This is a genomic window from uncultured Bacteroides sp. (assembly GCF_902491285.1).
In the GTDB taxonomy this organism is placed as follows: domain Bacteria; phylum Bacteroidota; class Bacteroidia; order Bacteroidales; family Bacteroidaceae; genus Bacteroides.
Genome location: NZ_CABUHK010000026.1, coordinates 1 through 55397, shown reverse-complemented (window position 1 = coordinate 55397; position 55397 = coordinate 1). Strand labels below are relative to the sequence as shown.

At 38.6% G+C, this 55397-nt stretch carries 68 protein-coding genes and 1 tRNA gene; 43 read left to right on the top strand and 26 right to left on the bottom strand.

The window, feature by feature from the left end; translation table 11 throughout:
* The first annotated feature begins 43 nt into the window (after positions 1-43).
* From RDN93_RS09120 to terL, 9 genes are read left to right on the top strand one after another with little or no spacing between them, the layout of a single operon-like run.
* Complete coding sequence (locus RDN93_RS09120) at positions 44-607, top strand: hypothetical protein (RefSeq protein ID WP_308745216.1); 564 nt, start codon at positions 44-46, stop codon at positions 605-607.
* A gap of 16 nt (positions 608-623) precedes the next feature.
* On the top strand, positions 624-1115 hold the full coding sequence (locus tag RDN93_RS09115; RefSeq protein WP_308745227.1) for a hypothetical protein: 492 nt from the start codon (positions 624-626) through the stop codon (positions 1113-1115).
* The gene (locus tag RDN93_RS09110; protein WP_308745215.1) at positions 1112-1855 is read left to right on the top strand and encodes a hypothetical protein; all 744 of its coding nucleotides are present in this window, start codon (positions 1112-1114) and stop codon (positions 1853-1855) included. Before RDN93_RS09115 ends, RDN93_RS09110 begins: the two co-directional genes overlap by 4 nt.
* Positions 1836-2537, top strand: coding sequence for a 7-cyano-7-deazaguanine synthase (locus tag RDN93_RS09105; RefSeq protein WP_308745214.1), 702 nt, complete (start codon positions 1836-1838; stop codon positions 2535-2537). The genes RDN93_RS09110 and RDN93_RS09105 overlap by 20 nt, the downstream gene beginning before the upstream one ends.
* A gap of 5 nt (positions 2538-2542) precedes the next feature.
* Positions 2543-2875, top strand: coding sequence for a 6-carboxytetrahydropterin synthase (locus tag RDN93_RS09100; protein WP_308745212.1), 333 nt, complete (start codon positions 2543-2545; stop codon positions 2873-2875).
* On the top strand, positions 2862-3407 hold the full coding sequence (locus RDN93_RS09095) for a 7-carboxy-7-deazaguanine synthase QueE (protein WP_308745211.1): 546 nt from the start codon (positions 2862-2864) through the stop codon (positions 3405-3407). Before RDN93_RS09100 ends, RDN93_RS09095 begins: the two co-directional genes overlap by 14 nt.
* Complete coding sequence (gene folE / locus RDN93_RS09090; protein WP_308745210.1) at positions 3362-3955, top strand: GTP cyclohydrolase I; 594 nt, start codon at positions 3362-3364, stop codon at positions 3953-3955. Before RDN93_RS09095 ends, folE begins: the two co-directional genes overlap by 46 nt.
* A gap of 3 nt (positions 3956-3958) precedes the next feature.
* On the top strand, positions 3959-4453 hold the full coding sequence (locus RDN93_RS09085) for a helix-turn-helix domain-containing protein (RefSeq protein WP_308745209.1): 495 nt from the start codon (positions 3959-3961) through the stop codon (positions 4451-4453).
* Positions 4434-5879, top strand: coding sequence for a phage terminase large subunit (gene terL, locus RDN93_RS09080; RefSeq protein WP_308745208.1), 1446 nt, complete (start codon positions 4434-4436; stop codon positions 5877-5879). Before RDN93_RS09085 ends, terL begins: the two co-directional genes overlap by 20 nt.
* A 5-nt stretch (positions 5880-5884) precedes the next feature.
* Here the strand turns inward: terL and RDN93_RS09075 are convergent, their stop codons facing one another.
* Positions 5885-6925 carry a hypothetical protein gene (locus tag RDN93_RS09075; protein ID WP_308745207.1) on the bottom strand — a complete coding sequence of 347 codons (1041 nt, stop codon included), beginning with the start codon at positions 6923-6925 and terminating at the stop codon, positions 5885-5887.
* Positions 6926-7007: 82 nt separating this feature from the next.
* Here RDN93_RS09075 and RDN93_RS09070 point away from each other — a divergent pair, with 82 nt between their 5' ends.
* Together RDN93_RS09070 and RDN93_RS09065 are read left to right on the top strand one after the other, a co-directional pair.
* On the top strand, positions 7008-8456 hold the full coding sequence (locus tag RDN93_RS09070; protein WP_308745206.1) for a phage portal protein: 1449 nt from the start codon (positions 7008-7010) through the stop codon (positions 8454-8456).
* A gap of 3 nt (positions 8457-8459) precedes the next feature.
* Positions 8460-10214 (top strand): toxin glutamine deamidase domain-containing protein, encoded by a 1755-nt coding sequence (locus tag RDN93_RS09065; protein ID WP_308745205.1) that lies wholly within the window; start codon positions 8460-8462, stop codon positions 10212-10214.
* Here RDN93_RS09065 and RDN93_RS09060 read toward each other — a convergent pair.
* Positions 10209-10469, bottom strand: a complete 261-nt coding sequence (locus RDN93_RS09060; protein ID WP_308745204.1) for a hypothetical protein — start codon at positions 10467-10469, stop codon at positions 10209-10211. The genes RDN93_RS09065 and RDN93_RS09060 overlap by 6 nt on opposite strands.
* Before the next feature lie 83 nt (positions 10470-10552).
* On the opposite strand from RDN93_RS09060, the gene RDN93_RS09055 reads away from it, so the two are divergent.
* The 11 genes from RDN93_RS09055 (at position 10553) to RDN93_RS09005 (ending at position 16008) form a co-directional block, all read left to right on the top strand.
* Complete coding sequence (locus RDN93_RS09055; RefSeq protein ID WP_308745203.1) at positions 10553-11260, top strand: hypothetical protein; 708 nt, start codon at positions 10553-10555, stop codon at positions 11258-11260.
* 19 nt (positions 11261-11279) lie between these two features.
* Positions 11280-11864: a hypothetical protein gene (locus RDN93_RS09050; RefSeq protein WP_308745202.1), complete on the top strand. Its 585-nt coding sequence runs from the start codon at positions 11280-11282 to the stop codon at positions 11862-11864.
* A gap of 21 nt (positions 11865-11885) precedes the next feature.
* Positions 11886-13013 carry a major capsid protein gene (locus RDN93_RS09045; RefSeq protein ID WP_308745201.1) on the top strand — a complete coding sequence of 376 codons (1128 nt, stop codon included), beginning with the start codon at positions 11886-11888 and terminating at the stop codon, positions 13011-13013.
* A 9-nt stretch (positions 13014-13022) separates the two neighbouring features.
* Positions 13023-13355, top strand: a complete 333-nt coding sequence (locus tag RDN93_RS09040) for a hypothetical protein (protein ID WP_308745200.1) — start codon at positions 13023-13025, stop codon at positions 13353-13355.
* On the top strand, positions 13349-13660 hold the full coding sequence (locus RDN93_RS09035; RefSeq protein WP_308745199.1) for a hypothetical protein: 312 nt from the start codon (positions 13349-13351) through the stop codon (positions 13658-13660). Before RDN93_RS09040 ends, RDN93_RS09035 begins: the two co-directional genes overlap by 7 nt.
* On the top strand, positions 13657-14112 hold the full coding sequence (locus RDN93_RS09030; RefSeq protein ID WP_308745198.1) for an HK97 gp10 family phage protein: 456 nt from the start codon (positions 13657-13659) through the stop codon (positions 14110-14112). The genes RDN93_RS09035 and RDN93_RS09030 overlap by 4 nt, the downstream gene beginning before the upstream one ends.
* A gap of 2 nt (positions 14113-14114) precedes the next feature.
* The gene (locus RDN93_RS09025) at positions 14115-14495 is read left to right on the top strand and encodes a hypothetical protein (protein ID WP_308745197.1); all 381 of its coding nucleotides are present in this window, start codon (positions 14115-14117) and stop codon (positions 14493-14495) included.
* A gap of 2 nt (positions 14496-14497) precedes the next feature.
* A complete protein-coding gene (locus RDN93_RS09020) occupies positions 14498-15058 on the top strand; it encodes a hypothetical protein (protein WP_308745196.1) in 561 nt (186 codons plus the stop codon).
* A gap of 7 nt (positions 15059-15065) precedes the next feature.
* Positions 15066-15138, top strand: a tRNA-OTHER gene (locus RDN93_RS09015).
* Positions 15139-15238: 100 nt separating this feature from the next.
* Positions 15239-15766, top strand: coding sequence for a hypothetical protein (locus tag RDN93_RS09010; protein ID WP_308745195.1), 528 nt, complete (start codon positions 15239-15241; stop codon positions 15764-15766).
* 23 nt (positions 15767-15789) lie between these two features.
* The gene (locus tag RDN93_RS09005) at positions 15790-16008 is read left to right on the top strand and encodes a hypothetical protein (RefSeq protein ID WP_308745194.1); all 219 of its coding nucleotides are present in this window, start codon (positions 15790-15792) and stop codon (positions 16006-16008) included.
* 102 nt (positions 16009-16110) lie between these two features.
* Here RDN93_RS09005 and RDN93_RS09000 read toward each other — a convergent pair whose 3' ends face one another.
* Positions 16111-16305, bottom strand: coding sequence for a hypothetical protein (locus RDN93_RS09000; RefSeq protein ID WP_308745193.1), 195 nt, complete (start codon positions 16303-16305; stop codon positions 16111-16113).
* A gap of 262 nt (positions 16306-16567) precedes the next feature.
* Between RDN93_RS09000 and RDN93_RS08995 the strand changes: the two genes are divergently transcribed.
* From RDN93_RS08995 to RDN93_RS08935, 13 genes are all read left to right on the top strand, one after another.
* Positions 16568-21319, top strand: coding sequence for a phage tail tape measure protein (locus RDN93_RS08995; RefSeq protein WP_308745192.1), 4752 nt, complete (start codon positions 16568-16570; stop codon positions 21317-21319).
* Positions 21319-21732, top strand: a complete 414-nt coding sequence (locus RDN93_RS08990; RefSeq protein ID WP_308745191.1) for a hypothetical protein — start codon at positions 21319-21321, stop codon at positions 21730-21732. The genes RDN93_RS08995 and RDN93_RS08990 overlap by 1 nt, the downstream gene beginning before the upstream one ends.
* 3 nt (positions 21733-21735) lie before the next feature.
* Positions 21736-24633 carry a hypothetical protein gene (locus RDN93_RS08985; RefSeq protein WP_308745190.1) on the top strand — a complete coding sequence of 966 codons (2898 nt, stop codon included), beginning with the start codon at positions 21736-21738 and terminating at the stop codon, positions 24631-24633.
* Position 24634: 1 nt separating this feature from the next.
* On the top strand, positions 24635-27781 hold the full coding sequence (locus RDN93_RS08980) for an Ig-like domain-containing protein (protein ID WP_308745189.1): 3147 nt from the start codon (positions 24635-24637) through the stop codon (positions 27779-27781).
* Positions 27782-27798: 17 nt separating this feature from the next.
* Entirely contained in the window at positions 27799-30015 is a 2217-nt protein-coding gene (locus RDN93_RS08975) for a collagen-like protein (RefSeq protein WP_308745188.1), read from the top strand.
* A gap of 61 nt (positions 30016-30076) precedes the next feature.
* Positions 30077-30427 carry a hypothetical protein gene (locus tag RDN93_RS08970; RefSeq protein WP_308745187.1) on the top strand — a complete coding sequence of 117 codons (351 nt, stop codon included), beginning with the start codon at positions 30077-30079 and terminating at the stop codon, positions 30425-30427.
* A gap of 20 nt (positions 30428-30447) precedes the next feature.
* The gene (locus RDN93_RS08965) at positions 30448-31029 is read left to right on the top strand and encodes an N-acetylmuramoyl-L-alanine amidase (RefSeq protein ID WP_308745186.1); all 582 of its coding nucleotides are present in this window, start codon (positions 30448-30450) and stop codon (positions 31027-31029) included.
* Positions 31026-31532 (top strand): histidine kinase, encoded by a 507-nt coding sequence (locus tag RDN93_RS08960; protein ID WP_308745185.1) that lies wholly within the window; start codon positions 31026-31028, stop codon positions 31530-31532. Before RDN93_RS08965 ends, RDN93_RS08960 begins: the two co-directional genes overlap by 4 nt.
* Before the next feature lie 157 nt (positions 31533-31689).
* Positions 31690-32304, top strand: coding sequence for a hypothetical protein (locus RDN93_RS08955; RefSeq protein ID WP_308745184.1), 615 nt, complete (start codon positions 31690-31692; stop codon positions 32302-32304).
* A 54-nt stretch (positions 32305-32358) separates the two neighbouring features.
* Positions 32359-33420: an ImmA/IrrE family metallo-endopeptidase gene (locus tag RDN93_RS08950; protein WP_118299819.1), complete on the top strand. Its 1062-nt coding sequence runs from the start codon at positions 32359-32361 to the stop codon at positions 33418-33420.
* 29 nt (positions 33421-33449) lie between these two features.
* Complete coding sequence (locus RDN93_RS08945) at positions 33450-33713, top strand: hypothetical protein (protein WP_055268847.1); 264 nt, start codon at positions 33450-33452, stop codon at positions 33711-33713.
* 229 nt (positions 33714-33942) lie between these two features.
* Positions 33943-34272, top strand: coding sequence for a hypothetical protein (locus RDN93_RS08940; RefSeq protein ID WP_118299818.1), 330 nt, complete (start codon positions 33943-33945; stop codon positions 34270-34272).
* Positions 34273-34705: 433 nt separating this feature from the next.
* Positions 34706-35083: a hypothetical protein gene (locus RDN93_RS08935; RefSeq protein WP_308745183.1), complete on the top strand. Its 378-nt coding sequence runs from the start codon at positions 34706-34708 to the stop codon at positions 35081-35083.
* Positions 35084-35171: 88 nt separating this feature from the next.
* Here RDN93_RS08935 and RDN93_RS08930 read toward each other — a convergent pair whose 3' ends face one another.
* The 4 genes from RDN93_RS08930 to RDN93_RS08915 all read right to left on the bottom strand — a co-directional run bounded on the left by RDN93_RS08930 (position 35172) and on the right by RDN93_RS08915 (position 37018).
* Positions 35172-35576, bottom strand: coding sequence for a VRR-NUC domain-containing protein (locus RDN93_RS08930; RefSeq protein ID WP_308745226.1), 405 nt, complete (start codon positions 35574-35576; stop codon positions 35172-35174).
* A gap of 72 nt (positions 35577-35648) precedes the next feature.
* Positions 35649-36593, bottom strand: coding sequence for a phage integrase SAM-like domain-containing protein (locus RDN93_RS08925; protein WP_308745225.1), 945 nt, complete (start codon positions 36591-36593; stop codon positions 35649-35651).
* A gap of 61 nt (positions 36594-36654) precedes the next feature.
* The gene (locus RDN93_RS08920; protein ID WP_308745182.1) at positions 36655-36870 is read right to left on the bottom strand and encodes a hypothetical protein; all 216 of its coding nucleotides are present in this window, start codon (positions 36868-36870) and stop codon (positions 36655-36657) included.
* Positions 36871-36883: 13 nt separating this feature from the next.
* Complete coding sequence (locus RDN93_RS08915; RefSeq protein WP_308745181.1) at positions 36884-37018, bottom strand: hypothetical protein; 135 nt, start codon at positions 37016-37018, stop codon at positions 36884-36886.
* A 204-nt stretch (positions 37019-37222) separates the two neighbouring features.
* Between RDN93_RS08915 and RDN93_RS08910 the strand changes: the two genes are divergently transcribed.
* Positions 37223-37435: a hypothetical protein gene (locus tag RDN93_RS08910; RefSeq protein WP_308745180.1), complete on the top strand. Its 213-nt coding sequence runs from the start codon at positions 37223-37225 to the stop codon at positions 37433-37435.
* 81 nt (positions 37436-37516) lie between these two features.
* Here the strand turns inward: RDN93_RS08910 and RDN93_RS08905 are convergent, their stop codons facing one another.
* A complete protein-coding gene (locus RDN93_RS08905; RefSeq protein ID WP_308745179.1) occupies positions 37517-38362 on the bottom strand; it encodes a phosphoadenosine phosphosulfate reductase family protein in 846 nt (281 codons plus the stop codon).
* Positions 38363-38495: 133 nt separating this feature from the next.
* On the opposite strand from RDN93_RS08905, the gene RDN93_RS08900 reads away from it, so the two are divergent.
* Positions 38496-38774: a hypothetical protein gene (locus tag RDN93_RS08900; RefSeq protein ID WP_118313728.1), complete on the top strand. Its 279-nt coding sequence runs from the start codon at positions 38496-38498 to the stop codon at positions 38772-38774.
* Positions 38775-38851: 77 nt separating this feature from the next.
* Here RDN93_RS08900 and RDN93_RS08895 read toward each other — a convergent pair whose 3' ends face one another.
* From RDN93_RS08895 to RDN93_RS08820, 16 genes are all read right to left on the bottom strand, one after another.
* Positions 38852-39445: a hypothetical protein gene (locus RDN93_RS08895; RefSeq protein WP_308745178.1), complete on the bottom strand. Its 594-nt coding sequence runs from the start codon at positions 39443-39445 to the stop codon at positions 38852-38854.
* Between the two features lie 218 nt (positions 39446-39663).
* Positions 39664-40221 carry an ASCH domain-containing protein gene (locus tag RDN93_RS08890; protein ID WP_308745177.1) on the bottom strand — a complete coding sequence of 186 codons (558 nt, stop codon included), beginning with the start codon at positions 40219-40221 and terminating at the stop codon, positions 39664-39666.
* Positions 40222-40231: 10 nt separating this feature from the next.
* Positions 40232-40354, bottom strand: coding sequence for a hypothetical protein (locus tag RDN93_RS08885; protein WP_308745176.1), 123 nt, complete (start codon positions 40352-40354; stop codon positions 40232-40234).
* A gap of 254 nt (positions 40355-40608) precedes the next feature.
* Complete coding sequence (locus tag RDN93_RS08880; RefSeq protein ID WP_308745175.1) at positions 40609-42279, bottom strand: DEAD/DEAH box helicase; 1671 nt, start codon at positions 42277-42279, stop codon at positions 40609-40611.
* Between the two features lie 50 nt (positions 42280-42329).
* Positions 42330-42929, bottom strand: a complete 600-nt coding sequence (locus RDN93_RS08875) for a hypothetical protein (RefSeq protein WP_308745174.1) — start codon at positions 42927-42929, stop codon at positions 42330-42332.
* On the bottom strand, positions 42910-43095 hold the full coding sequence (locus tag RDN93_RS08870) for a hypothetical protein (RefSeq protein WP_308745173.1): 186 nt from the start codon (positions 43093-43095) through the stop codon (positions 42910-42912). The genes RDN93_RS08875 and RDN93_RS08870 overlap by 20 nt, the downstream gene beginning before the upstream one ends.
* A 5-nt stretch (positions 43096-43100) precedes the next feature.
* Positions 43101-43514: a hypothetical protein gene (locus tag RDN93_RS08865; RefSeq protein ID WP_308745172.1), complete on the bottom strand. Its 414-nt coding sequence runs from the start codon at positions 43512-43514 to the stop codon at positions 43101-43103.
* 22 nt (positions 43515-43536) lie between these two features.
* Positions 43537-44196, bottom strand: coding sequence for a hypothetical protein (locus tag RDN93_RS08860; protein WP_308745171.1), 660 nt, complete (start codon positions 44194-44196; stop codon positions 43537-43539).
* 2 nt (positions 44197-44198) lie between these two features.
* Positions 44199-45398: a hypothetical protein gene (locus tag RDN93_RS08855; protein ID WP_308745170.1), complete on the bottom strand. Its 1200-nt coding sequence runs from the start codon at positions 45396-45398 to the stop codon at positions 44199-44201.
* 30 nt (positions 45399-45428) lie between these two features.
* Positions 45429-46361 (bottom strand): recombinase RecT, encoded by a 933-nt coding sequence (locus RDN93_RS08850; protein WP_308745169.1) that lies wholly within the window; start codon positions 46359-46361, stop codon positions 45429-45431.
* A 24-nt stretch (positions 46362-46385) separates the two neighbouring features.
* Positions 46386-46595 carry a hypothetical protein gene (locus tag RDN93_RS08845; protein ID WP_308745168.1) on the bottom strand — a complete coding sequence of 70 codons (210 nt, stop codon included), beginning with the start codon at positions 46593-46595 and terminating at the stop codon, positions 46386-46388.
* Positions 46592-46894, bottom strand: coding sequence for a hypothetical protein (locus RDN93_RS08840; protein ID WP_118417415.1), 303 nt, complete (start codon positions 46892-46894; stop codon positions 46592-46594). The genes RDN93_RS08845 and RDN93_RS08840 overlap by 4 nt, the downstream gene beginning before the upstream one ends.
* 104 nt (positions 46895-46998) lie before the next feature.
* Positions 46999-47364 (bottom strand): helix-turn-helix transcriptional regulator, encoded by a 366-nt coding sequence (locus tag RDN93_RS08835; RefSeq protein WP_308745167.1) that lies wholly within the window; start codon positions 47362-47364, stop codon positions 46999-47001.
* Complete coding sequence (locus tag RDN93_RS08830) at positions 47348-47602, bottom strand: helix-turn-helix domain-containing protein (protein WP_117684222.1); 255 nt, start codon at positions 47600-47602, stop codon at positions 47348-47350. The genes RDN93_RS08835 and RDN93_RS08830 overlap by 17 nt, the downstream gene beginning before the upstream one ends.
* Before the next feature lie 182 nt (positions 47603-47784).
* Positions 47785-48234, bottom strand: coding sequence for a hypothetical protein (locus RDN93_RS08825; protein WP_308745166.1), 450 nt, complete (start codon positions 48232-48234; stop codon positions 47785-47787).
* A 23-nt stretch (positions 48235-48257) separates the two neighbouring features.
* Entirely contained in the window at positions 48258-48407 is a 150-nt protein-coding gene (locus RDN93_RS08820) for a hypothetical protein (RefSeq protein ID WP_308745165.1), read from the bottom strand.
* Positions 48408-48580: 173 nt separating this feature from the next.
* Between RDN93_RS08820 and RDN93_RS08815 the strand changes: the two genes are divergently transcribed.
* From RDN93_RS08815 to RDN93_RS08795, 5 genes are all read left to right on the top strand, one after another.
* On the top strand, positions 48581-48970 hold the full coding sequence (locus RDN93_RS08815) for a helix-turn-helix transcriptional regulator (RefSeq protein ID WP_308745164.1): 390 nt from the start codon (positions 48581-48583) through the stop codon (positions 48968-48970).
* 44 nt (positions 48971-49014) lie between these two features.
* Positions 49015-49623 carry a hypothetical protein gene (locus RDN93_RS08810; protein ID WP_308745163.1) on the top strand — a complete coding sequence of 203 codons (609 nt, stop codon included), beginning with the start codon at positions 49015-49017 and terminating at the stop codon, positions 49621-49623.
* Between the two features lie 49 nt (positions 49624-49672).
* A complete protein-coding gene (locus RDN93_RS08805; RefSeq protein WP_308745162.1) occupies positions 49673-50083 on the top strand; it encodes a hypothetical protein in 411 nt (136 codons plus the stop codon).
* Between the two features lie 9 nt (positions 50084-50092).
* Positions 50093-50542, top strand: a complete 450-nt coding sequence (locus tag RDN93_RS08800; RefSeq protein WP_308745161.1) for a hypothetical protein — start codon at positions 50093-50095, stop codon at positions 50540-50542.
* A 120-nt stretch (positions 50543-50662) separates the two neighbouring features.
* Positions 50663-50821 (top strand): hypothetical protein, encoded by a 159-nt coding sequence (locus RDN93_RS08795; protein WP_308745160.1) that lies wholly within the window; start codon positions 50663-50665, stop codon positions 50819-50821.
* Between the two features lie 213 nt (positions 50822-51034).
* Here the strand turns inward: RDN93_RS08795 and RDN93_RS08790 are convergent, their stop codons facing one another.
* Both RDN93_RS08790 and RDN93_RS08785 read right to left on the bottom strand, forming a co-directional pair.
* A complete protein-coding gene (locus tag RDN93_RS08790; protein WP_308745159.1) occupies positions 51035-52315 on the bottom strand; it encodes an ATP-binding protein in 1281 nt (426 codons plus the stop codon).
* Positions 52312-53688: a sigma-54 dependent transcriptional regulator gene (locus RDN93_RS08785; RefSeq protein ID WP_308745158.1), complete on the bottom strand. Its 1377-nt coding sequence runs from the start codon at positions 53686-53688 to the stop codon at positions 52312-52314. The genes RDN93_RS08790 and RDN93_RS08785 overlap by 4 nt, the downstream gene beginning before the upstream one ends.
* A gap of 208 nt (positions 53689-53896) precedes the next feature.
* Between RDN93_RS08785 and RDN93_RS08780 the strand changes: the two genes are divergently transcribed.
* Positions 53897-55369: a TolC family protein gene (locus RDN93_RS08780; protein WP_308745156.1), complete on the top strand. Its 1473-nt coding sequence runs from the start codon at positions 53897-53899 to the stop codon at positions 55367-55369.
* The last annotated feature ends 28 nt before the right edge of the window (positions 55370-55397 follow it).

Below are 55397 nucleotides of genomic sequence, written 5' to 3'. Positions count from 1 at the left end.
GTATTGCTATTAGGAACAGTAAATATATAGAATCTTTGTGCTTATGGCAAGTGAATCAGTAAATAAATATATAACTAAGCGCTACGAGCGTTGGCTTGATTACTCTTTGTATCATTGTGGGCTTGCTGGCATTTCAGATGAAGCGACAGACGTCTTGAATGAGGTCATTTGTTCGCTCCTTCAAAAGAAAAGCAAGTTGTTGGATAAGTTGTTTGAAACGAAAAAAAATGGCTACACAGAGCTTGATTTCTTTGTGTTGAAGATGATAAAGCTAAACGCATCTTCTCCGACCTCTCAATACCGAAACAAGTATAAGCCTTTGCCTGCGGATGGTAATGTAGATTATTCCAGGTTGGATATTGAGGATATTCCGGATGAGTCAGAAGACAGAAACGTTGAAATACTGGATAAACTGCATTTAGTAAGAGAAACGTTTGAAAGCCTTGATTTAGGTCCGGTAGCAGCTCGTGTCTTTGAGTTTCATTTCTTCCAGGACGGAAATTTTTCAGAATGGGAAGGCCCAGAGACATTGAAGCAACTATATGAGATTTATAACGGAGTGCAGGAACTTATTAGAAAGAAAATAGCCGGGGAGTCTATATTTTAGTTGAAATTCCTTGGTCATGGAAGAAAAAGTAGAAGAAATTAAGATTGATTCCCGGAACTATCGTATCCATGGGGACGAAAACAAGCGGCTTATCCACAAAAGCCTGGTTGAGTGTGGAGCCGGTCGGTCAGTGTTGGCCGACCGCGATAATGTGTTAATCGCAGGAAACGGCGTGTATGAGGAAGCTCAAAAGTTAGGACTCAAAGTGCGTATTGTTGAGTCTGACGGTACGGAGCTTATTGTTATTAAGCGCAAAGACTTATCTACGGAAGATGAAAAGAGAAAACTGCTAGCTCTAGCAGATAATCATACTTCCGATACCTCTCGTTTTAACTTTTCCGCTATTGTCGAAGATTTTGGTATTGATAAACTCGGCGACTGGAATATGAGTATTCCTTTTGATGATATCCCTGCCGATATAGACAGCTTCTTTATAGGGGCTGATAAAACGGAGAAACAAAAGAACGCCATTATCTGCCCGCATTGCGGTAAAGCCATAGCAGTATGATACTATATCTGGCAGGTTATAAATCAAGTGCAAGAAGATGGAAGATTGACACAAGCGATATTTATCTTCTTAGTTCATTTTGGGAACATAAATCCGGCAAGTATGGTGAATATGTAAGACAAGAAAAGCATATACTTGACAGTGGCGCTTTCTCTGCGTTCTCCGGCAAGAACAATAACTTTGATTGGAATACTTACGTAAAAAAGTACGCGAACTTCATTATTCAGAACAATATCCAGAAGTTCTTTGAACTTGATATTGATGTTGTAGTTGGCTTGGAGAAGGTCGAATATTACCGTCGTTATCTGGAAGACAGAACGGGGCGGCAACCTATTCCTGTTTGGCACGCAAGTAGAGGGAAAGATTATTTCCTCCAAATGTGCGAAGACTATAGCTATGTTGCTATCGGTACAACTTCAGCTATGGAGGAAGGGCGGCGTATTAGGCAGAATCCTATGATTTTGAAATGGTTCATCGACCAAGCCCACAAGGCAAATGCCCATATTCATGGACTTGGTTTTACTAGTACAAAGTATCTTACTTTTTTGAACTTTGATAGCGTCGATAGTACAACATGGTTATCCGGTGCTAGATATGGTCAGATTTACGAGTTTAAAGACAATAAAATGGTTTTTCGTAATCCCCCCGCAGGTATGCGGGCAGTCAATCACGATTTGGTAAATCGTCACAATTTCAATGAATGGATAAAATTTCAACAGTATGCAAAACAATTCTTATAACAATAAAGTCCTCCTGTATTCTGGTGGTATGGATAGCTGGCTTATAGACAAGATTTGGAAGCCAGATATAAAACTATATGTAGATATGAATACAAAGTACTCACAAGAGGAGATAAAGCGCCTTCCCAGTGATGTAATCATTGATAAGTTAGACCTTTCCAAATGGGAAAGAGAAGATAAGATAATTCCATTACGGAATATGTACCTAATTGGCATTGCTTCCAATTATGGAAATGAAATCTGCTTAGGTGCTACTGCCGGGGATAGAGTTCTTGATAAGTCTCCGGTATTTGCCGATATTTATGAACAGCTTCTAAACTATCTATATCAAAAGCAGCATTGGACGGTGGAAAGGAAAATTAGAATAAATCTTGATTTCAAGAGATACACCAAGACAGAGCTTATCAGAATCTTCATAGAACAAGGAGGCAATATTGAAGACGCTTTTACTTCTTCCTTTAGCTGCTATTCTCCGGAAGGTGGTAAAGAGTGCTGGAGTTGCAAGCCTTGTTTCCGGAAGTTTATAGCTTTTGCTCTAAATGGTTATCCTTTCACAGAAGAAGTGGTCGCAAAGAATATCACTTATATCAAACGAGAGGTTCTTCCTTTAATTGAATCCGGATATTATGGGCGTAAGCAGGAAGAAGAAGAAATAAAGCAAGTATTATCAATTTATAAATAGTTATTATGTACACAGTTAAGAAACGTATTGAGGTATCAGCTTCACATAGTTTGAAGCTATCCTATGAGAGTAAGTGCCAGAACCAGCACGGGCACAATTGGATTATAATTGTTTGGTGCCAGGCGAAAGACTTGAATGCCGATGGTATGGTAGTTGATTTCAGTCATGTCAAACAAAAGATACAGGATAAGTTAGACCATAAGAATTTGAACGAAGTTCTTCCATTCAACACAACTGCGGAGAATATGGCAAAGTGGATTTGTGAGCAAGTTCCGGAATGTTTTAAAGTGATGGTACAAGAATCTGAAAACAATATTGCATGGTATGAGAAAGATTAATGAGATTTTTTACAGCATACAAGGAGAAGGTTATCGTACTGGTACTCCTTCTGTTTTTGTTCGTTTCTCCGGTTGTAACTTGAAATGTCCATTCTGTGATACACAACATGCTTCCGGAAAAGAAATGCCGGATGAGGAGATTATTAAAGAGATATGTCGTTATCCTACTCGTTTCGTAGTCCTGACAGGTGGTGAGCCAGGACTGCAGGTAGACCGAGAGTTTATCAGTAAGCTTCATAAAGCAGGAAAGTTTATTCAGATAGAAACAAACGGGACAGTTCCCCTGCCTATTGGTATTGATTGGATTACTTGCTCGCCGAAAGAAGGAAGCAAGGTTATTATTGTCAACCCTCATGAAGTAAAGGTTGTCTATACAGGACAGGACCTGTCAGCCTATGAAGCTATGACGGCAGCCGTGTATTATCTACAACCGTGCTCTTGTCAGAATACAGAGGAAGTTATTAATTACGTAAAAGAACACCCAAAATGGAAATTAAGCCTACAGACACAAAAGATATTGAATGTGCAGTAAGAACAATCTTATCGTACATTGGTGATAATCCAGAGCGTGAAGGCCTGCAAGGAACGCCGGAGCGCATTATGAGAATGTGGAAGGAAATATTTCGGGGGTATAATGAAACACAGGCTCCTAAGATTACAACTTTCACAAATGGAACAGATGGCATTTCTTGTACCGGTGTTGTTGCTGATTCTGGCACCTATTATTCAATGTGCGAACATCACATGATGCCTTTCTTTGGTAAATACTGGTTTGCATATATCCCGAATCCTAAAGGGAAGATTCTAGGTATATCAAAGATTGGTCGTGTTGTCGATTATTGTGCTGCTCGTTTACAAGTACAGGAAAGGTTAGCTCAAGATGTTGTAACTATGATAGTGAATGCACTCGGAGAGGAACACCCGCCGCTGGCCGTCGGTGTAATAATGGAAGGTGAACACTTGTGTAAAACCATGCGTGGAGTAAAAAAACAGGGAAAAATGCGTTCTTCTTTCTATTTTGATAATGGAAGACTGCCTGAATTGAGGGCAGAGTTATCACAATTTGTTAGTTATAGTTAGTTTATGACAGAGAAGAAGAATCCGGCTGAGAAGAAAAAAAGAGGGCGTAAATCGGAATACAGAATAGAGTATGCCGACCAGGCTCTAAAGCTTTGTTTGTTGGGCGCAACAGATAAAGAACTCGCCGAATTCTTCTCTGTTTCAGAGCAGACTTTAAACAAATGGAAGAAGGACTATCCCGAATTTCTTGAGTCCCTAAAAAAAGGGAAGAGTATAGCAGATGCTAATGTTGCATCGAGACTCTATAACCGTGCTATCGGGTATGACTGTAAAGCAACAAAATTTGCAACATCGAACGGGAAGATTACAGATTCGAAGGAATTTATAGAGCATTATCCTCCTGATACAACAGCCGCGATTTTTTGGTTGAAGAATCGACAGCCGGAAAAATGGCGTGACAAGAAGGAAGTAGATGCAAATGTAAACCTTGGTGATGAATTGGAATCATTGACAGACGAACAACTTCAGGCTATTATTGATGGCAAAGAAAAAGAGTGAAAGAGAAATACTGCTTAGGCAAGCGAAAGCAGCAACTATACTTCGCAAGCGTGAAGCCCGGAATGATTTCTGGGCTTTCTGCTTATACTATGACCCTAAATTCTTCGCCAAACGTCTATTCCTGAAAAGGGTTGCAGAAGCATTTATGCGTGTATATTCGTCATACCTAGAGAGTATTATCTATCGCCTTGCTGTCAGTATGCCGCCGCGTGCCGGAAAATCCTACATATCTTCTTTGTTCATTGCCTGGATGTACGGACACTTCCCCGAAGAATCAGTAATGCGTAACTGCTGTTCTGATACGCTATACAATAAACTTTCATACGACACTCGCGATATTGTCAAGTCTAAGCGTTTCCAGGAGATATTTCCTGATATTCATCTGAAAGGTGATAAACAGAATGTGAAGAGCTGGAATGTGGAAGGCGCTCGCCAGGTATCTTATTTCGGTGGCGGTGTTGGCGGAACTGTAATCGGTTTCGGTGCATCTATGCTCGCCATGACCGATGACTTATACAAGAGTCTGGAAGATGCGTTATCGGATAATAATAATGAGAAAGTATGGTCTTGGAAGCAAGGTACGCACGATTCCCGTATTGAGGGAAGTTGTTGTATGATTGACATCGGTACCCGCTGGTCTTCTAGTGATGTCCTTGGACGTATGGAAGAAGCTGGCAAATACAATGAAATCATCCGTATCGCAGCTCTTGATGAAAACGATGAAACCTTCTGTGCTGACGTACATACAACAGAGTATTATCGGGAACTACGTTCTGAAACGGACGAAAGTATCTGGATGGCCGAGTATATGCAGGAGCCGTTCGAAGCCAAAGGTTTGCTATTCCCAAAATCATCTCTCATGCGGTTCAAGAGTATTGATATTGCGGGCAAACGTCCTGATGGTGTACTCGGTGCTTGTGATACAGCCGATAAGGGAGATGATGATTTTTGCGCACCATTCGCAAAGGTGTTCGGTTCAAAATACTTCATTACCGATGTTCTTTTCACAAAGGATCCTGTCGAAGTTACAGAACCACGCCTGGCACAAATGGTTATTGATACTGAATGCGACCAAATGCGTATAGAATCAAATAACGGGGGGCGTATATTCGCTATTCATGTTCGTAAACTGGTGGTAGCAGAGAAGAAAGCCTGTGCGATACAGGCTCGCCCTACTACCCAGCACAAAGAAACTCGTATTATCATGAAGGCCGGCTGGATTAAGAAGTATTGTGCTTTCCTTGATGAATCAGAATACACTAAAGGTTCAGACTACGGGCGTTTCATGAAAGCGCTTACCAGTTACAAGCGTGAAGGAGATAACTCACATGATGATGCGCCGGATGGCATGACAATACTTGCAGAGTTCGCAGAATCACTTGGATTGAAGTTTAAAAAGACTACTCGCAAGGTGGGACGTGGATAGTTAGATTAAAGTTCTAATGTATGCAATTCTTCTGTAATCATTTTTTTTAAAGAGAATACTGTCCATGAGCAAATGGAGAAAAACATAGATATAGATATTATGTCACCTAGGATAAATTCAAATAAAGAACAGAATATAGGTAGCGTAATTCCAAATATAAGCAAAATTAATACTATATCAATTAACCTTTTGAGTATGCGTGGAAGTCCTTGATTTAAGGTTAATTGGAGCTTATATATATTAGGTATTATCTCTTCCATTGCTTGGTAGCCTAATTTTATAAGAAATTTATCATTAAAGGACATATCGCAATATCTCTCTTTATCTATTAGCAAACTGAGTTTTAATATTTCTTCTTTGATAGTTGAATTGATTTTATCCAAATGTATAAATTCCGAATATTCGTTTTTTTTATTTTCTAGATAATACCAGAAACCATTTCCACAATTATTATCTATCCATTTTTTTAAGATTTCTGGAGAATAATAATATTTTTCTTTATCAAACTCGGTATATATTGTAGGATCAAAATTTTTGGCGCTAATAAATGATTTCAATTCTAAATAAAAAGGTTCAAATCCTCTTCTAGCTTTGTCGGCATAATATTTATCAGCTTCTGTATTTTGAGTATAATCTACATTTAAGACTTCTTGTATATCAAAGAAAGTCACTTTCGGATGTTTGGCTATAAAGTCATTTACATCTTTGTTAGAGAAGAAACCTGAATTTAATAATTTATTAATTATAGCTCTAAATTTATGTAGTTTTTGAGTGTACTTCACATAATCATTAAAAACACGAATTCGTTCTTCTCGTGTTTGGATAGCTTTTGAAATAATGTAAGTAATTAGAAGACCAACCAAAACCCCATATACTGTAATTATATACCCTCTAACTTGAATAATATTTTGCGTCATTCTTTCATCTACTTGAGACAATAAAAGAAGAATTGCTGTTACCCCTATAAAAAGAATGACACATAAAATCAAGTTAAACTTATCATTGATTATCTTTAAGTATTTATTAATAAGTGCTCGTGTTTCCATATTACAATTTATTCTATTGTGCAAATATATAATAACTTTATAAAAAAGAGAGAGCATATCTTATATTTTAAGAGAAAAGTATATGCCAGACATTAAAGAGATTCTAAAAAATGAAGACTTCGGTAGCATAGTAGGTGATTTATGCGTCGATACCTGTGAGAATCGTAATCCTCGTGAGTATATGGAGGAATACAACGGCGATAGAACCCGGCGCAAAGAATCTGTCGGGTATCGTGAACCGAAGAAGATTGCTGTATATTCGGATACAGAGGTTGAAGTTGACCCTGAAACAGGAGACGAAAAGCCAAAGAGATTAGAAGATAAGACTGTCAATGTAGCCCAAACTATCACTAATCTACCCAAAAAGATTGTCCGCACTTCTGTTGCTTTTTTGTTTGGTGGTGAAATGACTATCACAGCAGAAGATTCGAATGACGGATTTAGCGAGTTCAAGAAGGTCTATAAGCGAAAACTCAAGATGCAATCTGTGTTGAAAGAGTTTGCTCGCAAAGTGTTGTCTGAAACCAAAGCTGCTATTGTATTCTATCCAGTCACCAAGGACGACGGAAAAAGCCAGTTGAAGGTTAAGATTCTCTCTACTCCCAAGGATAGTAATACCGAATGTGAATTCTATCCTCATTTCGACGAGGACGACGATATGGACGGTTTTCTCTATAAATACAATGCAGAGGTTAATGGCCGTACTTGCGAATGTGTGAAAGTCTATACGAAAGATACTATCTACTCCGGTGTTATGGACGGTGTTTGGCAAGTGAAAAAGATAAAGAATCGTTTTGGCAAGATTCCGGTAGTATATGCTGAGGTCGATTGTCCGGATTGGGAAGATGTCGCTAATTTGATAGACAAGAAGGAGATGAGACTTTCACGCCTATCAGATACTAATGATTACTTTTCTGAACCTATACTGAAGACTTATGGTTTATCTAATCTTCCGAGCAAAGAAACAGTAGGTAAGGAGCTAAACTTTACTATGGAAGTAGATGCGGATACCGGTACTTCGTATCACGGTGATGCTGATTACTTGGCGTGGCAACAGTCTTGTGAATCCGTAACGCTTGAACTTAATCAACTGGATGATGCAATACATTCCGGAGCTTCCAGTCCGGACTTGTCTATAAATAAACTAATGGGACTTGGCAACCTTAGCGGCACTTCACGTCGTTTTATGCTGATTGATGCAGAGATAAAAGCTACTGAACAGATGGAAATATTTGGTCCAGTTGTTCAACGAACAGTAGCAATCGTCCAAGCAGGAATGGCAAATATTACACATACAAAATATGCATCACAGCTAAATGACAACTACATTGAGGTAGAGTTTGGTAGTATTCTCCCACAGGATTTGGCGGAAGAACTCAAGAACCTTGAAACTGCTTCTCAATTCAATAGTAAAGAGACGATTATTAAAAATTCGCCCTATACAGATGATGTGGAAGCGGAACTGAATCGTAAGAAGAATGATGAGAAAGAGACTGCACAGAATAATTCACTCATAGGAGCAACTTTCTAAGCTATGCCCGGACCTTCTTTCTACGACAAACAGCACATACAGAAAGTTGCTGCACAGCAGGCCGTAATAGCCAATATCTTTAATCAGTTTATACTTTCTGTTTCCCCGTATCTCCGTAAATGGTCTGATGCGGGGAAAAACAATGTTTGGCTACGTAATCAGGGAATAGAGAGTGCGGTTGACCGAGAACTGCTGAATCTTGAATCAATGCTATATGCTAATATCTCCGCATTTCAAAAGGACGGTTGGGAACGAGCAGAAAGGAAGAATGATGATTTTATTTCCCAGTTCATCAAGGGAATGTCTATTTCCAGTGCAACGAAAGATGGAATGTTTACCCATAGTCTATCTGCATTTGAAGCTCTAAAGAATGATATAGACGCTAACGGATTCAAATTGTCTGATAGAGTTTGGAATATTACACAACAAACGAAATCGCAGCTAGAGTTCTATCTTGATAGTGGTGTAGTTGCCGGTCGTAATTCAAATGGAATCAGTAGCGATATACGGCAGATTCTTCATAAACCAGACAAGCGCTTTCGTCGGATTCGGAATGAGAAAGGGGAATTGGTTTTATCACAACCGATGAAGGACTATCATCCGGGACAAGGCGTTTATCGTTCTGCATATAAAAATGCTCTCCGGACGTCTGCGACAACTACGAATACAGCTTACCGGAGTGCGGACTACGAACGTTGGAGTAAGCAGGATTTTATACTAGGCATCGAAATACAGCGCTCGGCCAATAATCGTGGACCGTGCAAAATCTGTGATGCGATGGTCGGCAAATATCCGAAAACATTCAAGTTTACAGGCTTTCATCCTTTTTGTATCTGCTTTGCTACTCCTATCACCATGGAACCGGAAGAATTTGCCGATTTCTTGTTGAATGACACGGTTCCGCAAGGTCAGACTATTACGGATATTCCCCAAACAGCAAAGGATTTTGTTGACGAGAATAAAAACGGATTGCAGTCTGCTTTCTGGTACAAGGATAACTTTACAACAGAAGGAGAATTGCAAAGAGAAAAGGCTTCCAAATCTATTACGCCTGAAGTCATAAAGGTTTCAAGACCCAAACGCATAAAGACCGATGCAGAAAAAAATGATATTCAGAAAAGATGGGAAGACCGATTTGTAAGAAACTTCAATCAAACCAAAATAGAACAAAAGATTGGCATAAAGAAGGGCAAAGATATGACTTTCGAAGAAGCTAATGAACTACAGGGAAATATAAACTTCGGTAAGAGCCATGAATATGGTGTAAACTGTCAATCTTGCGTTGTTGCCAACGAATTGAGGAGACGCGGCTATAATGTAACAGCTCTACCAAATCTTCAAAAAGCGGGGAATATCCCTTATGAGTTATCAGGAAAAACAAACTGGGCTTGGATAGACCCTGAGACTATGACGACGCCTGTAAAAAAGAAAGCAGGAGGGGTATATGACGTAACTAGGACAGGTGCTTTAAAAAGCAAGAATATTAGTGCACTTACTAAAGAGATTATAGAATTGGCAAAAGAACCAGGAAGATATCATATTGATTTCTCTTGGAAAAGTGGAAATTCTGGGCATATCATAACCTTAGAAAAATTAGTTAATGGAAAGATTGTTCTTTATGACCCTCAAAATGGCAAAATTGTTAATTGGGCTGACATATCAAAGAGAATAAAACTACAATATGGGGTAAATGTGCTTCGTGTAGATAACTTATTAGTGAATACTGATATTATTGACGGAATAGTGAGAAAATTATAGCAATATCTCGCTATAGTCTTTTGGCATAGAAGTAACGCCCATAATATCTGATGATTGTGTATATGGTGCTAAATGTGCAATATTATCTTTTACGAGGATAAATTGAGGATATCCAGTACAGTATTCCTTGTCTTCTTTCCGGGATACTGTATATGCCATATAACCTTTCCACTCCCCGAAGTAGGAAACCTGATTGAATCCACTTTGTAGAGCGAGTGCTTTAGCTGTCTCCTTATATTCTTTTTTCTTATCCATATTGCAAAGATAGTCATTGATTCCGGAATAAAATATATCAGAAGGAAAAAAATACTTCCCTTATATTTTAAAGGAAAATCGTTATGACAATCATTGATGCAATTAAAAAGGGCTTGAAAGCCGTAGGTGTAAACGAAAAGTACGCTGCTAAGGTGCAGAAACTATTCAAAATCGAAAAGGAAGAAGATATCGACACTTATGTTGCCTTGTTTAAGGACAATATTCTTCCTGACCTTGAAAATACATCAGCAGTAGAAAAAGCGAAAAAGGATGCTATCGCTGAGTACGAGAAGAATAATGGTCTGAAGGACGGCAAACCTGTCAAACCAATTAAAAAGACAAAGAAAACGGCAAAATCCGAAGAAGATGATGAGGACGAAGACGAGGACGAAGATTTCGAAGGCTTGCCTGCTTCTGTTGTTAAGTTGTTGAAAGCTCAACAGAAGCAAATTTCCGAGTTGGCTGCATCTGTCTCTACTGTCGCTACAACAGTCACTACTTCTACGAAGCAGGCATCCGCTAAAGCATTATTTGTAGATTCTAAACTCCCTGCAAAATGGTTCAATCGTATTGACGTCAACTCTGAAACTTCTGTCGAAGAGCAGATTAAAGAGCTTCAAGAAGAATTTGCCGAAATCAAACAATCTGTTATTGATGATGAGGTCGCCGGTGGTGATTACAAGCCTAATTCCTACAAGCCCAAAGAACGTTCAGAGAAAGAATGGCTGGAACTAATGGAGGACGAGGAAGGTGCTAATAACGGGACTGCCAGCCTTGGACTTGAAGAATAATAATTAATAATTAAAAGCTATGTTCAGAAAAAAGCAAAGTGAATTTCAGTATGCCCCCGGAATCGAAAAGATTATCGAGGACATTCAGGGTGGTGGAACTATTGCCCGTGCGGAACTGAAGGGAATCATTGATGAACTTCCTCCGCTTGTTATGGTGGGTAAGGACGCTAACGGTCTTTATCATATTGTTAAGACTGGAAGAGTTACGGCTGTAGCTGCTGCTGATGCGGTCGCTATTCAGGTAGCAAAGAATCATGTGTTTAAAGTTGGGGAAGCGGTTACAATCGGCGGTGCTTTAACTGGAGCTTCCGATGTAATCTCTGCAATCGACAAGACCGCCTCGGCCTATGACACAATAACTCTTGCCGGTCCGATTGGGGCTGCGAAAGTAGATGATGTGTTAGTGCTTGTAACTGCTAAAGCTGCTGCAAAAGCCGCTAAGTTCAAGTATGTACCGGAAGTTATCACAATGAACAAGGTCGATGTAACGGTTGCTAACCAGCAATCCGGACTCCTGGTACGCGGTACTGTAAATGAAGCAGTAATGCCTTATCCAATTGACGAAGCGATGAAAGCGTTGCTTCACTTTATCCGTTTTGTGTAATCCATTAATTCATAACTATATATGGAAAGAAGTTTAATTAAACAAGTGAACCGTAAGAATATGGGCGCCCGCCTTAACTCGCGTAAGGTTAAGCCGGTGTTTTTCCCTAATTTCTTCGGTGTAAAGCAGAAGAACTCTCTGAAATGGGAGACTCTTACAGGTGAGAAAGGTGCACCGGTTATCGCTGACGTTATTTCATTCGATTCTTCCGCACCGCAAAAGAAACGTGAAGTTATCGGTAAGATGTCAGGCGATATTCCTAAGACTGCTGTAAAGCGCGGTATGAACGAAAGTGATTGGAATGAATACCAGCAACTCAGCCGTGATTGTGAAGGTGATTCAGATTTGAAATCACTTCTTGACCTTGCGTTCAAAGACCAGGACTTCGTATATAACGCTGTTCGCGGTCGTTTCGAATGGTGGTGTATGCAGTTGATGTCTAAAGGTGGATTCGTCCTCAATTCAAGCAATAACAATGGTATTGTTACTGAAGAATTTGTAGGCTGTGGTATGCCTAATGAAAACAAGAAGGTTGCTGCTGTGGATTGGTCTAAGTCTACAACAGCCGACGGCTTGCAGGATATTGAAGATACCGTAGTTGCCGCTTCTGCCGAGGGTGTCACTATCAAATACGTAGTAATGCGTAAAGATAGATTTGCTCTATTGAAGAAGCAGAAGGCTGTTATCGAAAAGGTTAAGGGCTGGATTAATCAGAAAGAAAAGCTGACTATCTCCAAGAAAGTTATCAATGAGTATCTTGCCGCCCAAGAGAATACGGAAGGTGTTCAGATTGTTCTTGTAAGTCCGTCTGTTCGTATTGAGAATGCTGCTCATCAACGTACTACGATTAATCCATGGGAATCCGCCAACATTTGTTTCTTGGAAGATTTGCAGTGTGGTGACATTCAGCATGGCCCTATTGCAGCAGAGCATTCTGTTGAATACAAGAAGAAAGCTTCCACGTTGAAAAAAGACTTTGTTTTTATCAGCAAGTGGTCTGAGCTGGAACCGTTCAAAGAGTGGACTAAAGCGGAAGCTAACGCTATTCCGGTAATCAATGACCCTGATGCAATGTACATCATGAAAACTGATGGCCAGTCATGGACGGAAGGCGAAGATACTGAAAAAACAGACGAAGAGGGTTATTAATCATCTATTATGGCAACAATCAGAGAAACAATACTGGAATATCCTTCTATTGAGGATATGGAAGGCTTTTTGAAAAAGGTAGTCTTTGTAAAGCGCGGTATTAATCCCGAAGCGGAATGTACTGCTGAAAACATGAAACAAGTCGGTCTTTGCGTTGCTGATACGTATGCCATGATGGTAAACTCACAGGATTTCAGTGAGAATAAGCTTTCTGTTACTCATTCCCGTTCTTTCTATATCCAGACTGCAAAACAACTGTATATAGAGAACGGGGAGCCGGAGAAGGCCGGTAAACTTGGCAAGCGAATCATTATCAAAGGAAGGGCAGGGAACAGATGGTAAAACGGTATCCGCATACAGCGATGGTAACTATGTCTGCTAAAGGGCAGGTTGTTGACGGCGAGTGGGTTCCGGGAATACCGGTTGAAATATCTGTCTCCGGACGTTATGACCCGGTAAGCGATGGAAGAATCGTTCTCAAGCGTAATTCGGCTGGTGATGAAGCGCAAGTACATGGCTATTTCTATACCAAAATGCAGCCACCGGCCGGTAGTAAGTTTTTGCGTTTGAAAGTCGAATCAAAGGGTATTGATGTACCGGTTATCTGTTGGGAACCTTATCAATCACATTCAATAATTAATGTATGAGAAACGGTATGACTCCTCTTTTCGACCAGCAGTCACTAGAACGTTGGTTCAATCACTTTCAAAGAAAAGCGGAAGACAAGATGCTTGTATTCCTGCAGGCAGGCGGTGAGAAGTTTATCGAAGTAGCCCGCCGGAGTGGTTCATATAAAGACCAGACGGGCAATCTTCGTTCCTCTATCGGATATGTGATTGCCAAAGACGGTGAGGTACTCACGGAGAACTTCACAGAAAGCGACAAGGGGACTGACAAGACAACTGGTAAGTACAAAGGTCGTAGGCTTGCAGAAGAAGTCTCTCTTTCTCATACTGGCGGTTATGTGTTGGTTGGTGTTGCAGGAATGGAGTATGCGGCAGCCGTGGAAGCTAAAGGGTATGAGGTCGTTTCAGGAGCTAATACGCAATGTGAGAAGTATCTAAGAGATACATTGAAGTCAATTTTTAGCAAGATTTGATTATGGATGAATTCGACGCTGTAGATATCGTTTATGATACAGTGGCCGCTGCGGGTACCGATATTGTGATTTACAAGGATGCATCAGAAGCGGGTGTTGCTAATGAGCATATCGTTATCAATCACCTGCAATTGAATGAGCTCGACTTCATTAATAAAGTACCTGTTAACGTCAATATCTTTGTCCCTTTGAATGAAAACGGCATGCCCCGACGTCAGCGCATGAAGGAACTTAGGCGTAAGGTAAGGAAATCGCTTGATTCAATCAATAGCAACGACGGTATATGTAAAGAAGTGACGGTTCTCTGGAGTGTTCCAATGCCGGACTTAAAAGAGAAATTCGCGTGTACAAATATTAGATTAGAAATTTTAATAGAAAAATAATTATGGCAGGAGAAGTAAGACCTATCGCTATGGGCGTAGGCAATATTAAATTCGGAACAGTCGGTGACGGTGTTCCTGGGGCGGACCTCAAAGAATTCCCTCTTCCGACAAAAGGAAGTGTTGCATTCAACTTTGCAGACCCAAAGGAGATAAAGGTTGAAACGGAAGGGAGCGATGAACCTTTGTTTGTTGAATTCGTAAAAGATACAACAGATTATATTGAGTTCTCTATTCCTACCCCCTCTAATGAAGTACTCAAAGAGTTGGCGGGTGGTGAGATTGACGTAACCGGCGGTAAAAACATCTGGAAGAAACCAATCAATGTCCCTTCTATATCGAAGACATTCCAGTGTGAAACGGTGCCTAAAGCCGGTAAAAAAGTAATCTATACCATTGTTAATGGAAAGATTACGTCCAAGATTTCACAGGCTCCTAGTTCTGAACAGGCAGAGTTATTGCTTGTGCGTGTGTATGTGCAAGCGGCCATCACGGCAGCCGGAAAGAAACAGACAGCCTTTATGCGCGAAGTCGTGGCAGTTGTCGATGGCGGAGCTGAAGAGTAAAATGGCTTCCTGTATAGCTAAGTTGGTTAAAGCACTACGTTGTTAGGTAGAGACCGGTGGTTCGAATCCGCCTACAGGAACAAACAATTTGAAGGATGGAGCCGAAAGTATTGAGGGTTAGTCGCGAATAATCGGAAATATTGCCTGGAAGTACAACGGGCTAGGCTCCTTGGATTATTTATGAGTATAAAGAACTTATTTCAGCAAGAATCGGAATCTGTAACGGGCCAGCCTGTCAAGATTCCATTTGATTTCACAAACCGAGATTCTATCCCTGAAGGGAAGAACCCCGGCGACTGTATTGTAATAAAGCCTATCACCGTCAGGACATGGTTTAAAATTCGCCCACTTCTCCTTGAAATTGAAAAGGAAGATATCGATAGGATGATTGTAAAAGAAGGGGAACTGCCGGAAGACTTTCCGGAGCTAATGAACAAGTACGGAGAATTACTTCTTGATGTCGTCTGCCTGGGGATTCACAATAAGCCCAACAATCCACCGGAATGGTTCAAACAGGTTCTTGCAGACAATTCTACATGGGAAGATATACGGATACTATTCAACGCAATCATATATCGTATAGGGTATCACCCTTTTTGCACCTCTATCACGATGCTTCGGAACGTGAGCCCGCTACGAGAGACGGAGATAATAGCCGCTCAGAAGAATCTGCAAAGCTGGAAGGATACAACCAAAGTCGATTCTTAGTTATTGCAAAAGAAGCCCTAGGATTGACTTTTAATGAAACGTTGGATAGTAGCTACGGATTGATAGAGATATTGCTTCAGGAGTATTCCTTTGTAATGAGAGAACGTAATAAGACGGCTGATAAAGATGGAGAAGTCGAAGGAAAGGACTACGAATGGGTAGAACTCCCCAATTTTGATAATCCGGACGAAAAGATTCGGATGAAAAAATACAATGATATTGGCGGAAAAGTCAAAGGATAAAGTAATTTGCTGTTGTGTTTATATATTAGGTAAACTGTTTTTTTTATTAAATTGGTTTAGAGTGTGTTTTCTAGTCCCTTGTATCTGTGAAGATGTGGGGGATTATTTTTTAATATCTTGGAACTTCTGATTGAGAGATACATTATCTCGTTTTAGATTATCAATCAATCTCTTTTGGTAAGCGAGCATTCCTTCAATTCTTCCTTCATTCTTGCCCTTCTCGTAGGCAGCATTGATTTCCTCTTGTGTGTAGCTACTTTTATTTACTACGGGTACGTTTTCATTTTCCTTGGTCATGGCGCTAATGAATAGTGATTTATATATTATAGAAAAGGCTATCTTTTCCCTTTTATTCCGACCAAGGAACATAATCTTTCAAATGCTTTGGGATTATGTAGCAAAGGGAATTGATAGCCTTATATTGTATTTCTAGGCTTATCAACTCCCCAAAGCATTTATAAAAAAATTGTTCCTTGGTCTTAGAACACTGCAAAGATGCTTATTCTTCTCGAAATAGCCAAATTTTGACTCCTCTTTATATTTTAAGAATAAATGCTATATGGGTATTCAGAACAAAGATGGAGCGTTGTATTTCGCGACAGGAATAGATAATTCAGGGCTATATTCCGGACGCAATGAAGCTATGGGTATTATTAAGGCAATGGCCGGTGAGATAACTGCTTTCGATGTATTCGGTGGGATTGGTATCAGTGCAGGCATTGCTTTTGCACAAGCAGCCAAAGGTGCGTATGAATTCGAGAAGCAGTTTCAGCAAAGTATGAAAGAAGTTGCTACCCTTTCAAGTGGGATAAAGGGTAGTTTGACAGACTACATGAATCAGGTTATGGAGATAACCCGAGATATTCCAGTACTTGCGAATGATGCGGCTAAAGCATTGTATCAGATTGTATCTGCCGGCCATGATGGAGCTAACGGAATGAAAGTTTTAGAAGTGTCCGCAAAGGCTGCTATCGGTGGTGTTACTGATACGGCAACAGCGGCCGGCGGAATTACGACTCTTCTAAATGCCTATAAACTAGATGTTTCAGAAGCAGAAAAAATATCAGACCAGTTATTTACGACTGTCAAACTTGGTAAGACATCATTTGGCGAATTAGGTAAGAGTATTGCACAGGTGGCGCCTATTGCTGCTGCCTATGGCGTAGAAATAGACCAAGTGTTAGCTGCTGTTGCTACACTTACTAAACAAGGTACACCAACGGCACAAGCCATGACACAGATACGCGCTTCCATTATTGCAGTATCTAAGGTGCTTGGTGATGGTGCATTTGATAACAGAACCTATCAAGAAGCACTAGCGGAGGTTGCTAGACAAGCTGGCGGTTCGGAATCAAAACTGCGTGAGTTAGTACCAGAAGTTGAGGCTGTTAATGCGGTTCTCGGATTAACAGGTATAAATGTCAAAGAAGCTGTCGGGCATTTGGAAGAAATGCAAAATGCAACAGGTGCCGCAGAAGCTGCTTTCAAAGAAATGGCTTCATCTGCCGAGAATCAGATGAAACTACTTGGCAATAATATAACAGCGGCCCTCCGCCCGTTAGGACAGGAAATTTTGAAAGAAATATCTGCTGCGGCACAATCAATGAATGAAGCCTTTGCCGATGGAAGCGCTCAAGAAGCATTAAAAAATATAGGAGCTTTAATCGTCGTTGTTACGACGGCTCTTGCTGGATATAAAGGAAGTATTCTGGCTGTAAGTACTGCTAAACAAGTATATGCAACAGTTACGGCTATTGTTAATAAACAGCGTGCTATTGAAGCGGCCAATTTGGTATTAACCAAGGGTATGTATGCCATTGAAGCCACTATGATTGCTAAGAATATGACTGCACGTATCTTATTAACAAAGGCTCTAAAAGCTCAAACTATCGCTCAATTAAAGAATGCTGCAGCAATGCTAACTAATCCTTATGTATTAGCTGCTGCTGCATTTGCTGGACTTGGATATGCAATTTATAAAGTGGCCACAGCCGAAACTGCAGCCGAAAAAGCAACAAGAAAACATCGTGAAGAACAAGAACGATTCCAGTCTGTCCTTAATGAACGTAAACAAAGAATAGATGAATTAATACGTGTAATTCAGGATGAAACAGAAACAGAGTATGCTCAGATAAAAGCTTATGAAGAATTGCAAAAAATATCTCCTGCATTGACGGCGGCATATTCGCGTCAAAAAATAGAAACATTACAAACAGCTAATGCTCAAAAAATACTGAATAGGGAATTTGAAAAATTAAATTACAATCATATAATTTCAGAAGTTAACAGAATAAACAAGGCAATGAAGACTTATCAACAGCAAAGCGGTCTAAGTGGTAAAGCCTTGGAAAACAAATCGCACTATCAGTCACTGAAAAAGGAACTCAATAAATATAAAGAAGAGTTAGAAGAGTATAAACGTCTTAAAAAGCAAGCTGAAGAGGCTGCAAAGCCTGTTGAGGCTAGGTTATTAGAAGCTAAAAGTAGTCGAGAACAGATTGTTCAAGAATATAATGCAGCAAAATTAACGTTGGAAGTGGAACAACGTAAGATTAAAGAATCAGGTTTTGGCGTTATTCCTATTTGGGTACAAATACGATTTGACAAAGCTAAGAGTGATTTTGATAATATAGATAAAATGATAAGTGGTGTTTTACAAACTCAGGATGAAATTCATAATAAATCTTTTTGGACCAAGCAAAAGGATGATGCGACGAAAGCATTAGACTCAATCGCTTCGTCTCAAAAGAAGTTGATGGACGCAGGGAACTTCAAAGGAATAGACTCTGCTGTGGTGAAATCCTATAAAGAAAACGCCAAGAAGTTGAAAGAAGCCGAAAAAGAGTTGGAAGTCTATGATTCGTCTTCCAAGCGGGACGATAAAGGTAAGAAGTTACGTGAGGAACAAGAGAAATATAAACTCCTGCTAGATAAACAGGGGAGAGAGCAGCAGCGTATGAAAGAGGATTCTGTAAATGAACTCGAACAACTTGAAATAAACAAACTCAAGGAGAGTAGCGAAAAAGTCCTCAAGCAAAGGGAGCTCAATCATCGGCTAGAATTGCAGGCTATCGAGCGTGAAGCGGAAGACAAGAAATTACAAGAAATTGAAAAAGCTCGCTCCGCCTTTGAAGCTAATCCGGAAAACAAAAAGAAGACTTTTAATGCAAGTGTTTTCATCAATTCTGAATCTACGAAGAAACTATTTGCCTCATTTGACAATATAGCTAAAGAAGCCGCTGCGACCGCTAATACAAAATACAATCGTGGAGATGATTTATCTGATTTGTTGAATCAGTATCAGGACTATACAGACCAACGTCTTGCGATTGAACGAAAGTTTAATGAAGATATTGCTACTCTACAAGAACAACGCAAACAGGCGGTAAAGAATGGAGATACAGAACAGGTAGAGCAGATTGACCGCTCTATTGCCCAGGCGACGAAAAACAAAGGAATGGAGTTAATGGGGCTTGACTATGATAAGTTGAAAGAATCTCCTGAATACGTTCGCGCATTTGAGAATCTAAAAGAAACGTCTTCTGAAACATTGAATTCTCTGTTAACTCAATTAGAGAATGCAAAACAGACAGCAGCACAGGTACTTTCTCCTGACCAGCTTCGTGAATATACTACGACCATTCAAGAGATAATGGACGAATTGGATTCACGCAATCCGTTCCAAGCCCTTGCAGATAGGCAAAAAGAGTTAGCGGAGGCTGAGGAAGCTCTTGCTAAGGCTAAAGCACAGCTTGATGCTGTTAATTCCGGTGCGAAAATTGTGACTGGGGTAAAAAACAGTAAATACAATGATAAGACAGGGAAGATAGAATCTGAACAGACTTATCTTTCTGCAACACAAGCTTTGGTTAATTATAACAAAGCTAAAGATAAAGCTGTTAAAGCTGACGCTAAAGTACAAGCTGCTGAAAAGAAGGTATCAAATGTAATTGATGACTTATCAAATTCTATCAAGAATGTAGGTTCATCTGTTGGTGGGCAAGCTGGTGAAATAATTGGGTTGATAGGAGATATTGGAACATTTGCCATGTCTGCAATGAGTGGCATTGAAACAGCTTCTCAGACTGCGTCCGCTGCTGTCAAAGCAGTTGAGAGTGCGTCTGTTATCTTAATGATTATTAGTACAGCTATTCAAATCGCAACCAAGATATCCAATATGTTCTCAAAAGATAAAGAAAAAGAGATGGAGAAGTATGTTGGTCAACTTAATGCAATGATTGATATTTATGAGAGGATAATAGAAAAACAAAAGGAAAGTATAAGGTTTGGGTATGGTTTTTCAGCAATAACCAGTGCCAAGAAAGCTATGGAGGAGCTTAATAATAAAACTGAACAATATAGGAAAATAGCACAAAGCGCCGGTGCATCTAAAGATTCATTATCAAGAGATTATAGGGATCGGTTTTTAGAAATGCTTCATGATGTAAAGCCTATATCCTTTAATCTGAAACCAAGTTCACTAAAATCATTAGACACTGGCGACTTATCAAAATTCACAGCAAAGCAGCTTCTGTACTTTCGAGATAATTATAAAGATATCTGGTCTGCATTAAATGAAGAACAACGTAACGCATTGCAAGCTATCATAGATGCCGAAGAAGAAAGTAAAGAAATAGTAGATGCATGGAAAGAATCAATCACGGGTATATCTTATGATAATTTGTATTCTGAATTTATAGATACCCTTTCAGATATGGATTCTTCTGCTGAGGATATGGCTAATAATTTTGGCGAATACTTGCGAAAGTCAATCCTAGCTTCAATGGTTGCTAACGAATTCCAAGATAAAATTGATAACCTTTATGAAATGTGGGTAAATGCCGGTGATGAAAAGTCAGAAGGTGGAACCAATATAACAGAAGATGAAGCTAAAAAGATTCAGGAAAGACAAAAAGAATTAGCAGAAGCTATGACTAAGAGAAGAGAAGAGATAGAAAAGACGTACGGTTTTGATTCGTCAACATCTTCTCAAGATTCTACCAAGAAAGGTTTTGAAAATATGTCTCAAGATTCAGCAGACGAACTTAACGGACGCTTCACAGCTTTGCAAATTGCAGGTGAAACTAGTAAAGAGCAATTAATACTTCAAACAGGTATTCAACAAATAATGGCGCAGAGACTGGAATCGATATACAATTTTAATTATTCTTCTATGACTGAAATGCGTGATATTATTTTTGAAGTTATGGATATTCTTTCAGATATGAAGAAAGATACGGCGCATTTATATTTTATAAGAGAAAGCTTAAATAAAATAGAAAGTAATACAAAAGGATTAACATCGCGATAATGAAAGGATATGCATACATAAATGAAAAAGATATTTTCACAACTTGGGGAGCTGTACTCGCTAAAGGGACCTATGAAGCTTTATTGAAGCCTGCTCCTAATAAAGGATTAATTCAAAACAAGAGTCGCTTGGAACATGGAAAAGCTATTGTGATGAATAATAATGTATGTAAAACTGATGAACGGGATATTTCTTTTTCTATATGGATTTGCGGCAATTCCCAAAAAGACTATCTGGACAAATATAAATCTTTTATTGATGAAATTACATCAGGAATAGTTATACTAAATATTCCTATTCTTGAAGCAACCTTTAAACTGACATATTTAAGTTGCTCAAATTATGGGGATTATGGTCTAACAAAAGGTAAGCTGACATTAAAAATGAATGAAGCCAATACTAAGGACCGATAATAGATGGTAAATATTAGAAACATACAAGGCGAAATCCGCTTTTCTACCCCAATAAATGAAGGTAGTAAGCGCCAGTTTCTTCTAATGAAAGAGGACTATATTCTTTTGAAGTTTTCTCTTGCCAACCCTATATATTTTCATTTGGGTGATTACATGGACAACGAACTCGGCATGTTTGAGCTTGTAGACCTGTATAAGCCTACCTACAATACGACTATCGGTGCATACGACTACGAACTCCGATTGGATGCCTACTACTGGAAATGGAAGAACAAAAAGTTTTTCTACACACCGGAGACTACCGGACGTGAAGCCGGATGGAATCTTACCTCCACCCTTGACACGCACTTGAATGTCTTTCTTGACAACCTGAAAGCACTCGGATACAAGTTTAGAGAAGAAGAGTTTACATACGAGATTGACAACACGGTAGCAAACACTTCCAAGCTCGTTTCTTATGACAATGTGAACCTTATCGACGCACTTACTCAGATGGCGGAGACATGGGAGTGCGAATGGTGGATAGAGAATCATAAGATTCGTTTCGGCCGCTGTGAATACAGTTCCCCGGTTGATTTCAAAGCCGGTGATTTGTCTGATACGGAGAACGTGAATGTCAACTCCATGCAAAGAAGCGACAGTCAGACAACATATGCGACCCGTGTCTACGCTTTCGGCTCTACACGTAATATTCCTGCCAGCTACCGAAAGAGCCTGATATTTGACGTGAAAGAGGTCAAAGGGCGGGATATATCCGATACGGCAAGAATCTTAAAGAATGAGTATTTCCCCATCAGTTCTCAAATAAAAGGAGCGGATATTGATGTTAGCATAAAGCATACAGAAATGTATGACCCCGATTATCAAAAAAAACATACGGTAACAATTGCTGAAAGTTTAAAAGCGGGAAAGTATCTACTTAAAGCTAATGGTGCTACTGTTGAGGGATATTTTCAGACTAGTCCACCTTCAAATTCTACCACTAAAGCTGTTTTCACACTAGAATACAATAACGGTGATTTGATTAAATTAGCTGAAATGACCGTGCAAAATGCAGATTCATGGCCGGAATTTAAGTTGGTAGACATGCCTTTTGTTCTAAATACTGATGCACAGAATTGCCAATTTTCTATAAGTTTGGAATACTCTTTTAGTAAATGGATTAATGTCCAGTATAGAGGAGTTCTTACCTTATCTTGTGAGACACTTGGAGCAAATACTTCTGTGACGTTCCTCTCTGGTTCCAATGCCGGACAGACATTTGATGCTGTCTATAACCCGGATTTACTCACAGGGGATAATTCGAATATTATCCGGCTACCCGAAGGTACAACGGCTTCTTTAGGAGATAGATACACCATAAACAACATCATCAAAGGCAAAGTTCCTGACAACTATTTCAGCAAGGACGATAAAGAACTTACTTTAAACGGAGTAGTCCAAAAGCGTCTTATGCTCCCGGAAGGTATTCCCTATGTGGATGCTTACAGATACAGCCCTACAGGTGAACGAATCGGCATAGAAGATGAACGCTACGACAATCCCGACAACGTGGAAATGCCGGAAGAAGAAGCTATTGAAGAGATTGTCACATTTGAGGATGAATATCCGAAGTATCTCGGTAGTACTGATGAAGTTCCTGAGCCTAGCATTGGCAAGGAATTAGATGATGATAAGAATCCTACCGGAAACGAATATCCTATTTACACATTCAAGGATACCGGTCTAAAGAACTTTAGTGAGGATTTCCGCTTGCCTGGAGAATTACACTTGATTTTCCAAACCGGAAAGCTCGCCGGACTTGATTTCGAAATATCTCTCAAAGAAAGTGACAATACAGGAACCACCTTTGAAATAATCCGTAATGAGGACTACGGGCGTTATCTGCCGGACGATGTGCTATTCCCACAAGCTGCTCATACAGAAAATGGAAAGGATATCCCTGCTGATACATATATTCTTCATGGATTTGATACGGCATATCTTTCCGAACAGATATTGCCTGATTCCGAGCAAGCACTACTGAAAAAGGCTAAAGATTATGTAAAGAAATCCATGATTGACCCATCCACCTATGATTGTGAGATGGATGCGGATTTCATCTACAATAACGGTAATGTTCGCGAATACGAAGTTGGGGCTAAAGTAAACCTAATTAATAAAGCGTTTTTCCCCGAAGGACGGCAATCCCGAATTATTGGTTTTGAATGGCCGCTTGATATTCCTTACGACCATCCAATTTATACAATCGGTGAAACGGCTGCATATTCACGTATCGGTGAGATAGAAAGCAAGATTGATTCTCTCACCTACAAGGGACAAACCTACTCCGGTTCCGTGGTTGTCGGTGGCGGAACCAGCGTGTATGTTATCGGAGTGAATGACAAGACGCTTCCTTCTGATAAGAACGTCTTTTCTTCCAAGAAATCATTAGAAACATTTCTTCGTAAAGACCAAGCTGATGAAACAAATTTTCGATTAACCGTTTGTGGTTTAACTTCTAAAGAACTTGTTGAGGCAAATAATGGACTTGTTGTCCGCAAGACTGAATTAGTTGAAGGTAGTTCAATATCTCTAATAGAAGAAGGTGAGGATTCACTAGTCGAGGAATTGAATATAAGCGGGAAAGTCAACACATTAGGAGAACTAACAAACGTAAATATTGATGTTGACACTGCCGCACCGGGTTCTTTATTTGTAAAAGAGGAAAATTGGGAAGCCGTTCCACCCGTACTTAGTTCTCTGACAGATTATGATAATATGCTCATGCCTGTATTTCACAAAGTATTAGGTAAATGGGTGTTTATCTCTGTGTCGTCAATCTCTGGCGGAGTTACTCCTCCTGTAACTTTAGAAATGGTATTAGATACGGGTTTATTAGATGTAAATAAATTAGCGTGATATGGATAAGTTAACGAAAGAATTTCAATCGGGCGAGGTGCTAAAAGCACAAGACTTGAATAGCATAAAGGATAAGGTTAACGAACTTGTAGAAGGTGTTAATTCAGGAAGCGGTGACACAATAACCGTTGATTCGTCACTAAGTTTAAGTTCGACCAATCCTGTTGAAAATAAAGTAATCACAGGTGAACTAAATAAAAAGGTAGTTAAGGAAAACGGTAAGGGATTGTCCACTAATGATTATACAAACGAAGAAAAACAGAAATTATCTGGAATTCCGGGACAAGTCTATTCAAAAAAAGAAGTCGATGATAAAATCTTATCGAGTTCACAGGGATTTGTATTCTCCGAGTCAGAAATTCAGGTAGGATCATTTCAGATGTCCGGTAGTGCAGGGGTTATTGAAAATCCTGTATATTCAAAATTCTCTATCCTGCTTGAACTTCCTGTATCTTCCGGGGCAACAAAAGAATACACTATTTCCGATGATCCTTTAGGTTGTAATCTCTATTTTGCGATAGATTCGTTCATCGCCAGCACAGGAGAGACTTTAAAGAGTGAGATATTTGTTTCTATGTATGAAATAATGAAAGTATACGTTGACGATAATTACGCTACAAAAGTTATAGTAAAATGTAAGGAAACAACAACCCTGAATCTTAACGCTTATTTGAACGTGCGTTATATCAAACCGTATTCTGAAAAGATAGAACTTGATATTACTTCTACAAGTGCACTGAATGCAGATTCCGTAGCGATAGAAATTCCAATCTTGAAGTATGATAAAAAAATGCTTGTAAGCTTGACTACTGACGATGCAAATGCATCTTCTTTCTGCCGCGTGTGGGCGGGAGTGAATGGTCGTCCGGTCAGCAATAAATTCTATCATGCCAATCACCTTGATGCGGGAGATATTCCAGATTCGATTGTGGATGCCACTTTAGAAAAGACGTTAGGCTATACGGACGGTTGCGGTAATGAACGCCGTTTTACGCACGGTGTAGCTATCTGGCCTTATGCATCGACAAATGGAAATAATATGATGGACACCACTAATCCTGTTGATCCGTCAGCGAACAACACTTACAGGTTCATGACTCCATATCTTCAATGGCCGGACATGAAAATGATGTTGAAATATGGTTGCAGCATGTATTATCACAATATTGGAACTGAGATATTTGGAAATGATAAAGAGGTGGGCAATGTTATCGCCGGATTAAAAGCCGATTGTGAGAGGGCTATTGAACGTGTCGGCCGCGGGATTAAGATACTTGCCCGTCCGGACGGCAATAATGTATTTCTAACTGCTGCCGCTCAAAGTCCGCATATCTTAATGAGTGTCGCGGAAAATTCGCCGGCGGTAGATATCTTGCCATTTTCTTCTCCGAAACTATTTAAGGCTGTTGGTTCCAGGTTTTTCCCTTCTTCGTCTGAAGGAAATACCGAACAGGATGTAGTAAAAAACAATTTTATAGCGGAATATGCTAAAACGAAGGAACAGCGCAAATGGTTCCATTTCTGCTGTCATACAGTGACGCTTGACTGGGTGAACCTTCTAGTATGGTTTAACGATAATTATGGAAAGGATGGCAGCGATGACATATGGTTCACAACGATTGATGAATACTACGAGTATGATTGTATCAGAAAGAATACTATCATACGTAAATCAGTTGTTGGCAATACCTTACATTTGAGTATTTACCTGCCTAAAGGACAATACTTTTATTATCCGGATTTTACTTTGCTGCTTAGTGGTATAACACAAGTTGACGGAATCACGACAGATGATAAGGTGACAGGTCTTTCCTACATCGTAAAGGACGGCAAATTAATGTTGAATGTAAATACATCTGCTAAGTTGATAGAACTGGCGGAGGAGTTTACAACACATTATGAAGCTACCCGACAGGCGGTATGGAAGAATGACGCATTGTACATAGTAACACAACTGAAGGAAAATCTCAGGCAGGTTTATCTTGACCGCCTGAATGTCAGTCCGACAGCAATCTCTTTGACTTCTATTGTTATAAACAACGATAGCAGTAGTACCTTGATACAGACTGTAACAGTCGCTCCGACATACACAGGGGTTCCTACCTATTACCGAATTGGAGAAACAAGCGATTTGAGTGCGGCATCGTGGATTGCGTATTCAGGCGGAACATTGCAATATACATTATCTTCTGGTTATGGTATGAAAACAATTTATCTTCAATTGAAAAATGCAGATTCAGAAAGTGTCATACGTAACAGTACGATCAGTTATGAAGAACAATCCACCGAAATAATACTAACAGGTCTTGCAATAACAGGACTTATCAATAATTTACGAATCGGTGATGATTGCCAGTTGTCCGTATCCTATACGCCTTCAAACACGACACAGACAGGTGTCCTATGGGATATTGACAATACGGATGTCGCCACCATAGATGCTTCCGGATTGTTACATATCGTTGGAAATGGCACAGCGAATATATCGGTTACTTCTGTGCATAATAGTAGTATAAGTGCCATACAACCCGTTAACATTAGCAGTTCGGAATCATCAAAAGATGTTGCTATTATTTCAGAATATCCTTGGACAGAATACAAACAAGCATTTGTATTTGATGAGACAGCCAATGTATACATAACAATTGCAAATGCAAATAATAATAACGGTTGTCCTGCTGGTGGAGAACCTATCTATAGTGCGGAGACAGGAAAGGCATTACCCGGATGGTATCGTATGTACGATAATGAGAAGGCATCGTATTATGATATTGATACACTGGATAAATGGCTTAGTGCGGCATCTTTCAATTTTGACCTTTCGTCTTTATTTTCTACCCCCTTATCATATCAATATTCGAATAAGTATAACGCTGTTGTATATCCCATTATTGGGTGGAGGGTTCCAAATGGTACCTATAAAGTAAGTATTCTGTCATCAACAACCCAAAACGATCATACTTCTACTGGCCACATTAAAATTAATAAGGTTGAGCAAACTCTTCCTTCTCTTTCTCTTACGAATAATAAGACCTGGATGGAGTTTGATAATATTGTGGTTGATGATGGGAAATTAGCAATTATGATGTGGGCTGAAAAAAGTAAACGTATAGGCTTTAATGCGATAAAAATAGAAAAAATGTCTTGAATTAAACTAGTTGTACAATGGCAATACTGAGTAATGGAAAATTTTATGGTTTCCTCTGTTCGGTCAAAGAGACAGGGCGGAAGCTCACGAACGGAGTAAAAGAATATGTGGAAGACTTCATATCCGGATTCGCCGGACACGGTTGGAAGTTGTGGGAGTACATGACCGGTAAATGGAAATTGGAGATTGATACAATCGTGGTGCGGGAAACTATGCTTGTCTTTGAAATGCTGATAAGTAAAGTGCGGGCAATAATCGGTGCTCAAACAATCAGTCAAGGGCATGGGAAGGTGAAGGCTGTTAGCATCTCAGACGATGGTACAGAATACCTCATTGTATTGGAAAACGAAGATGTGAGTATCGTAGCTCATGATTTCGTGCGCTGTCAGACGTTCGTAGGTAACAAGACAAAGCTTTATCATGTCGAAGTTTCATCGGTTGATGTAGAAACAAAAACTCTGCATGTTCCTTTAACAGAGTTTAATAAGGACGAATCAGGTAATGTACTTTATCCCCCTGTATCGGGCGATGAGTTGGTTCAGTTCGGTAATTCGCAGAATAAGGCTCGTCAATCTGCTATATACATGCATGCTGATGAAACAGGACAACCGGCCATTGACGTAATGTTTGATGTTGACTCAAAGAATTGGGACGGCAAGGTTAAAGTCCGTATGGGCGGCGATATTCCGGGTGGCAATGGATTGAAAGGGTTCTATAGTGTAAATGGTATGGTAAAAGCGGTAGATGATAAAGGTGCTGTTATTTATGAGTTGTCTCCTGATGGTTCGGTTAATCTAGGGAAGGGAAACATTGTGTATAGTCCTACCACCAACAAAGTAACTCTTGGCTCGGGTGTAACCTTAACTTGGAATAATCTAGATAGTGAATCTAAGAAAAACTTGAAGGGCGAACCTGGTAAAGATGGACAAGACGGGGCAAATGGACAGGATGGACAAGACGGGGTAAATGGCAAAGATGGGGCTAGCTTAGTGTATAAAGGCGAGCTATCTTCTCATCCGGCTAATCCTGAAAATGGCTGGTATTATCGTAATACAGTAGATAAGAAATGCTATGTCTATCAGGATAATGCTTGGTATGTTATGACAGTTGACGGTGCCGATGGCGAAAATGGATTAGATGGGGTTAACGGTCAAGACGGTAAGGACGGGCTCGATATTGTATGGAAGGGAGATTCCTCGATTCCGCCTGCTAATCCTCAAAAGAATTGGGCGTATCGTGATACAGATAACGGGCGGGTTTATATCTATAATGGTACAGCATGGGCGTTAATGGTAGCGGACGGTAAGGATGGTATTGATGGTACAGATGGCGACCCCGGTACGGATGGTAAGGATGGAATGAGGGTTTACATAACATATAATGATAGTGAAGAAGAACCGGTAAAACCTGTCGGAGATGGTACTACAAATGGATGGCATACAAATTCAACAGCATCAGTTATCTGGATTTCTCAAAAGGTGGCGGAAAGTGCGGAATCCGGAGAATGGGGTAATCCTATAAAAGTAAAAGGAGAGACAGGGAAGGATGCGAACCTTCTTCCGTGGATTGAGAAATGGAACGGATATGCAACGGAGCTGGGAGAAGAGTATATTGTTACTCCTAAAATGTTCTCCGGTACCAAATCTATTGATGGGAAGTTGACTGGAATAGCGCAAGGAAAGGATTGTTTAACCACTGCTGATGGAACTAAGCGTACTGGAATCTTTGCATTAGTTAATGATGAAATTGTGTTCGAACTTGATCCTATTACTAAAAGATATAAGTTTAAAGGAAGAGTGGAGGTTGAGGACGGAAATATTTCTATTGCGGGCGGGAAAATTCTTTTGAAGGAAGATGGTAGTGGACATCTTGCAAATAAAGCCATAATTTGGGATGAAAATGGTAAGGCTTATGGAGATTTGTTTGATAAACAATATGCTATGAATACCAATTTGGTTGAACTGCCTTCTGTACCTGAGGGATCTATAAAACAAATAATATTACCTTATTTTGTTGTTAGAGCAATATTATCATACAGATTTCAATTTGCAAATCAAAACGATTTTATTGTTTATAAACAAGGCACAACAACAAGAGTAGTAACAGGTGATTCGAATATTGAAATAGGTGGCTTGGGACATGGTATTATTAGGCTTACAGGCGTTTGTTATGATCCTGATATTTCTACTACAAGATGGACAGTAGAAGATATTAATTTTAACTTAAATGGATAATTAAAATTGCTGCGTAGTAAACTTTTACTTTTATCATTGTTTAAATATTTATTATAAGAATATGGAGTTAAATGAATGGCTAACAATACTCGGAGCTTTAGGTGGCTTAGAAGCTATCAAATGGATAGTTAACTTCTACGTTAACCGGAAAACGAATGCTCGTAAAGAAGACGCGGCAGCAGATGCAGCGGAGAATGAAAATGAGCGTAAACAGATTGCTTGGTTGGAAGAGCGTATTGCTCAACGAGATGCGAAAATTGATGCTATTTATGTAGAACTTCGACAGGAACAAGCTGCTCATCTTGATGAAGTTCATAAGCGGCATGAGACAGAATTAAAATTAAAAGAGTCTGATATGAAGCGTTGCGAGGTAAGAAAATGTTTGGAACGCGAACCTCAGACGGGTTACTAAAATAATAAGGAGGAAACGAAATGAAAGTATTGATTGACAACGGTCACGGTGAGAATACACCTGGCAAACGCTCACCAGACGGAAGATTGATAGAGTGGTCCTATACAAGAGAGATTGCTGATATGGTAGTAGCCGGATTGCGCAAGTTGGGAATTGATGCCGAGCGCATCGTTAAAGAGGACACGGATGTTCCATTGTCCGAGCGATGCCGACGGGCTAATGCGATTTACAAGGAGACAGGAAAGAAAGTTATCCTTGTATCTATTCATTGTAATGCTGCCGGTAATGGCAGTTCTTGGATGAGCGCAAAAGGTTGGAGCGTATTTGTATCGAATAATGCTTCTAGTAATAGCAAAAAATTAGCAGACTGCTTGGGGCAAATAGCAGAATGTATTCCGGTTCCCGTCCGAAAGCAGACACCCGGACGGGAATACTGGGAACAGAATCTTGCCATCTGTCGAGATACGAATTGTCCGGCAGTATTAACAGAGAACTTCTTCCAGGACAATAAAGAGGATGTTGAGTACCTTTTGTCTCGAGAGGGTAAAGATGAGGTTACTAGGATACACGTCGAGGGCATTGCTAAATACTTGGGATTATGAAAGCCTTGATTTATATAACCATGTTCCTGATGTCGGGAATATGGTTTACTTCCTGCAAGACTTCCCGGAATATGGAAACTCAAAAGCAGGTAGACTATTCCGGTGAATTGAGTCGTATTCAAAGTATAATTGAGTCATTGAGGACTGATGTAAGTAAGCAAACGAAGATTACTACTGACAAGTTGAGTGATCTGAAAATTGAGAATAAAACAGTTTACTTATCACTTCCGGATTCAACCGGAAAACAATACCCGGTCAAAGAAAGTACTACCACCGCTTCCAAACAGGAGCAAGAACGGACCGAAGTCTATGAAACATTATCTATTACTTTGCAACAATTTTCTAATCGATTGGATATGATAAATAACAAGATGAATGCCTTAATGAATCAGAAAGAAAAAGTCATCGAATTATCTTGGTGGGATTTGCATAAAGATAAAGTTTATTGCTATGTCATTGGCTTGATTCTTGTGGGATGGTTGGTGTGTAAATTTAAGAAATAAGTCTTTCTTCTATTGAAAATACAATTTTTAGGCGAAATTATATGTGAAAAAATACAATATTGTGGAAATAATATATATCTTTGCAGCAAAAGAATATCTCTGTTGGCGCAGAGATAAACTTTAAATTCGGTGATGTAAAAATATAAAATTGTATTTTATGGCAAAATTAAAGAATGTGGCTGAAACAGCCAAAAGGAAGCGTATAATAAACGCTAAAGAATGTGAATACGAACTTCGTGAGTCGTTAGAAAAGCTATTTGATGCTTTTTGGAATGCTGTACGTAATTATGAAAAAGAGGTAATACAAACCCCGTTTACAGCTCGTTGTCGAGGATTTGAAGCCTCCCTCTTAAACTCAAAAATAATTCAAAGTGTTCAGTCTGTTTTTAAAGATGACTGGACATTTGGAAAGTACAAAAGATTTATGCTTAGAGTTAATGGATATATTATGCTTTTTAAGAAATTAAATAGTAAAAATATGCCAATGAATGTTCCAACTCGTTTTTCATCATCTATTCAGAACCAAGAGCAAGGTTATTTGTTTGATATGTATGATAACGGGATAGAACCTATTTTATTTTTTGGATATAATAAAAGTCGTTTTGGGGAGATTATAAATCCAAAATTGGTTTATATCGATGAAAACAAAGTGAGATGGACTATTTCTGAAAATGATATTTCTACAGTTAATAGAACAATGGATGTTCAGCCAGCCGCTGCGTCTCTCTCTGTACGCCAAAATATCAAAAAGAAAGAAGGAACAAATAATTAATAATATAATACATCACCGAATTTATTTTAGAAAACAACAATACTGATAGCAAAAATGGAAATCAACTATAAGCAGATAATATTTGCTCGTGAATATCGAGGTTACTCACAAACCGAGCTTGCTTCTAAGATTGTTGGATTGTCACAATCCAATTTATCTAAGTATGAGAAGGGTATTGGTCCTTTATCTACCGATGTGCTTAATCGCATAATTGATTTTCTGGGATTTCCAACTGACTTTTATGAGAAGAAAATCTCAAATATTGCAGAAAATGCGCATTACCGAAGGAAGAAAGGAATGACTAAAAATGAACGTTCCCAAATAGACCTTTCAAACAAGTTATTAGGTTATATTGTAGACCAAATGGGGGAGTCTGTGGAATTTCCAGATATGTCATTTCGAATGATTGACCTTGAAGATGGATATACACCCGAAACCGTGGCTCAGTACACCAGGAAGTATTTAGGCTTGAAAGATGAACCGGTTCGGAATATATTCTCTTTGCTGGAAAGAAATGGGATTATAATCATAGAATTGGATTATGATGTGGATCTATTTGACGGGGTTTCTTTTTTGACAGATGGTGGATATTATGTGATTATTATTAATAAGAATTTTAGTAATGACCATAAAAGATTCACTTTAGCACATGAACTGGGACATTTGATCATGCATACTTCAAATGAGTTTCTAATCTCTGAATATAGGGATAAAGAAGATGAAGCAAATAGATTTGCTTCAGAATTCCTTATGCCTTCTGATGCTATATCAAATTCTTTACGTGGACTAAAACTGCAGTATTTGGTGGAATTAAAAAGATATTGGTTAACCTCCATGGCATCTATTGTACGTAGGGCAAAAGATTTGAAATGTATTACTAATGAAAAATATAAATATTTTAGTATTGAACTAAGTAGAAGAGGATATAGAAAAAGCGAACCTGTGAATGTATATATTGATATGCCGAATATGTACAATGAAGCTTATAAACTTCATAAGAATGAATTGGAATACTCAAATGAGGAAATGGCAACTGCATTTAGTTTGCCTATTGATGTTCTTACTAGATTTTGCTGTCCTACAAAAACTAATTTGAAATTAAGATTGAGTATATAATCTGTATATCTTATAAATATAATCATCATATGGCTAAAACAATAAAAAAATTCACTTATGCGGTGAAAGATAAATATGATAATATGGTAACTGTGTATGCAAGAATTGAAAAGGAAGGTGGTTTGTATTACTGGTATACAAGTCATTTGACAAAACCGCAAGATGCAGATGGAATAGGAATATATAATCCTTCTAATGTTGAGTCTAATCTTGATACTGCTGAAGCATTTTTGAAAGCATATATTAGTATGATGAAAGATTCTAAAGTAATTGTACCAAACAATCATTATTGATTTATTATTTTAGAGATAAGTTGTGTTCTATTAATGATAAATCCTTTTTATATTGCCCCGTCTCTTTGATTCGGGGTTTTTCTTTATCCACCTCCAAAGTATCGCTATCTTTATGCTATAAAAGATTATTTTATGTGATAGTCATGTGATCGGCTCGGTACGAAAGATTCGGGGCTTTTTTCTTATTCATAATCAAACTTCTCGTATCTTTGCAAAAAAAAGACCCATAATGAAAGTCAAACATGAATATGAAAGAATGCCGGCCAATGAAGTTTGGAATGTAGTAGTAGCTTATATTAATAAGAACAAGCAGTTTTTGTCCTCTACTGGTATTAAATATAACGCCAAGGTCATAATTGATTCTATAGAATACAAAGGTGGAAGGGAAGGAAGTGTTAGAGCCACTGAAGGAGAGTCTATCAGTAAGAATCAATTTATTTCCGCATTTAGGCAAATCCGTGACATGGAATGTATCAATACAAAAAATGTCAAGCCATATATTGATAGAAAGCAAAGTCCATTTGTAGGCTTACTAAAGTCCGTCGGCATCATTGAGTAAGATACGGTTCAGGAAGTTAAGAAGAAACGAAGCGCTTGCTAAATTTGCTATAAATAATCGGTAGCTGAATAGTCACCTATTTTTATGCTCTCTGCAGAATACTAGAATCGTAAATTTTCATTTTCATAAATAATTGGCGGAATAGTATTCAAATTAAAAAATAATTAGTATATTTGTGTACAGACGTGGATGTCTGTTGTATCATCTCTCTACGGAAAAGTTGCTAGTTTTCGAGAACGGGAGACAATACGTTATTTACTCCAAAAGGAATGAGCCTCGACTAAGTGTAGTCGGGGCTTTTATTTTGTGCTTGTTTCCCTGTATTTTAATATTAAAATATGTATCTGTAGTTTAATTTAACTTATTCACATGACTCAAAAAGTGCTATTCTTGGAGATATGAGTAAGTTTGTGCAACTTTAAAATTAAACATTATGGCAAAGAAAATTGGATATATTGAAAAGGATGGAGTAATATTTGTATCTGTTAAAGACGTATTTGAATATCTATATGAAGTGGAGGTAATTGCTACAGAAAACCAAATGTGTACGTCTCGATGGGATTTTGAAAAGAATATCCTTAAACGTTTATATGATTGTCATAAGAGTGGCGAACGGACAGATGCTGATATTCCTTGGATAATGGATAGAGAGTTTTATTGCCACTGGCTACGTTTTGAATATACTGACTTCACGAAGGTTATTAAGACCTTGCGAAACGAAAAGGAAATCAAAAGGATTGCAATGCTAATTGATTTGCATGATTTCTCACGGAGCAAGTTATTTGTGAAGCGAAAGTTTGCACTAAAATAATATTTGTAGGAAAGAGGTAGCCGAATAAGCTACCTCTTAATTGTATATCGTCTTTTCCCAATCATCCAGTATTCTATATACAGCTCTATTAAAAAAGATATTCTCGAAGTTCTTCAATTGCTTGTTGTACACTTCTGACTACAACGTATTTGTTTCGGCAACTTTCAGCCTGCTTTTGGAACTCTTTTTGATGGTCTGACTGTTTACCTGTCTTAATCTTAAACTCCAAGCAGAGCGAGGCAAAGCCTTTTTTCGGAATGAGCACAATTACGTCAGAAACACCTGGTTTTACTCCTTGACGTTTAAGATTAGCAGCCTCCCTGACGTGACGACTGCCGCCATTCGGAACAGCAAATACAAGCTTGTCCGGAATATTAGGGAAATATAAAGGAATAAGTTCGAAGAATTCTGTTTGTATCCGAGCTTCCTCGTTATTATGTACTTCTTTAGAACGTGGAGGATTACGCTGGTCTGCATAGCAATTATAACACATAAAACCGGTACCGGCCTTAATGACCGATACCGTTTCCTTTTTACATAAAATGCACTTTTCTTTTTTCATAATTTATTTTCTAAAAAACATATCTCCTGAAATAGAGCGGGCAGTATCATCACCGGTTAGCCGGATATATCGGAAGAAGTTTTGCTCTGTCCGATGCCCGGTCAACTTCATTATTTCCAGTGTCTTCATGCGTCCGGTCAGGTACATGTTGGTTGCAGCACTCCTTCGGGCGGTGTGACTGCTAATCAATTCCCACTTTTCACGGGTGACAGTTACAAGCTTCCCGCCTTTTGTGAATGAGTATGTAATCAAGTCATTCAGCCTTATTTCTTTCATGATTACTTTCAGATACTTATTAAAGTACTGGATGCATAAGCCACCGGGCACACAGCCGTTGTACTTCTCGAATATCTCTTTCACATAGTCATGAGCTGGGACTTTTACATCAACGTTGGTTTTCATTGTCCGAATCATGATATAACCGTTTATCAGGTTCTGACTTGTTAACCTTGAATAATCGGAGTAGCGAAGAGCGGTAAGGCATCCCAATACGAACATATCCCTTATGCGCTCCTTGGCTTTCCGTTTATCTTGCTTCTCAAACTTGTAGTAGTATATCCTTGTGATTTCATTCATTGAGAGAAAGACTGCATTTGTAGGTTCGCATTTCAAATCAATCTCATCGTAGGTATTATCTACTGCATAGTTATACTGCGATGCCCGGCGAACGAGTGTTTGAATTTTCATGATATATCCAACTATTGTATTATGCCGAAGACCTTGGTCTTCTAGGTAGATGATAAAATCGTCGATAAATTCAGCCGTCACCGAATTGGTAAATATATTGCAGTCAAACTCTAATGAGAAGTTATCTATGTGTTTTATGATAGCATCGTAAACGGCTGCATAGTGTTCAGACTTGCGTCTGCTTCGCTTTTCAAGAACATCCCGGATGAAGTCGGTGAAGTATATACCTTCTAAGGGCTTCTCTTGCCGGAAGTGGTTAATGTAGTCCTTTCTCGCCGTGCGGGTGGGGACAGGTTGTAATACTGATAATGCTTTGGTCGTATCATTTTAAATGGTTAATTTTGATTCCATACTTTATTACCTCTGAGTAGAGTGAATCTACAGCAGGCTTAATTTGTGCATCTACCAATATATCGGTAAATGAGTCGTCTAACAAGGTGTAATTTTTCAATTGATAATTTACGCCCTGTGCATCAAGCAGATTTTTGAATTGATCTGATTCTGATTCGTTGTCGAAAGTGTAGGTGTATTGTTCCATATTTATTTTGCTTTTAATTTTTCTTACTGCGATATTCAGGGGTAAATATCAATGCCAATAACACCCATACACTTTTTGTCACCCATAAGGAAAATCCTATCAGAGAGAAAAAAGCAACATAAATCAATGCGATACCTATATTCTTCATATCTTATTTTTATTTGAGTATTGTTTACTAATATCCATCCTAAATAATGTTTAAAAAAGATGAACATAAGTTTATGTATGATGTAAAGTCTTTAAATTCCTAGCTTCTAAAAACGCATCTTTTGTCAGCCTCTCTAACAGTACTTTTTTGGCATCATTTTTGTATCATTTAAATAGGCAGTTTTATCCCCTGTCTTTTAATTTTATGAAAAAGGAAATAATGCAATTAGGATTTACTGAGTTCCCTAAGTATTCAGCAGACGGATGGACATGTTTTAGGTTTGGAGAAAAATGGTTATGGGTTTTCATAAATGATTCAGAAACAATTATGAAAGCAGAGCCTGATGATCTCATTGAGCTAACAATCGAAGAGATTAAAGAATTACTAAAATTGTTTTTCCAATCCCAAAAACCGTAATCAATTCTCCTTTGGCAGAAATTCTGCCAAAGGAGAATTATTGTCGCTTGATAAACTGCAAAAATATTCATCTTTATCTTGTTATTCGTTAAACTCAATTTTCTGCTGCAGTACTTCATCTGCGTAATACTTGTCAAACCCTTTATCACTTATCCACCAATTAAAACCAAATTCAGCATCGGTAAAGTTGTGGTTGATATATCCGGCATCAATGAGCTTTTGTATGGTCTGAATCCATTTACGTTTCACATGAGGAAAACGCTGGCAGTCTTTTCGTTTATCCTTGTAGTTTGACATCGGACAAAGAATACAACCTATTCGCTTATATCCTTCATCGTACAAAGAACAATGCTCTATCTTATTCCCATTCAGAAAATCCCACACGTCTCTGTCAGTCCAATGGATAATCGGAGAAACAAGGATCTTGTCTTTGCCTCCGACACAAGTAACCATCTGTTCTTTGTGCTCTGAAAATTGGTCGAAATTCCCGCTGAATTTATGGCTGCTAATCTCAATTTCTTCACGTTTAGAGCGCCGCACACTTTCAGCTTTACGAATGCCGATCAAGGTGACTTTACCTGCACCGGACATTTCTTTAAATTCAGCACAACACCAGCGCATCGTTCGTGTAGGAATAATATGCTTTTTTAGAGCCATGTCATAAATAGACATTTTAGGCTTTATCAGTTCCACGTCTGGGTAATTCCTCTTCACAAATCGAATAACGTCCGGAGGGTCAATGCTCGTAAGGTTCATGTGAGCCTTGAATTTCACTCCTGCCATTACCGCAAGATGGTAGAGGACTTGACTATCCTTGCCGCCGGAGAAGGCTAAATAAAAGCCGTTATCCGGGTCGTAGTCAAGTGCCATCTGTTCACATTTGCGAAGCAAAGCGATGGAGTATTCTATCTTAGATTGCAGGTTCATTTGATTCCTTTCTATTTTGATTTTAATTAATATTTATCCATTTACATATCATTTACATACTGTAAATCAATCATCTCATTGTTTTATAAATAACTATTGCCTATCTTTGTTGTCTAATTTTAAAAATAAAAATATGTTAGTAATTAAATCTACAAAAGAAGGCTATGAGCTTAATCAAGGGATTTCACTGAGATTGTTTGAGCCATCCGGAAACACTGTTGTAAAAGTAGTATGTGAAACTCCTTATTACGGGGAACCGAACCATTTAGAAAACGCTATTTGTAATCACATAAATAGCTTAATGCCTGATGGCTATACAGTAAAAACCAATCATGTGACTCTTGAATCAAGTACTGGAAGTGATATGAAAGGCAAATATGTCGAATCCCTAATGTTTCAGATTTATATCTAATCTCAGTAAAGTCCTGACTACCTATTCAGGACTTTTTCATTTATCGCTTTACTCATTTCTATCTTCGGTATTGAGAGTTAATACTTCTTCCCGTGCATTTTCTCACGAAATTCATTATACTTCATCTTTTGCTCAATGTGCCAGAATAAATCTATATTAAGATGGCAGGCCAATCCGAAAACAGACATTAACATATCATTCACGGTTGTAGGGAAATCGTAAAGACAGTCATATCTTGCCGGTAAAATAGATATTGCATAAATAGACTCTGTGAATGTTTCATCTTTGCAAGCTTCTGACATATCATCAACGTTGTTATTCAGGTCTTTCATAGCAAGGCTTAGATCAATGCCACGTAATCCGGCTAAGTCAAGCAAGCGGATAACTGCATCGGAAAGCTCATCCTCTACTGTGTCTTTGATATATCTATTGAATACGTTAATAAACTTTTCTTCATTCGTTAGCCACCCCTGACACTCAGCATATTCACCGATCTTATACTTTTCTTTATCAAAGTGTCTATTTTTTCTGTCTGCTTCCACAGCCTCCATAAGCTCGGATATTACGAGGCAAAGGCAGTGTTCATTACTCAATTCGTTGTCGTGAAAACCATGTTCACAAGCGATTTTATATGCCCTATCACAAAGGGCGTTCAAATTAATATTATTCATTTCTATTCTGTTTTATGTTGCTCACCTTATAAATTAGGTGAGCAAAAAGTTTATTGTTTTCTTATGTGGTTACTTTCTTGAAAAACGTCCTATCAGGTTCTTCTGAAAACTCATATATTTGTCCGACACGGAATAACTGTTTTGGTATGAGTGATTGCTTATCTAATGCGTAGCATTCCTTGATACAGATATATTTCATTTTTTTTGATGATTTGAATTTACTTGTACCAACGTCCACCACAATATTTACATACGAAATATTTTCCCATACTCATCACCTGAACTTTTTCATCAACACATATACGACACATGCAAACATTGTGGTCGCCATCTGACACGGGTTCCTGAATTTTATCGTATTCCCAAAAAGATAGTTTGCCTTTAGCCGGTATTGGTTCTGGAAATAATATGGGATTAGCTAATATCCAGTTATAAATAGGATTTTCATAATAGCCTTTACTAGCATCTGTTTTCTCTGCCCATTTAGAAGGATGATTGATTGAGCATCCAATTATTTCTACACTTCCAATGATAGCAGAATTGACAATGCCCTCTGCACATATTATTTTTCGTTGAAACTCAACAGGCAGACTATCCCATTGAGCTTTTGTAAATACACTATTGGGATTTCTCATTTCTACAGGTTTTCCACTTGCATGGATTAACACTCTATGCCCTATGTATTTCTCTGGACACGCCCAAGTACGGTTCTCGATGTTTTTAAAACCGTGGACTATCAAAGAGGCCCACGGTTGTTTTATTGTTATTGCTTTCATTTCTTATTTGTTATGAATTAGTGTAAACACCTTCATCTTCACTTACTACCTCTTTTAAAATCTCCGCACACTCTTCATTTGAGTAGTTTTGCAGCAATTCATCAATATGCTGCATTATATCATTTACTTCCATACGCTTTCTTTGCCATTATATTAATTAACTTTATTGTCTTATCACTCAATTTGCCATTAGCTGTTGTAACGTGCTGGATGGACTTATGTAATTGGATTCTGCTCATATTTATTTCAATATTTAAATTCAATTTATCTACTTTAAAATCCCACAATAAGCCAAGATTGCCAAGGTGGTAAATATACCTATTACCGATATTAAATATGATATTATCAAAGTCTCAAATTTATCATCTTCTTTCATATTTGATTGAATTATTCTTCGTCGTCATAGTCTGTATTAAAGATACGTGCAACCATATCGACAATATTTTCTTCTATATCCTCGGTAGAACCTGTTACGGCATTAGCGATATTTTTCTTCTCTTGAATTATGCGATAGACTTTTTCATCAATAGTTCGCCGGCCAAGGAAGTAGTAACAGGTAACAGAGTCTTTCTGTCCAATACGATGCGCCCGGTCCTCACATTGGCAACAGTCGGCATACGTCCAGGGGAACTCAACAAAGGCAACGTTGCTTGATGCAGTAAGTGTTAAACCAACTCCGGCCGCTTTTATTGAACAAATGATAATATCTGCCTTGGGATTATTTTGAAAGGCGTCAACCGCTCTTTGCTTCTCATCCAGTGAATCTCTTCCGGTAACTGATACGGCGGTAGGGAAGTAGCGTTTTAGTTGGTCGACAACTTCATGAAGAGAACAAAAGAGAATTATCTTCTTTCCGTTCTCTCGGAAATCTTTCACAAATTCAATAACATCACGTACTTTGCCGCGAGCCGAGATATTACGTAGAATTCCTATCTTTACCATCACTTCGCCACGCAGAGCTTTTTCTATTTTTTCGTCATCGGCATCCTTGTATTTCTGCAAGTACATAATCAGGTCACGTTCTGCGTCCATGTATTCTTTGCGATTAGTAATCTCGCAAGTGTTTACTTGGCGTATCTTATCCGGTAAGTCTGTTAAGACAAGAGATTTTTCACGACGGAACATACAATGCTGCCAAAGATTGAAATTCAGTTCTTTCAAATTAGAAGCCTCTCTTTGCCCGGAACAATATCGGTTGACGAATTCTTTGTATCCGCCGAAATCTTCCATGCGATTCAAAATTGCTAGTTGAGGAATCAAATCTTTAGGCCTATTAACTACTGGTGTTCCGGTCAACTCGATAACCCATTCTTTACCGGTACATATACCTTTGCAAAATTTAGCTTGCTGGGTAGATGCAGATTTGCAACGGTGGCTTTCGTCAATGATAATTGACTTGAATAGATTGATTGAATTTCTAAATTCGACATCGCGCAGTGTCCAGCCTTCGGCTTTCTTTATACGTTGTACAAAGTACTTTTTCAGTGATTCATAGTTGACAATAAATACCTGATGCATTCCAGTTTGGTAAAAGAAAGTCCAAGTATCACGTACTTTATCAGTTAAAACCATTGCTTTCTTATCAGTAAACTTTTCCCATTCACGCATCCAGTTAATTTTTAACGAAGAAGGGCAAATAACGAGGCAAGGGAAAGCATTGGCAAGGTTAATTGTTGCAATACTCTGCAATGTCTTACCAAGTCCCGGTTCATCACAGTTCATAAATCGTTTAAGTTCCAGTCCTCGAGCAATACCTTTAAGCTGATAAGGATACGGCTGAATTTTTAAGCTATGGGGAATAGCTAGCTCCGGAAGCTCCGGAATATCATAAGCAATATCTTCTTCCTTTTTTTCATTACCACTAAGCCAATTTATATTCTCAAATTGCTGTATTTGATATATCATCCTTTCAAGGTCAACTCTGCTCCGGGTTGGTACTATCCAAACTTTCTTGGAACCGTCAAAGTGTCTTCCAGGAATCTGCCGGACCCGTTCTATAATAGAAGGTTTATACTTGAATGATAATTCAAAATTATCTCCTTTTAATTCGATATTCATGATTTAGAGTGTTTAGTAGGGGGAAGCTATCCCCCTATGATGATTGTGAGTTATGCGGTTGCATCAAGAGGGGTAGGGGCTTCTAGTTTCTTTTTCCGTCCTCCCTTCTTTGGTTTGTCTTCTATAACAACAGCTTCTTCCGGTTCGTCGGTCTCAAAATCTAAGCGCTCTTGGCGGATTCCCCATTTTTCTTCAAACAGATAACTTTCAACTTCCGCATCACAAGCGGCAGCGTCAATACTTAATTCTTCGTAGTAGGGGTATTGTTCGTCAAGGAGAGGAACGAATATTTTCAAGTCAACGACTTTGCCGGATTGAAGAAGTTTTGCTCCCATGATACTGATTCCAGAAACTCCTTCGACGCTATCATTAGAGTAACCTGTAATGATGTAATTCTCCAATATTTCAGAATATCCGGGAGACATAAAGCTGTCCTTATTGATATTAACAGCTTCTGGCTGCTCGCACAATACGACGAGATGTAACTTGAGGCGATTAAAAGTCTCTCTTAAATCGCTGTGGATAATCTGATCGCAGCTCTTGTTAATTACATTCGTATAGTTTGCTTCAGAGAATCGCTCATTGTACACTACATTCAAGCGGTCTTTCTTGACGACTGCCTTCTTGATTTCATTTTTTGCTTGTTCCATAATCTTCTTTTGTTGATAAAGTGATAATACTAAATGTTGATACAACTCCCATGACGGCAGCCGTAGTTATTTCTCTTGTTGTTGCATCTTCTCTTTGAGAAGAAGATAATGCTGTAAACAGACCGATAACGGCCAGCCCGATTGTGACTTTTTTCAAGATTCTCATAATGATTACTTTTTGTTGTTATACATGCCGGACATTTTCATTTCCTCTTTGGCCTTACTTATTACTGTTACACACCATGATAGTTGATGCGTTGCTGTCCGGTTGCAGCGTTCGCACCAGTCTACCAAGTACCGTTCTTCCCTACATAGAGAGTTGACTAGAGCATTTATCGCCGTCGCTGTTGCTTTCGCATTCTTGGCTGTATCGACGAGTGTTTGCATGACTTCGGACTTCATAGTTTCATTGAGCCAATATTTTGAGTCTGCAAGCAGTTTGCCGGAGCGGGCAACATATACAGCCAAGTCATTACCGCGCTGTACAGCTTCCGCCGCATCTTCGCTCATAGTTATATTGAGAAATGAATCTATATTGGTTAGTTCAGCCAATATTTGTTCTCTTGATGTAATAAGTAAGTTCATATTGTTTTTAGGTAAAATATAATCAGACCATTAATTGCCACCATTTGAAAGCAAGGTCCTCGTACTTCTCTTTTCCTCTGATATATGTAGGATGATTCCGGTCGGTGATAAAATGCTTGAATATCTTGCAGTTCTTTTTAGAGATTGCATAAATGAAATCCTGTTCACTTCCTGCGATATCCATATACCAGGCACGGGAGCGGTCCCAATCAAAGAAATCAATTGCTTCATCAAACTGTGCCTGTGATTCTGCAAAAGTTGTTTTTAAATCGCCACCAAAACCGTAAGCAGACAACCACCAATCCCATTTACAGCGAGTATCGAGGTGATAGGCAAAGTTTCCATAATGGAACTCCTGCTGCTTATTTACCATGAACTTCTGTGTATCGGACTGCGCTAAAACGACGGCAAGGAATTGATCCTTCTCCGCTTCCTTCCGGAGAGCCTTACGCATTTCAAGTCCTAATTCAAATTCTTCTGTCGTGTACACATAATCATCTACCATTAGCTTATCATACCGAACACGGTCATTCTCTGTTATAAGAGCATCTACAAGCGTTCCGAATTTGAATGCTTTCTCTTTATCCCCGTACTGAACACGAGGATAAAGATAGTTTTTAAGTTCTGTCAGGTCTGAATTGCTGACTTCTGTACGTGAGTAATATGAATCAGGATTTGACATAACTATTTAGCTTTTACATCTGCTTCGTAGCGGATAAATTGTGATTCGATATGTTTTTGCTCTTTGCTGTTTGCCTGCTTTTCGCAATAGGTAATCATCTTCTTAAAGATTTTCTCCAGTTCCTCAATCGGTAGGGATTGGCCTTCATTTATCCACCACATTTGGAATATTTCAATAAAACCTTGCTGGTGAAGTACTGCAATTTTCTCTTTTACCTTAGCGTTTGTCGGAGGAGGTGCAATAGACGCTGCAGCCGCCCCAAAAAGGCTACCGATTGAACTTTGCTGCGCTCTCATTGCAGTCTCTTGTTTAGCTGCTTCTTCCTGCCTTTTTATTTCCTCCATTTGTTTTGCAGTTTCTTCCGCTTCACGTTGCTTACGTTGCCTTTCCGCCCTTGCTGCTTCTTCTGCATTTGAAATACGAAGTTGTTCCAATTCTGCCAACTCTTTACGTTTAGACGGAATACGGTCGATAAGGTCCTGGCGGATACTTGACAGTTTTGTTTTGTACAGTTGGGCGTATTCCTCATATTTACCCTGTAACACATTTTGCCGGATTTCCTTCTTTGTATCCAGGCTGATATAATAAGTAGCAGAATCTCCTACGAATTTATCGAAATGCGTTTTAGGATAATCAGTCTGAAAAATGGTAATACCGATAACTTCGCGGTCAAAATTCGCATAAGTAAGCCCTGTGAAGATATTCTGTAATTCGGAAATCTTAGATGAAAGATACTGGTTGAAATAAGAAAGGAGATTATTCTCAATTGCTTGTTGATAGCTTGCTTTCTCTGAATCAACTCTAGCTTTTTGCTCGGCTGCTTTTTTTCTTTTCTGCTCTTCTTCATATTTGAATTTAGCATAATCATTGCGTTTTGCAACAAGCTTACCGGGGATAGTAGATACATCTTTAGGGTCGATTTGTTTTTCTTGTGAAGTGAAGAAGGAACGTATTCTATCGAATATCTGCGTAATAGGTTTACGACGTTCGTCCATATTTTTAAGAGTCACATTGACCTTTTTCAAATAGTCGGCTGCTGCTTGGTCTATTGTCTCATTCATGCCTTCTCCTTCGATTGTATCGAGGAGAGCCTGACCGGCTTCATTGCATTTCTTGACAGAGTTCGTATTCTTTCCTATAATATCTGGAAAGGATGATAGAATACTTTTTACTTCATCTATTTTGATTAATTCTGTTGCCATAATTGTTTTTTTTAATTGGTTAGTAAATACTTAGAAGCCTCCGTCTGCATCATCTTCAGATACTGTTACTTGTACAGATTCCGGAGCATCTAACTGTTTTTCTTCACCGAAAGGAGTATTAGGGTCTTCTACCGATTGAACAGGTTCATTAACCTTGTTCTCATCGACTAAACCGTAGTCGATTACAGGTTCTTCCTGTTGTGTCTCCATAGATGTGTAATTTCCCGTACGTACTTTAGGATAGGCGTCGAAAGCATGTTTAATCATCTTGTTTTCAAGGAACCCAGTATCAATATTACCACCATTAGAGGTATATAGAGAGTTAGCAGTTCCCTTGTTTTGCTTTGCAGAGAACGTTGATAAGCGCTTCCAATCTGATTCCATCATCCAGGAGTAATCAACTGACCCGTCATTACGTACAATACGTATAAACACGGCAACCGGCTTGTCTGACTTTCTCGGGAAAGCTCCCTCATACTCTATTGATTTAGCGCCGTTTATACCTATAATAGGACGGAATTTATCCCCTTCAAATACTACTACTGGGTTATCTACATAGCGGACTTGTCCGGCACGTTGGCGCATATATACTTCACCGTAGGCTGAAACTGTAAGCCCAGCGCGTTTCTCCCATATATCACCACTAGGAGTCTTTACCTTAACGTTACGGGGAATTAAATAGCACTGTGGTCTGCCTGATTGGTCAAGTGAAAGACCATTCACGGCCATATCAAGGAAACAACCGAAAAGGGAAAGCTTCGTGCATTCTTGTAGAGCTGGCGTTTCAGTCAATAACTTATTGAAATGAAATTTCTCACGATTGTAAATTTGTTCACCCATATCTGTTCCCCAGATGGCGTTATACATACCGATAAATTTCTGCTCTACTTTTTCATTTTCTACGATTTGAGTAGGTTTTAGCGCACTTAGCTCCTCTACTCTGATTTGAATTGTATTACTCATAACTGTTTAAATATTAGTTGTTTATTAATCTCCTTGATATACTCCGCGGCTATATTCTTCCATTAATAGAATATCTTCTGCCGTTGGCTCTTTCCTTATATCCTTTTTATAAGGCTTAATCTCTACAGGAGAAGGAGTATAGTTCTTTTTTCGCTCTTCCATAGCGTCAAGTTGCTTACCAACGCTTTCTTGCAGAGCCTGCAACATTTCTGATGATTTCGGTATATATGTCATACAGCTATCTGCATTAGTTGTTTGATAATGTTGTCCGGGACTTTATTATGTAAATCCATCATTGCACTGGCAGTTTCCAGTTCTGAGCGTTTCACATAATATTTCCCTCTTTCCTTATTATTTGCCGGATAAAACTTAATCCAAGCTTTTTCGCGCCATTCAGTGATAAGGCGTTTTCCGTATATATCTTCCGCTTGGGATATCGTTACCACTTCGGGAAGTAGTCCCAGCATCGTTAGCGTTTGAACAGTCCCAATTTTAATACATCGGGCGACCATCATTTCGAAGCAATTTTCCATAATCTCTTAATAGGCTGTTTCTTGTTACTTTTGAATGGTGTTGAGCTTATTTTATTACTGAAACACACCTGCATCTCTATGCTATGCTGCCTGATTAATATTGATTAGAGTTCATATACTTCTTCAATTCGATTTCTTCTTATTCTTGCCCGCCGACTCCGGTTAAGGTCGTTGTTGCAGTCAAATGCAATTTGAAAGGCAATAATTCCAAGAAATGAAAGAGCTATGATTGTTTTTTGTAGTTGCTTGAAGTCGATATTTAGAGCGAACACTCTATTTATCCACCAAGCACCAAGTTCGTTTAATTTGCTGGTTCCTGTCTTTTTGTAAGCCTTGTCTAACAGGACATTTACCGTTCCGTAGGCAGTACCTAATCTGTCGGCAATCTCCTTCTTTGCCAGGCCACAAGCAGCCAGTCCCGCTATTTGATTTTCCCGCTTGGTTAGGGCAGAATCAGCTTGCAGTTCCATGATGCAAAGTTTCCAATTCGGCTGCCGCCCTGGAGACTCCCTTGGTAGCTTCCAAAGATTCATTAGCCATTCGTACAGCTATATTCAATACTTTTGTTTTGAAGGTTGAGCGAGCGGAAACAGGCTTGTTGTTGAGGATATTGTGCACTGTACCCTGTGAACAACCGGCTTCCTTCGCAATCTGCTTTTCGTATCCGTAAGGCAGATTAGCTTTGATAGTTTCTAATTGATTTTCCATATATTCTTATATTAATGATTATAGTTCCCTGGAAGGCAGCCAAGCCCGCCAAGGATAACGTATCGCTGTTGTGCGGATGATTAAAGATTCATTCTACCTCGTAGCCTCTTTCAGATTCTCCATAACCGGAAGGCGCATTCTCAAAGGGTTTGCATCGAAAACTAAGCCAGCATGCTATAATTTCACCCTGCTGATTTATATTTCAATTGCTTACGTGCTATCTCAATTTCTTCTCGTGTTACGGTTATACTATCGCATACACCACGAATAAGCTGCTTACGGGTATAATATACTCTCTCCGCCATTTTTCTAAACACGCTTCGGTCTTTGCCTTCTATCCGGTTTTTCATTATATCCAACTGTTTGCGGGAGATGTGGGTAGCGGCTTTCATACTCTCATAAAATGAACGGTTAAATTCCGTACGAAACTTCGTATCAGCGAATAAGGATATGAACACTTCTTGCACAATCCCCGCTTCTATGAGATAGTTGTATTGGAAGGCGTGCTCTTCGTTTTTAAAGAAAGCGTTTACTTTTGCCTTATCAAGAGCAGCTTGGCACTCAAAACCGATGCCAGTAATATTGTTGTCGCCTAATCTCGCACCGCATATAGCACATCTATTATCATTCATAATTGTATGGTGTTTTTTGATGATTAGAAATCAGCTTTGAGTTTGAGTACTCGGAGAACTTCCTTGAGTTCACTGTTGGTATAGTTCCTGGCAATCTCAATGCTTACGCAATTGTGATTAGCGGCAATTTGGATAGCCCGCTCTTTGCTTACCTTGTAAATTTTCTGTTTCATATTCCTTTTTGATTTAGAGTAAATAATCTATTTTGTTAACTTTATTACCTTTTATTTTGGCGTTGCCAATGTTTTGCGCTAACTTTATACTGCAAATGTAATTAAAAACATTACACTGTAATTAAAAGAAAGACAAAAGGTGTAATCTATTAAGATAATTTAATAATATTCGTATGCATATAGGTAACAAAATTAAAGAAGAAGTCTCTAAAAGAAATATAAGTGTAACAGACTTTGCAAAGTTGATAAACAAAAGCAGACCTTATACTTACTCAATATTTGAAAAAGAAAATATTGATACAGAACTACTTATACATATTTCATCTGTTTTAAATTTGTCACCAGCATCATTCTTCGAAGATATAACACCTAGTGTAATGCAAAATGGTACAAAGAATGTTTTGGTTGGTAGAGATAATAACGGTAATATATCAACTAATGAATGCCAAGATAAACTTGAAGATGCTATGATAGAAATAAAGCATTTGAAAGCTGTTATTGAAGGCAAGGATAAACTTCTTGAGGAAAAGGAACGATTGATTAATGTATTAATGAATAAGTAGAATATTAAAAGCTCAAATAAAACAACTTATAAAATATTAGTATCATGAAAAACATTTTATTTTTAACGATGACTGCATTATTAACAAGTTGCACATCAAATCAACAGCAAACAGTAAAACTATCAAACGAAATAGATTCTTTGAAAGCAGAGTTATCTACATATAAAGAAAAATATGGAGAACTGAAGACAATAGATGAAAAAAATAACATATTTGGAATTTGGGAATTATCTCATTATGTTGACGATTTTGGAGAGAAAACACAGGAAAGGTATATACGTACCTTTTGTACAGGTACATTTAGCAACTCAGCAACCACAAATTCAGAATTAGGTGTTCAATTTATTATCGACAAATCAGGTATGAGAATACAACTATATGAATACAATCGAAATCACCCAATTAAAGGTGAAGGATTTTTTAAATTTAAAGCCAAGAGGTCTGATGGCGAAACTTTAGAATTCAAAACCTATAACGCAGAAAACGGGAGCAACTTTGTAGAAGAAGAGTATTTTGAAGCGCTAATGACTTTTTTACAAAAAGAAGGAGAAGCTAAATTTATTGCAGAATCTTCAAGTTCGAGTACATTAAGCAATTATAAATTCTCACTGACAGATACTTCATATCTAAAAGAGGCACTATCAAAAATATAAGTAGAGTTCAAGAGTCTAGTTAATTGATTGCTTAAAAAAATATTTTTTCATGAATGACGTTGAAGAATTAAATAATAAACTAAGGCATTTTGATAATCCTGAAAAATTTAAGAAATTTGTTTTACTTACATATAAAAAAAATAGATGTTGGTTGGTGCAAAAAAAATATGAGCGGCTATTAAAAAATTATGATTCTCCTACAAATCGATGTACTAAAGAATTTCATGAAGTTATAGCGTATTATATAAGATGGGGTCTACTAACTAAAAATGAAAATAAAGAAGAAAACAAAGCAGCTTATATAATATCGCCAAAAGGGATAAAGGCTTTAAGTTGGAGATATATTGCACCACAAAAACCTGATTGGTTAACTGAGAAGGGGCGTTTTTGGATAAATGCATGTATTTCAATTCTTGCATTAGTATTATCCAATATAGCAATCTTTAAATCATGTAATTAGGAACATATTATGAATATAGAAACATATATAAGTCTTGGCTTATCTGCATTAGCTGCAATTGGAGCTTCATATACTTATGTTGTACATACTAGAAGGCTTAATTCACAGCAAAAGCAAATCAATGATTATCAACTCAAACACTTAAAAGAAGAGGAAGATGAAAAGAAAAAAGCATTGATTCAATGCTGTAATATATCTATGCCAGGAACTCAAATGGATATCTTGCAAATACAGAATATAGGCAGTGCTGCAGCCTACAATATTAATTTTGATATAGATGAAGAAGATATTCAATTTAACATGAGTGACGAATTATTTCCATTTCCTAAACTATTACCTGGGCAATCCATTGACATACGTTATTATTATGGGGGAAATAATGAGCATCAGACAATAACCTTTACTTGGGATGATGATTATGAAAAAGGAGAAAAAATAGAGCAGGTTCTTAGCCTTTAGTGTTAGACTGACTTATCCAATCCTTAATAATTGGAATCCAGATAAGGCAGCAAGTAATAGCATTGAAAATGAGAATGACTCTTTCTGGTTTCATAATGATTTTATCTTAAAATATAAAATATGGAAGAAAAAGACAAAATAATCACATCGCTCCGGGAGCAGCTCCGGAAAGCATTGCAAGAAAATAGTGCTCAAAAGCAAGAAATTGCTCTCTTGAATTATAAGTTAGAAAGGGCCAAAATGAAGCCCTCAAAACAGCGTTCTTTGAACTATCTTTGAAATGGTTAGCTCACATCATTGCAATTAATTGATATGCAACTAAATAGCTTTCTTTATCATTCTGCTTTGGGAGCAGGGGGTCGTGGGTTCGAATCCCGCTACCCCGACGAAAATGTTAAGTAAGGAGTTTAGAAATAAAAAGCTGATGCATACTATGTCTCAGCTTTTTTGTTTTATACAAATGATAGGTTGATTCACTTTGTTTGACTGCAATTATTTAGGAAAAGTAAGAATAAACTTACTTCCTCTACCTGATTCTGATTTTACATTAATACTTCCTTCATGTAAAGTCATGATTTGCTTACATAAACTAAGTCCGATACCGGAACCGGATGTTTTGGTAGTAAAGAAAGGTACAAATATCTTATCAAGAACATCGGGCAAAATACCTTCCCCATTGTCGGACACTGTCAGAAGCTTATTCCCGGCAGGCGAAATTATTACTTCTACCCGAATATTCTTATCAGATTGCCTTCCACAGCAGGCTTCACGGGCATTTTTCAATAAATTGATGAGAACTTGTTCTATTTGAGCTCGATCTATATATAAGGTTAGTTCTGATGAAGGGATTTCAAAATGGATATATTCTTCCGGGAATAATTTCTTTAGATCCATACATAGTTCCGTGATAGAAACTTTGCTGCGGACAGGAGTAGGGATTCGTGTTAGGCGACGATAATTTTCAACGAACTCTAATAATCCTTTGCTTCTTCTGTGAATAGTCTGCATGGCTTGTAGTATAATGGAATATTCTTTTTCTCCAAGCAATTTGGGTATTCCCCTTTCGCTTAGCGTTTCAGAAAGAGAGATAATCGGTGTGATAGAATTCATTATTTCATGTGTCAATACACGTATCAGCTTTTGCCAGGCTTCCATTTCATTTCGTTCCAGTACGGAATGGATGTTTTTCAGGCTGATTATTTGTTGTTCTTTTCCTTGTGTTGTAAATTTCGTACAAGAAATAGCCATTTCTAGAACAGTACTGTTTTGTTCGATACGAATAATAGGAATATCATTAATTGTAGAAGCTCTCAGGAGCGCTTCCGGTAATTGTGAGATCTGTCCTAAATGGGTGACGGCAGCTTGATTCATCCATTCTATATGTCCGGCTTTGTCGGCAACAAGTACGGCTGTATCTACCTTATTTAATAAGTTTTCGTAATATTGATGCTTGATTTCTTCTGCTAATAATCTTCCCCGGAAGTCTTTTAGGCTCTCTGAAAGTTCTTTTGCCCACTCATTCATTATTTTATTTTTAAAAGGCGGGTGGAAAGTTTGCATCATGTCATTGTATCGAAGTCCGTCTGTCAGCCGTCTCAATAAAATTATTTGCTTGAATTGCATACGGTATAGGTGTATACCAAAGGTTATTAATAGTATGATGCAGATAACGGTACTGAACCATAACTGTTTTTGAAACAACAGGCAACTTCCGATAGAAAGCAGCATTATAAATAAGATGTGTAAAATCACTCTGATTGCAAATCGTTTCATAGGCCTAGTTTTTCAAGTTTACGATATAGGGCAAAACGGGTTATGCCCAGATACTCGGCAGCACGGGAGATATTCCCTTCGCTGAGTTTCATTGCTTTCTCAATAGTTTGACGCTCCAGTTGTTCCAGATTCAGTATCATTTCTTCTTCCTTCCTCTGTTTAGGACTGGCATGGAAAAGAAAATTTTCCGGTTTTAATAAAGAGCCGTCTCCTAATATAACAGCGCGCTCTATTGTATGCTGCAATTCGCGTACATTTCCGGGCCAGGCATACTTTAACAGTTTGTTTTTGGCTTCCCGAGTCAGGCCACGCATATCTTTTTTATATTTACGTGCATACCGTTGTAGAAAATATTCAGCTAGTAGAATAATATCATTTCCACGTTCACGGAGTGGAGGAATATGTATTTCAATGGTGTTGATACGATAGAGCAAGTCCTGGCGGAAGTTTCCTTCGTCCACTAGTTGACGGATGTCCGCGTTTGTGGCACAAATCAGGCGGACGTCAATAGGAACAGCCTGCGTACTGCCTAAACGGTTGATTTGTCGCTTTTCAATAGCTGTCAATAACTTCGATTGCATAGGAAGTGAAAGGTTACCGATTTCATCCAGAAACAGAGTTCCGTTAGTGGCAACTTCCATTCGTCCGGCTTTTGATTTTTTTGCGTCGGTGAAAGCTCCTTTCTCAAATCCGAACAGTTCGCTTTCAAAAAGTTGTTCGGGAATACTTCCCAAGTCAATAGTGACAAAAGGTTTGCCGTATCGAGGAGAGCAGCGATAGAGAAGACGGGCGATTACGTCTTTTCCTGTTCCATTTTCTCCTAAAATAAGGATATTGGCATCTGTGCTGCTTAATTTATTTATTGTGGTGAAAACTTCCTGCATGGCAGGAGATTCTCCTATAATATCTCCTTCCGAAGAATTCTGACCGCTAAGTAATTCTACCTGCTCCTTCAAAATGTTTACTTCCCGTTGAGAGTGACGTAATCGCATTCCGGAAGTAAGAGTGGCCAGTAGTTTTTCCTTTTCCCACGGTTTGGGGATAAAGTCTGTTGCACCGGCTTTGATAGCCCGTACTGCTTTATCAGTATCTGCATAGGCAGTCATAAAGATGACAATCGCTTGCGGATCGATTTTCAATATTTGCTTCAAGCTTTCGAATCCTTCCTGACCACTAATAGCGTCACGGCTAAAATTCATATCTAATAAAATAAGATCAGGTTGAAAAGTGGTCATGAAATGTTCGATTCGGTCGGGAGTGGTGGCTACCTTTATTTTTTCTGTGTAAGGTTCCAACAGCAGGTTTAGAGCGAAGAGAACATCTTCGTTATCGTCTACTATAAGTATCTTTCCCAGTTTGTTTACTTTTTCCATTCTTTTAGCTAATTAGAATATAATCTTTTTCCTTTACTGCATCGGCAAAGATATGGATAATAATCATGTGTTGTGTGTGCGATTGCGCACTATTTTCGTGCGTATTTGCACGCTGTTTTAAAAAGAAGAATAAGTAGATGTTATTGATATGCAACCATTTATATAAATGGCATAGGTTTTGAATTATAAATAACAAATAAAACTAAGAATGAATCTGAAAATAATCTGCATAAGTATTGGAATCCTGGCGACGGAATTATTGGCTGCTCAAGATCAGACAACAGAACTGTCATTGGAACAAGTTGTGAAGATTGCTCGTCTAGAGTCTCCCGATGCGCAGACGGCACGTCATAGCTTCCGTTCGGCTTATTGGAATTATAAATATTATCGTGCCAACTATTTACCGACTTTGAACTTGACATCCGATCCTAATCTGAATCGTGCCATTAATAAGATAACAATGGGGGACGGTTCCGTTAAGTTTGTTGAGCAGAATTTGTTGAATACTGATCTGACTTTGAATCTTTCACAAAACATACCTTGGACAGGAGGTTCCTTGTTTCTTGAAACGTCCGCACAACGTATGGATTTGTTCAGCGAACATAAATATTCGTGGCAGACTTCACCTATCATGATAGGATACCGGCAATCGCTTTTCGGCTACAATAGTTTGAAATGGGATAAACGAATAGAACCGGTACGCTATCAGGAGGCAAAGAAAAGCTATGTAGAGACATTAGAACTTGTATCTGCCAATGCGATTAATAAATTTTTTGCTCTAGCCACTGCCCAAAGTAATTATGACATAGCATCCTTTAATTATGCGAATGCCGACACGTTATATCGCTATGCACAAGGACGTTACAATATCGGGACAATAACGGAGAATGAAATGCTGCAACTGGAGCTTAACCGTCTTACAGAAGAAACAAATCGTATGAACGCCCGTATTGAAATGGATAACTGTATGCAGGAACTCCGTTCATATCTGGGCATTCAGGAAGAGAGGGAGATTCGTGTACGTGTCAGTTCCCGTATACCGGATTTCAGTATTAATCTGAATGAGGCGCTAGCATTGGCGTATGAGAATAGCCCGGATATACAAACGATGAAACGGCGCAAGCTGGAAAGTGAAAGTGCGGTTGCGAGAGCCCGTGCCAATGCAGGTTTGAAAGCAGACATTTATCTTCGTTTCGGACTGACACAGACAGCGGATAAATTACCAGAGGCTTATCGAAACCTTTTAGATCAACAATATGTAAGTTTAAGTATCTCCCTACCAATTTTAGATTGGGGACGGGGAAAGGGACAGGTGCGGGTAGCCCGTTCTAACCGTGACCTGGTTTATACGCAGGTAGAACAAAGCAGGACGGATTTTGAACTGAATGTCCGCAAACTGGTGAAACAGTTTAATCTGCAAACGCAACGTGTCCGTATCGCTGCCCGTACAGATGAAACTGCTCAGCGAAGGAATGAAGTTGCCCGCAAACTTTACATATTAGGAAAATCTACCATTCTTGATTTGAATGCTTCCATTTCAGAAAAAGATAGTGCACGCCGCAATTATGTATCGGCTTTATACAACTATTGGAGTTTGTATTACACGCTCCGTAGCATGACACTTTATGATTTTGAGAAGAACAAGTTACTAACAGAGGATTATAATCTCCTCATTGAATAGGATAGAATGATTTTTTATAATTGATATA

Excerpts from the sequence above, each read along its gene's own strand:
- RDN93_RS09120 (WP_308745216.1), top strand. The coding sequence starts at position 44 with ATGGCAAGTGAATCAGTAAATAAATATATAACTAAGCGCTACGAGCGT.
- RDN93_RS09115 (WP_308745227.1), top strand. The coding sequence starts at position 624 with ATGGAAGAAAAAGTAGAAGAAATTAAGATTGATTCCCGGAACTATCGT.
- RDN93_RS09110 (WP_308745215.1), top strand. The coding sequence starts at position 1,112 with ATGATACTATATCTGGCAGGTTATAAATCAAGTGCAAGAAGATGGAAG.
- RDN93_RS09105 (WP_308745214.1), top strand. The coding sequence starts at position 1,836 with ATGCAAAACAATTCTTATAACAATAAAGTCCTCCTGTATTCTGGTGGT.
- RDN93_RS09100 (WP_308745212.1), top strand. The coding sequence starts at position 2,543 with ATGTACACAGTTAAGAAACGTATTGAGGTATCAGCTTCACATAGTTTG.
- RDN93_RS09095 (WP_308745211.1), top strand. The coding sequence starts at position 2,862 with ATGAGAAAGATTAATGAGATTTTTTACAGCATACAAGGAGAAGGTTAT.
- folE (WP_308745210.1), top strand. The coding sequence starts at position 3,362 with ATGGAAATTAAGCCTACAGACACAAAAGATATTGAATGTGCAGTAAGA.
- RDN93_RS09085 (WP_308745209.1), top strand. The coding sequence starts at position 3,959 with ATGACAGAGAAGAAGAATCCGGCTGAGAAGAAAAAAAGAGGGCGTAAA.
- terL (WP_308745208.1), top strand. The coding sequence starts at position 4,434 with ATGGCAAAGAAAAAGAGTGAAAGAGAAATACTGCTTAGGCAAGCGAAA.
- RDN93_RS09075 (WP_308745207.1), bottom strand. The coding sequence starts at position 6,925 with ATGGAAACACGAGCACTTATTAATAAATACTTAAAGATAATCAATGAT.
- RDN93_RS09070 (WP_308745206.1), top strand. The coding sequence starts at position 7,008 with ATGCCAGACATTAAAGAGATTCTAAAAAATGAAGACTTCGGTAGCATA.
- RDN93_RS09065 (WP_308745205.1), top strand. The coding sequence starts at position 8,460 with ATGCCCGGACCTTCTTTCTACGACAAACAGCACATACAGAAAGTTGCT.
- RDN93_RS09060 (WP_308745204.1), bottom strand. The coding sequence starts at position 10,469 with ATGGATAAGAAAAAAGAATATAAGGAGACAGCTAAAGCACTCGCTCTA.
- RDN93_RS09055 (WP_308745203.1), top strand. The coding sequence starts at position 10,553 with ATGACAATCATTGATGCAATTAAAAAGGGCTTGAAAGCCGTAGGTGTA.
- RDN93_RS09050 (WP_308745202.1), top strand. The coding sequence starts at position 11,280 with ATGTTCAGAAAAAAGCAAAGTGAATTTCAGTATGCCCCCGGAATCGAA.
- RDN93_RS09045 (WP_308745201.1), top strand. The coding sequence starts at position 11,886 with ATGGAAAGAAGTTTAATTAAACAAGTGAACCGTAAGAATATGGGCGCC.
- RDN93_RS09040 (WP_308745200.1), top strand. The coding sequence starts at position 13,023 with ATGGCAACAATCAGAGAAACAATACTGGAATATCCTTCTATTGAGGAT.
- RDN93_RS09035 (WP_308745199.1), top strand. The coding sequence starts at position 13,349 with ATGGTAAAACGGTATCCGCATACAGCGATGGTAACTATGTCTGCTAAA.
- RDN93_RS09030 (WP_308745198.1), top strand. The coding sequence starts at position 13,657 with ATGAGAAACGGTATGACTCCTCTTTTCGACCAGCAGTCACTAGAACGT.
- RDN93_RS09025 (WP_308745197.1), top strand. The coding sequence starts at position 14,115 with ATGGATGAATTCGACGCTGTAGATATCGTTTATGATACAGTGGCCGCT.
- RDN93_RS09020 (WP_308745196.1), top strand. The coding sequence starts at position 14,498 with ATGGCAGGAGAAGTAAGACCTATCGCTATGGGCGTAGGCAATATTAAA.
- RDN93_RS09010 (WP_308745195.1), top strand. The coding sequence starts at position 15,239 with ATGAGTATAAAGAACTTATTTCAGCAAGAATCGGAATCTGTAACGGGC.
- RDN93_RS09000 (WP_308745193.1), bottom strand. The coding sequence starts at position 16,305 with ATGACCAAGGAAAATGAAAACGTACCCGTAGTAAATAAAAGTAGCTAC.
- RDN93_RS08995 (WP_308745192.1), top strand. The coding sequence starts at position 16,568 with ATGGGTATTCAGAACAAAGATGGAGCGTTGTATTTCGCGACAGGAATA.
- RDN93_RS08990 (WP_308745191.1), top strand. The coding sequence starts at position 21,319 with ATGAAAGGATATGCATACATAAATGAAAAAGATATTTTCACAACTTGG.
- RDN93_RS08985 (WP_308745190.1), top strand. The coding sequence starts at position 21,736 with ATGGTAAATATTAGAAACATACAAGGCGAAATCCGCTTTTCTACCCCA.
- RDN93_RS08980 (WP_308745189.1), top strand. The coding sequence starts at position 24,635 with ATGGATAAGTTAACGAAAGAATTTCAATCGGGCGAGGTGCTAAAAGCA.
- RDN93_RS08975 (WP_308745188.1), top strand. The coding sequence starts at position 27,799 with ATGGCAATACTGAGTAATGGAAAATTTTATGGTTTCCTCTGTTCGGTC.
- RDN93_RS08970 (WP_308745187.1), top strand. The coding sequence starts at position 30,077 with ATGGAGTTAAATGAATGGCTAACAATACTCGGAGCTTTAGGTGGCTTA.
- RDN93_RS08965 (WP_308745186.1), top strand. The coding sequence starts at position 30,448 with ATGAAAGTATTGATTGACAACGGTCACGGTGAGAATACACCTGGCAAA.
- RDN93_RS08960 (WP_308745185.1), top strand. The coding sequence starts at position 31,026 with ATGAAAGCCTTGATTTATATAACCATGTTCCTGATGTCGGGAATATGG.
- RDN93_RS08955 (WP_308745184.1), top strand. The coding sequence starts at position 31,690 with ATGGCAAAATTAAAGAATGTGGCTGAAACAGCCAAAAGGAAGCGTATA.
- RDN93_RS08950 (WP_118299819.1), top strand. The coding sequence starts at position 32,359 with ATGGAAATCAACTATAAGCAGATAATATTTGCTCGTGAATATCGAGGT.
- RDN93_RS08945 (WP_055268847.1), top strand. The coding sequence starts at position 33,450 with ATGGCTAAAACAATAAAAAAATTCACTTATGCGGTGAAAGATAAATAT.
- RDN93_RS08940 (WP_118299818.1), top strand. The coding sequence starts at position 33,943 with ATGAAAGTCAAACATGAATATGAAAGAATGCCGGCCAATGAAGTTTGG.
- RDN93_RS08935 (WP_308745183.1), top strand. The coding sequence starts at position 34,706 with ATGGCAAAGAAAATTGGATATATTGAAAAGGATGGAGTAATATTTGTA.
- RDN93_RS08930 (WP_308745226.1), bottom strand. The coding sequence starts at position 35,576 with ATGTGTTATAATTGCTATGCAGACCAGCGTAATCCTCCACGTTCTAAA.
- RDN93_RS08920 (WP_308745182.1), bottom strand. The coding sequence starts at position 36,870 with ATGGAACAATACACCTACACTTTCGACAACGAATCAGAATCAGATCAA.
- RDN93_RS08915 (WP_308745181.1), bottom strand. The coding sequence starts at position 37,018 with ATGAAGAATATAGGTATCGCATTGATTTATGTTGCTTTTTTCTCTCTG.
- RDN93_RS08910 (WP_308745180.1), top strand. The coding sequence starts at position 37,223 with ATGAAAAAGGAAATAATGCAATTAGGATTTACTGAGTTCCCTAAGTAT.
- RDN93_RS08905 (WP_308745179.1), bottom strand. The coding sequence starts at position 38,362 with ATGAACCTGCAATCTAAGATAGAATACTCCATCGCTTTGCTTCGCAAA.
- RDN93_RS08900 (WP_118313728.1), top strand. The coding sequence starts at position 38,496 with ATGTTAGTAATTAAATCTACAAAAGAAGGCTATGAGCTTAATCAAGGG.
- RDN93_RS08895 (WP_308745178.1), bottom strand. The coding sequence starts at position 39,445 with ATGAATAATATTAATTTGAACGCCCTTTGTGATAGGGCATATAAAATC.
- RDN93_RS08890 (WP_308745177.1), bottom strand. The coding sequence starts at position 40,221 with ATGAAAGCAATAACAATAAAACAACCGTGGGCCTCTTTGATAGTCCAC.
- RDN93_RS08885 (WP_308745176.1), bottom strand. The coding sequence starts at position 40,354 with ATGGAAGTAAATGATATAATGCAGCATATTGATGAATTGCTGCAAAAC.
- RDN93_RS08880 (WP_308745175.1), bottom strand. The coding sequence starts at position 42,279 with ATGAATATCGAATTAAAAGGAGATAATTTTGAATTATCATTCAAGTAT.
- RDN93_RS08875 (WP_308745174.1), bottom strand. The coding sequence starts at position 42,929 with ATGGAACAAGCAAAAAATGAAATCAAGAAGGCAGTCGTCAAGAAAGAC.
- RDN93_RS08870 (WP_308745173.1), bottom strand. The coding sequence starts at position 43,095 with ATGAGAATCTTGAAAAAAGTCACAATCGGGCTGGCCGTTATCGGTCTG.
- RDN93_RS08865 (WP_308745172.1), bottom strand. The coding sequence starts at position 43,514 with ATGAACTTACTTATTACATCAAGAGAACAAATATTGGCTGAACTAACC.
- RDN93_RS08860 (WP_308745171.1), bottom strand. The coding sequence starts at position 44,196 with ATGTCAAATCCTGATTCATATTACTCACGTACAGAAGTCAGCAATTCA.
- RDN93_RS08855 (WP_308745170.1), bottom strand. The coding sequence starts at position 45,398 with ATGGCAACAGAATTAATCAAAATAGATGAAGTAAAAAGTATTCTATCA.
- RDN93_RS08850 (WP_308745169.1), bottom strand. The coding sequence starts at position 46,361 with ATGAGTAATACAATTCAAATCAGAGTAGAGGAGCTAAGTGCGCTAAAA.
- RDN93_RS08845 (WP_308745168.1), bottom strand. The coding sequence starts at position 46,595 with ATGACATATATACCGAAATCATCAGAAATGTTGCAGGCTCTGCAAGAA.
- RDN93_RS08840 (WP_118417415.1), bottom strand. The coding sequence starts at position 46,894 with ATGGAAAATTGCTTCGAAATGATGGTCGCCCGATGTATTAAAATTGGG.
- RDN93_RS08835 (WP_308745167.1), bottom strand. The coding sequence starts at position 47,364 with ATGGAACTGCAAGCTGATTCTGCCCTAACCAAGCGGGAAAATCAAATA.
- RDN93_RS08830 (WP_117684222.1), bottom strand. The coding sequence starts at position 47,602 with ATGGAAAATCAATTAGAAACTATCAAAGCTAATCTGCCTTACGGATAC.
- RDN93_RS08825 (WP_308745166.1), bottom strand. The coding sequence starts at position 48,234 with ATGAATGATAATAGATGTGCTATATGCGGTGCGAGATTAGGCGACAAC.
- RDN93_RS08820 (WP_308745165.1), bottom strand. The coding sequence starts at position 48,407 with ATGAAACAGAAAATTTACAAGGTAAGCAAAGAGCGGGCTATCCAAATT.
- RDN93_RS08815 (WP_308745164.1), top strand. The coding sequence starts at position 48,581 with ATGCATATAGGTAACAAAATTAAAGAAGAAGTCTCTAAAAGAAATATA.
- RDN93_RS08810 (WP_308745163.1), top strand. The coding sequence starts at position 49,015 with ATGAAAAACATTTTATTTTTAACGATGACTGCATTATTAACAAGTTGC.
- RDN93_RS08805 (WP_308745162.1), top strand. The coding sequence starts at position 49,673 with ATGAATGACGTTGAAGAATTAAATAATAAACTAAGGCATTTTGATAAT.
- RDN93_RS08800 (WP_308745161.1), top strand. The coding sequence starts at position 50,093 with ATGAATATAGAAACATATATAAGTCTTGGCTTATCTGCATTAGCTGCA.
- RDN93_RS08795 (WP_308745160.1), top strand. The coding sequence starts at position 50,663 with ATGGAAGAAAAAGACAAAATAATCACATCGCTCCGGGAGCAGCTCCGG.
- RDN93_RS08790 (WP_308745159.1), bottom strand. The coding sequence starts at position 52,315 with ATGAAACGATTTGCAATCAGAGTGATTTTACACATCTTATTTATAATG.
- RDN93_RS08785 (WP_308745158.1), bottom strand. The coding sequence starts at position 53,688 with ATGGAAAAAGTAAACAAACTGGGAAAGATACTTATAGTAGACGATAAC.
- RDN93_RS08780 (WP_308745156.1), top strand. The coding sequence starts at position 53,897 with ATGAATCTGAAAATAATCTGCATAAGTATTGGAATCCTGGCGACGGAA.